This window comes from Streptomyces huiliensis (genome assembly GCF_020037025.1).
GTDB classification, from domain to species: domain Bacteria; phylum Actinomycetota; class Actinomycetes; order Streptomycetales; family Streptomycetaceae; genus Streptomyces; species Streptomyces huiliensis.
Genome location: NZ_JAIQLH010000112.1, coordinates 1 through 41,218, shown reverse-complemented (window position 1 = coordinate 41,218; position 41,218 = coordinate 1). Strand labels below are relative to the sequence as shown.

The window sequence follows — 41,218 nt, the reverse complement described above, 5'->3', positions numbered from 1 at the left end:
CGCCCTGCTCGCGCTGGCCTGGACCGCCTGCCACGGCATCCAGCGGCCACCGGTCGCCTGCGCCTACGGGCTGCTCATCGCCCTGGGCGAGGCCGCCGCCCGGCGGCCGGAACCGCTGGGCCCGCGCGGCGGCGCCCCGGTCGGGGCCGCCGGATCCCTTGCCTACGCCCTGCTCGCGGAGGGCGGCGTGGCACAGGCCGTCGCCGTGGTGCTCGGCGCGACCCTCGTCGGCCTCACCGGCACGGGCGGCCACCCGGGCGGCCCCGACCGCCGCGACCGGCTGGCCCGCCGCCTCGCCGCCACGGCCGTCACCGCCGGCTGCCGCCATGTGCTGCCCGGCGCGGGACCGGCCGTCCACGGGGCCTGGCCGGGCCCGTCCTGCGCCCTGTCGCCGCTGCTGCTCCTCGCCCTCGTCGCCCTCGCCGACGCCGCCCTCGCGGCGGCCCTCGCCCGGGCCAGGACCGGTTGCCGCTACCCGGCGGCCCTCCGCGCCGAACTGCGCGCCCTCCCCGTGACCGCCCCCGCGGTCTGCGCCACCGCCGTGGTGGCCGCCCTGGCTCCCGCCGTCGCCGGGCTGTGGGTGCTGCCCTTCTGCTGCCTGCCGCTGCTCGCCGTGCAGCTCGCCGCGGGCCGCGGGGAGGCGCGCGAGAGCTGCCCGCCCGCCGTCGCCTCGCTCGCCCGCGCGACCGACCTCGCGGGATGCACCCCCGCCGGTCACGCACGGCGCGTAGCCGTCCTCAGCCGTGCCGTCGGCCGCGAGCTCGGTATGGCGGAGCGCGACCTCGCCGTCGTCGAGTACGCGGCGCTGATGCACGACGTGGGCCAGCTCTCACTCGTCGACCCGGTCCCCGCCGGCGCCACCGAACCGCTGCCCGCCGAGGAGCGGCGCCGGCTGGCCCGGCTGGGCGGGAGCGTGGCGCGGCTGGCGCCGCTGGACGCCGCGGTCGCGCCCGCCGTCGCGGCCGCCGTGGAACAGCAGGCCGACCCCTACCGCGAGCAGCCCCTGGCCGCCCGTGTCGTCCGCACCGCCAACGCCTACGACGAGCTCACCGGCCCCGCCGGCCCCACCGGCTCCGCACCCGGCGGGCACGCGGCATCCGCGCGCGCCCTGGAGCGGCTGCGCGGCGCCACCGCGTACGACCACGAGCCCCGGGTGGTGGAGGCACTGGCGCGCGTGCTCGCGCGCGGCGCGCCGGAGCGCCCGGACCCGTGAGACGCCCGCCCCGTCCCGAGTAGCACGACTAACCCACGGGTAATGAGCGGGCGTCCGACGGGGCATGGTTGGATGCGAAGAGAAGGACGCGGAGTCCGCGGTCCTCGCAACAACGCAGTAGTACGCGGCAGCACGCCGTAGGACGCGGAAAACTCGGCGGACTCGGCGGACTCGGCGGACGCTGCGAACGAACGACCAGGATTCGTGACGGAAAAGCGGGATCGGGGGGTGTCATGAGCGCTGTCGTGGCGTATGCGTCATGGTGGGCGCGGCTCCCCGGAACGGCGGCCCGGCCCGCGGGCGGGACCGTCGGCAAGGCGTGGCGGGCGGCCGTCGGGGGAGGCGGCGCCGGTCACCTGGGCCCTCCGGCGTGGGTGCACGCGGGACGTCGAGAAAACAGCAGGCGGACATCGTGAGGATCTTCGGCAAGGTGCGGCACCGGCCTTCCGCCTCGTGGCGGCAGGCCACCGACCGTGCCTTCACGCTCATCGGCGACGGCCGGTACGAGGACGCCGGCGCGCTCCTGACGCGCGCCGCGGACATGGAGCCGTGGCTGTCCGAGTCCTGGTTCAACCTCGCCCTGCTGCACAAGTTCCGGCACGACTGGGAGCAGGCCCGCGCCGCCGGCCTCCGCGCGGTGGCCCTGCTGGACCGCGACGCGGGCGCCCCCGACTGGTGGAACGTGGGCATCGCCGCCACCGCCCTCCAGGACTGGCCGCTGGCCCGCCGCTCCTGGCAGGCGTACGGGCTGCGGGTGCCGGGCGAGGGCGGCCCGGCCGGCGAGCCGCTCGGCATGGAGCTGGGCAGCGCGGCCGTACGGCTGTCGCCCGAGGGCGAGGCCGAGGTGGTCTGGGGCCGCCGGCTCGACCCGGCCCGCATGGAGGTGCTGTCCATCCCACTGCCGTCCTCCGGCCGCCGCTGGGGCGAGGTCGTGCTGCACGACGGCGTCCCGCACGGCGAGCGGGTGACCGCGGCCGGGCCCTCGTACCCCGTGTTCGACGAGATCGAGCTGTGGGCCCCCTCACCGGTGCCGACCTGGGTCGTCCTGCTGGAGGCCGCCACCGAGGCGGACCGGGACGCGCTGGAGCGGCTGGCGGCCGACGCCGGGTTCGCGGCGGAGGACTGGTCCTCCTCCGTGCGGCTGCTGTGCCGCACGTGCTCGGAGAGCCGGATGCCCAGCGACGAGGGCGACGGCGAGCACCTGGACCCGCACGACCACAGCGAGCCCGGCCACCCCGGCCCGCTCGGCCACCGCACGGCCGGCTCCGGCCTGCTGTGGGTCCCCGAGCGCGAATGCGGCATCGCGGCCCCCGCCGGGCTGGTCCGGGGGCTGCTGGACGGCTGGGTCGCGGACAGCCCCGACACCCGCGAGTGGCGGGATCTGGAAGAGGTCTGCTGAGCCCCGGGCCCCCGTCCGCTTACCCTGGATGGGCCCTGGGCTCCGGGGCGAGACAGTGCATACGGGTTGTGAGAGAGGCATACGGCGGCGATGGCGCAGCGAGAGACCGACCAGCCGGTGAACGACGAGTTCATCGTGGACACCGAGGACTGCGAGGAGCGGGAGACCGCGCACCGCGAGCGCGGCACGTCCCGTCCGATCACCGTGGTCGGCAACCCCGTCCTGCACAAGGAGTGCAAGGACGTCACCGAGTTCGACGACGACCTCGCCCGCCTCATCGACGACATGTTCGCCAGCCAGCGGACGGCCGAGGGCGTCGGCCTGGCCGCCAACCAGATCGGCGTCGACCTCAAGGTCTTCGTCTACGACTGCATGGACGACGAGGGCGTCCGGCACGTCGGCCACGTCTGCAACCCCGTCCTGGACGAGCTCCCGGCCGACCGCCGCGTCCTCGACGACTCCAACGAGGGCTGCCTCTCCGTCCCGACGGCGTACGCCCCGCTGGCCCGCCCCGACTACGCCGTGGTGCGCGGCCAGGACATGAAGGGCAACCCGATCGCCGTCCAGGGCACCGGCTACTTCGCCCGCTGCCTCCAGCACGAGACGGACCACCTGTACGGCTACCTGTACATCGACCGCCTCTCCAAGCGCGACCGCAAGGACGCGCTCCGGCAGATGGCCGAGGGCACGCCCCGCTACCCCGTCGTCGCCAACGACTGACCCGCCGGGGCACGCGCTCGCGGGGTCCGGCCCGGCCCGGTGTCACACCAGGCCGGACCGTCCCCGCGCCTCCTCGCGCAGGGCCTCCACCCGGGCGGCCTCCTCGGGCGGGAGGACGTCGGAGGGGAAGTCGGCCGGCTCGAAGATCCGCCGCAGTTCGACCACGCCCTCCCGGAACGGGATCCGCGTCGCCCACTCCCGGGCCTGGTCCATCGAGTCCACCCGGATGACCCAGTAGCCGGCGATCAGCTCGCCGATCTCGTCGAACGGCCCATTGATCACGCTGGGCTTCCCGCCCGCGAACACCACCCGGGCGCCCTCCGACGACGCCCACAGCCCGTCGGCGGCCAGCAGCGCGCCGGCTTTGGCCAGGGCCTCGTTGTACCGCTGCATGTCGGCGACCTCCTCCCGGGTCGGCAGCACGCCGGCCTCGGACTCCTCGGTCGCCTTGACGATCATCATGACGCGCATCAGGTGCTTCTCCTGTCCCGTTGCTGCCCCCTGACGTCCAGCCTCCCCGCAGGCGGTGGCGGCCCGGGCGCCCCGGCCGCCGTGTCGTGCGGTTTTTCGCGCGATTTTCGCGAGAACGGGAGCGGGCCCTCCCGGAAGACTCCGGAAGGGCCCGCTCAACTGCCGAGGCGTCGGCTCAGAACTCGTCGTCGAACGCGACCGTGCCCTCGACCGCCACCTGGTACGCGGAGGCGCGGCGCTCGAAGAAGTTGGTCAGCTCCTGGACGTTCTGCAGCTCCATGAAGGAGAACGGGTTCTCCGAGCCGTAGACCGGGGCGAAGCCGAGGCGCTGGAGGCGCTGGTCGGCGACGCACTGGAGGTACTCGCGCATGGACTCGGTGTTCATGCCCGGCAGGCCCTCGCCGCACAGGTCGCGGCCGAACTGGAGCTCGGCCTCGACGGCCTCCTTCAGCATGTCCGTGACCTGCTGCTGCAGCTCGTCGTCGAAGAGGTCGGGCTCCTCCTGGCGGACGGTGTCCACGACCTCGAACGCGAAGTTCATGTGCATCGTCTCGTCACGGAACACCCAGTTGGTGCCGGTGGCGAGGCCGTGCAGCAGACCGCGCGAGCGGAACCAGTACACGTACGCGAACGCGCCGTAGAAGAACAGGCCCTCGATGCACGCCGCGAAGCAGATCAGGTTGAGCAGGAAGCGGCGGCGGTCGGCCTTCGTCTCCAGCTTGTCGATCTTCTCGACCGAGTCCATCCACTTGAAGCAGAACTGGGCCTTCTCCCGGATGGACGGGATGTTCTCCACGGCCGCGAAGGCGGCGGCGCGGTCGTCCGGGTCGGGCAGGTAGGTGTCCAGCAGCGTCAGGTAGAACTGGACGTGCACGGCCTCCTCGAAGAGCTGCCGCGACAGGTACAGCCGCGCCTCGGGGGAGTTGATGTGCTTGTACAGCGTCAGCACGAGGTTGTTGGCCACGATCGAGTCGCCGGTCGCGAAGAACGCGACGAGTCGGCCGATCATGTGCTGCTCGCCCGGGGAGAGCTTGGCGAGGTCGGCCACGTCGGAGTGGAGGTCGACCTCCTCCACGGTCCAGGTGTTCTTGATCGCGTCGCGGTAGCGGTCGTAGAAGTCCGGGTACCGCATCGGGCGAAGGGTCAGCTCGAAGCCCGGGTCGAGAAGGTTCTTCTGTTCGTTGGACATTACTGGCACGCCTCGCAGGACTCGGGGTTTTCCAGGGAGCAGGCGATGGCGTCCGCGTCGGGCGCGGCCTGCTGGGCGGGGACGGGAACGGCGGCGGCCGAGGAGCCGGCCGCGCGGGCGATCCGGGTGGCCGGGCGCGAGCGCAGGTAGTACGTGGTCTTGATGCCCTGCTTCCAGGCGTACGCGTACATCGAGCTGAGCTTGCCGATGGTGGGCGAGGCCATGAACAGGTTGAGCGACTGGCTCTGGTCCAGGTACGGGGTGCGGGCCGCGGCCATGTCGATCAGGGCGCGCTGCGGGATCTCCCAGGCGGTGCGGTAGAGGTCGCGCACCTCCTGCGGGATCCACGCCATGTCCTGGATCGAGCCGTTGGCGTCGGTCATCGCGTCGCGCGTGGCGCGGTCCCACACGCCGAGCTTCTTCAGGTCCTCCACCAGGTAGGTGTTGACCTGAAGGAACTCACCGCTGAGCGTCTCGCGCTTGAACAGGTTCGAAACCTGCGGCTCGATGCACTCGTAGACGCCGGCGATGGACGCGATCGTCGCGGTCGGCGCGATGGCCAGCAGCAGCGAGTTGCGCATGCCGACGGAGGCGATCCGGGCGCGCAGCGCGTCCCAGCGCTCGGTCCAGGTCGGCTCGGTGTTCGGGTAGTGGTCCGGGTGCAGCACGCCGCGCGCGGTGCGGGTCGCGGACCAGGCCGGGTGCGGGCCGTGCCGCTCGGCGAGGTCGGCGGACGCCTCGTACGCCGCGAGCATGATCCGCTCGGAGATCCGGGTGGACAGCGCCTTCGCCTCGGCGGAGTCGAAGGGCAGCCGCAGCCGGAAGAAGACGTCCTGGAGGCCCATCAGGCCCAGACCGACCGGCCGCCAGCGGGAGTTGGAGTTCCCCGCCTGCTCGGTCGGGTAGAAGTTGATGTCCACGACGCGGTCGAGGAAGGTGACGGCCGTGCGGACCGTGCGGTCCAGCTTCTCCCAGTCCATCTCGCCGTCCGCGCCGAGGTGCGCGGCCAGGTTGACGGAGCCGAGGTTGCAGACCGCGGTCTCGCCGTCGTCGGTGACCTCCAGGATCTCCGTGCAGAGGTTGGAGGAGTGGACGACCTTGCCGGGCTCGGCGGTCTGGTTGGCGGTGCGGTTGGAGGCGTCCTTGAACGTCATCCAGCCGTTGCCGGTCTGCGCCAGGGTACGCATCATCCGGGCGTAGAGCACCCGCGCGGGGATGGTCTTGACGGCCTTGCCCGCGGCCTCGTACGCGCGGTACGCGGCGTCGAACTCGTCGCCGTAGAGGTCGACCAGGTCCGGGGTGTCCGCCGGGGAGAACAGCGACCAGTCGGCGTCCGCCTCGACCCGGCGCATGAACTCGTCCGGGATCCAGTGCGCGATGTTGAGGTTGTGCGTGCGGCGCGCCTCTTCACCGGTGTTGTCGCGGAGCTCCAGGAACTCCTCGATGTCCGCGTGCCAGGTCTCCAGGTAGACGCAGGCCGCGCCCTTGCGCCGGCCGCCCTGGTTGACGGCGGCGACGGAGGCGTCGAGCGTCCGCAGGAACGGCACGATGCCGTTGGAGTGCCCGTTCGTGCCGCGGATCAGCGAACCGCGGGAGCGGATGCGGCTGTAGGACAGGCCGATGCCGCCCGCGTGCTTCGACAGCCGCGCGACCTGGTGGTAGCGGTCGTAGATCGAGTCCAGCTCGTCCAGCGGCGAGTCCAGCAGGTAGCAGGACGACATCTGCGGGTGCCGCGTGCCGGAGTTGAAGAGCGTGGGGGAGGACGGGAGGTACGAGAGCGTGCTGGTGAGGCGGTAGAGCTCGGCGACGTCGTCCAGGGCGCGGACGCTGCGGTCCTCGGCCAGGCCGCAGGCCACGCGCAGCAGGAAGTGCTGCGGGGTCTCGATCACGTTCCGGGTGATCGGGTGGCGGAGCAGGTAGCGGCTGTGCAGGGTGCGCAGGCCGAAGTAGCCGAAGCGGTCGTCGGCGCCGCCGGCGAGCGCGGCGTCCACCAGCGCGTCCAGCCGCTCGGCGTGCTCGCGCACGAACGCGGCGGTCTCGTCGGCGATCAGGCCCTCGCGGTGCCCGACCTCGACCGAGGCGGAGAAGGAGACCGCGCCCTGCCCGGCCGCCTCCTCGGCGATGGCGAGCGTGAGGAGACGCGCGGCGAGCCGCGAGTACTCGGGCTCCTCGGAGATCAGCCCGGCCGCGGCCTCGGTGGCCAGCGAGCGCAGTTCGGCCTCGTCCGACCCGGGGTGCCGGCCGCGCAGCGCGGCGGCGGCGACCTTGCCGGGGTCGGTGGCGGGCAGATCGGCGGTGAGCTCCGTCAGGGTGCGCAGGAGCGCGGTCCCGGGGCCGCCGGTCGCAACCGTGTCCGCCTCGGGCACTGAAACCGGACCTGAAGCAGGTTCCGCGGGCGCGATCGTCACGTGTGGCTCTCCCTCGCTCGGCTGGGGGCCATCGCGGGAGGGCAGGGGGGCGCGCACGCGCAGGCGGCGGCGTACGGAGACCGTACGAGGCGTGCGCGCGGGCGTCCACCGGCCCAACCCGCGAGGCCCGGACGTGTTCAGACGCCGTACCGGGCGGGCCCGGCGATGGCGTGCTGCCGGCAGGTCCTCGGACTGCGGAACGGGCGGATTGGGCCCGTACGTACACCGTTGCGGGACAGTTCCGGATTTCCACCGGATTCCCCTGCGGCGACAGCGAGGACGAGCATACATCTAGTGCCGACTGTCGCGCGTGCCCCCACATGTTGTGTCGTCCCGTCATGAGGCGGTCGCGGAATGTGCTATCGGGAGGGCGCTCCCGGGCTCCTGCTCACAGCCGCCGTTCACGGAAGCGATCGCCGTTCGCCGGGCGTTCGCCGGGCGGGGGAAGGGCGGGGCGCGCGGGCTTCACGAAAGCGTAGGAGCGGGCCCGGCGGAGCCGAGCGCCCAACGGCGCCGGACACACGTACGATCCGCTCATGTCGAACGGGAGATCGATCACAGGCGGGGTCGAGGTCGTACTGCCGCAGGGCGGGACCACGGTCCGTTTCGCCCGCGTTCGATCCGACCTGTCGTGGTGACGTCCCTCCCGCGGCCCGTGTCGGGCATCCGGGTGTGTGTGCGGCTCAACCTCGGCGGCTGCGGGCCGTACGCGCACATCGTCGCGGACGTCGAACCGCCGGGCCCGGGTGGTGGGCTGGAGCTGCTCAGTGCCGTGCCGGAGGAACTGCTGCCGCGGGAACACCTTCCGGCGCTGCGGCAGGGACTGCTGGAGGGGCTCGGCGGGGTGGCGGCCGCCGTTCTGGTCACCGACGGCCACTATCACGACGCGGATTCCTGCGACCTCGGCTACCGGATCGCCGGCCGGGAGGCCGGCCGTGCCGCGCTCGTCGGTGCGGGCCTGCTGCCGCCCGGAGAGGCGGCGGCGCTGCGCTGGGCCACCTGGCCCGGCCGGCCGCGGCCGAAGCGGCGGCACGGCCGGCCTGGAAGGTGACGGAGCCGGGGTCCGGGTCAGTGCCCGCCCGGCGCCCCCGCCGTCGCCGGGGGCAGTTCCGTCCGGACGCCCGGGTCGCCCGCGTCCGCCGTGTAGTCGGAGGGGCGCGTCGCGTCGACGCCGTCCGGCACCTTGGCGGCCCGGAAGACGAGGGTGAGGACAACGGCGACGAGCACGTTGACCGCGAAGGCCGTGAGCCCGATGTACCCCTTCTCCCCGATGAAGGGGATGAGGTTGGTGTTGCCGAAGTGGTCCTGCGTGGCGCTCGGGGTGTCGTACGCGCGCCAGGTGCCGTAGATCATGCCGGCCGCCCAGCCCGCCAGCAGCGCCCAGCGGTGGAACCAGCGCGTGAACAGGCCGCCGACCAGGGCGGGCACGGTCTGCAGGATCCAGATGCCGCCCAGCAGCTGGAAGTTGATGGCGACCGTCTTGTCCATGGTGAGGACGAAGACCAGGGCGCCCACCTTCACCAGCAGGGACGCCAGCTTGGAGACCTTCGCCTCGTGCGCGGGCGAGGCGTCCGGCCGCAGGAAGTCCTTGTAGATGTTGCGGGTGAAGAGGTTGGCGGCGGCGATGGACATGATGGCCGCCGGGACCAGGGCCCCGATGCCGATCGCCGCGAAGGCGACGCCGGTGAACCAGTCCGGGAACATGTCCTCGAAGAGCTGCGGGATGGCCAGCTGGCCGTTCTTCACCTTGATCCCGGCCGCCACCGCCATGAAACCGAGCATCGCCAGCAGCCCCAGCATCAGCGAGTACAGCGGCAGGATGGTGGTGTTGCGGCGGATGACGTTGCGGCTCTTGCTGGACAGCACGGCCGTCACCGAGTGCGGGTAGAGGAACAGCGCCATCGCCGAGCCCAGCGCGAGGGTCGCGTAGGCCCACTGCGCGTCGGGCCCGGTCGCCAGGGCGCCGCGCGGCTTGCCCGTGTCCGGGTTCTTGGCGGAGAACGCCTCGCCCGCCTTGGCGAAGACGTCGTCGAAACCGCCCAGCTTGATCGGGATGTAGATGATGGCGACCGCGATGACGATGTAGATGAGCGCGTCCTTGACGAACGCGATCAGCGCCGGGGCCCGCAGCCCGGACGAGTAGGTGTACGCCGCCAGCACGCCGAAGGCGATGAGGAGCGGCAGGTCCTTCATGAACCAGTTCGAGCCGCCGCCGATCCCCATCACGTCCAGCACCGCCTGGATGCCGACGAGTTGGAGGGCGATGTACGGCATCGTGGCGAGGATGCCGGTGAGGGCGAGCGCCAGCGACAGTCCCCGGGAGCCGAAGCGGCCCCGGACGAAGTCGGACGAGGTCACGTACCCGTGCTTGTGCGACACCGACCACAGGCGCGGCAGGAAGGTGAAGACCAGCGGGTAGCAGAGGATGGTGTACGGCACGGCGAAGAACCCGGCCGCGCCGCCCGCGTAGACGGCCGCCGGCACGGCGACGAAGGTGTACGCCGTGTACAGGTCGCCGCCGAGCAGGAACCAGGTGACCCAGGTGCCGAACGAGCGCCCGCCCAGCCCCCATTCGTCGAGGTTGTCGGAATTCTCGGCCCGCCGCCACCGCGCGGCGTAGAAGCCCATGACCGTGACGGCCAGGAAGAAGATGATGAAGACGGTGAGCGCGACACCGTTGACGCCGTCCTTCACGGCCGCCCACCCCGCTTCCGGTCCCGCTCCTGCCGGCGCACGAGCACGTACGCGACGGTCGTCAGCGCGGTGGAGATGATCACCCAGAGCATCTGGTACCAGTAGAAGAACGGTATGCCGATGAACGCGGGCTTCAGCCGGGCGTAGGAGTCGACCCAGAGCATCGCGCCGAACGGGATGGCGAGGCAGACGCCCGCGACCACCATCGGGAGGGTCACGACCGGCTTGCGGCGGCCGTCGGCGGGTGGTGCGGAAGCGGGTGGTTCGGACATGCGACGGCTCCGTCCCCGTGCGTCGGCGGCATGGCGCGACGGTCGCGGCGCGGTTCCCCTGCGGCGCGATCATTCGCGTAATGCGCACGAAATCTAGGGGAGGGAGCCTCCGGTCGTCACCCCCTGTCCGGATATCGGTATGACAACATCAAGTTCCGCCGCGCGGGGGAGGCTGGGAGCGGCCCGCGCATAGGCTGAAGGGCATGCGCGACAAGCCCTTTGACCTCGTCATCTTCGACTGCGACGGCGTACTGGTGGACAGCGAGCGGATCTGCGTCCGCGTGGAGGCGGAGTATCTGGCCGAGTTGGGGGCCCCGTTCACCGAGGCGGAGATCATAGAGAAGTTCGTCGGGTCCCCGGCGGAGATCATGCGGGCGGCCGTCGGGGAACGCCTCGGCCGGCCGCTGCCCGTCGACTGGTGGAAGCCGTACGAGCAGCGGTATGTGGACGCGTTCGCAGCCGAGTTGACGGCCGTGGAGGGCGTCGCCGAGGCACTGGAGGAGCTGGACGTCCCCTTCTGCCTCGCCTCCAACGGCGACCGCGCCGCCATCCTGCGGAACCTGCGGACCACCGGCCTCCACGGTCACTTCGAGGGGCGCGTCTTCAGCGCCGAGGACGTGGCGCGCGGAAAGCCCGCCCCGGACCTCTTCCTGCACGCCGCCCGGACCATGGGAGCGGACCCCGCCCGGTGCGCGGTGGTCGAGGACAGCCGGTACGGCGTCCGGGCCGCCCGCGCGGCGGGGATGCGCTCCTTCGGCTACGCCGGCGGACTGACGCCCGCCGGCCGGCTGGAGGGGCCGGGCACGGTCGTCTTCGACGACATGCGGAAGCTGCCCGCGCTGCTCGCCGCGGGCTGAGCCGGCGGTCAACGCGGGGGTGTGGCAGGGTCCTTGTCCGGGTCGGTGGCGTCTGCCATGATCGCGGGATGCTGAGCATCGGATCGCTGGTCCTGGGCGTCGACGACATGGAGCGTGCGGCGCGGTTCTGGACCCGGGCCCTCGGCTACGAGCCGCGTGACGGCGCGGTCGACGCGACCTTCACCGTCCTGGTGCCGGCCGCCGAGGGCGCCGGCGCGCAACTGGCCCTGATGCCCAGCGAGACGGCCCCCGACAGGTATCCGCGCCTCCATCTCGACCTGTACGCCGCCGACGCGGCCGAGCAGGCCGCGGAGGTGGAGCGGCTGCTGGCGATCGGGGCCGAGCGGGTCGACTGGGACCGTTATCCGGAGGACCCGGACTTCGTCGTCCTCGCCGATCCGGAGGGGAACCGGTTCTGCGTGATCGACACGAGTCACGGCTGACGGCTTTTTCGTGCCTGCGGTGCCGCCGTCAGAGGAAGTCCGCGTGCGGCGTGGAGGGCACCTCGTCCGCGTACGCCGCCAGCGCGTCGTCCAGGGCGACGCGCCCGCCGAGCAGCAGGTCCAGCAGCTCGTTCTGCGGCCGGTAGAAGCAGGATCCGCAGGCCGCGGTGGCCGGCGGCTCCGTCGCGTCCCAGGCGGCGCGGGCGGCGCCGTCCAGGACGTCCGGCCAGCCGTCCGCGACGACGTCGCCGAGGTCGTATCGGGGGTCGTGGCTCACCTGGGGGCAGGGGAAGAGCCGGCCGGCGGCGTCGACGGCGACGGTGAAGCGGCTGTAGTGGCAGCGGTCGAAGCGGGCCCGGCGGCCGTCGTCGTCCGAGGCGCCTTCCGGAGCGGCGGCCGGGCGCGGCAGCCGGACCTCGAACGCGTCGTCCGCGAGCAGGGCGGCCTGGCGCAGGGCCGGCGCGACGCCCGGTGGGCCGCCGTGCCGGCCGGTGTCGAAGCGTATGTAGTGGGCGCCCGCCGCCCGCGCCGCGCGGGCGGCGGCCAGGATGTCACCGGGGTCGCGTTCGCTGATCACGTAGTGGAAGCCGATGCGGAAGTCCGGGTCGATGGCGGACTGCCGCAGGTCGCCGACGTCGTCGAGGAGCGACGCCAGCGTCGTCCGGCCGGGCGCGGTCGCGGCGGCCCGGAAGGCGGCCTCGGTGCCCGCCGGGAGCGCGACCCGTACCCAGGTGTGGGTGGAGGCCACGCACTCGGCCGTGTCCGGGCGGCCGAGCCGGGTGCCGTCGGTGACCAGCCCGAGGCGCAGCCCGGCCTCGTGGCCCGCGTCGCAGACGGCCGGGTAGCCGGGGTGGCGGGTGGCTTCGCGGACGCCGCGGAAGGTCACCGCCCGGCCGCCGGAGGCCGCGAATCCGCGCAGCAGGGCGATAGCCTCCGACGTCGGGAGGGGGATTTCCGATTCCGCGGGGGAATTCCCGGAGGCCGGTCCGAGTGCATCCGTTCCGTTCGGGCTCTCCGGGCCGTTTCCGCTTTCTCGCCCGTTTCCGATTTCCGGCCGGGAATGCGCGGAAGGCCCCATGATGTCGAGCCGTACATGCACCGGACGGATTTCCCGGCCTTCCACGAACCGGCGTAGCAAATCGCCGTGGGCGAGGACTTTCCGTGGTGAATGCGCCGGGGACGGGCCGGGCGCGGGCCTCTCGCGGCCGCCCTGCGGTGCGGTCCCGTCATGGCTCCGCACGCCCGCGGTGTCGTCCATGATCGTCCTCTCGCGAGGCAGCGGTCGGGCGCCGGTGACACTATGAGCCACCGTCATGACCGTCAATAGGAATGGACCCGGAGCCGGCCGTTCCGCCCGGCCCGGCACGGTCGTTCTCCCCGCGGAATCGCCGTGCCCGGACGGTCGGAACGGCCGGACGATTCCGCGGCGCGCGCACTATTCCGTCGCGGGCCGCCGCAATCGGGCGACGAACTTGTAGCGGTCCCCGCGGTAGACCGAACGCACCCACTCCACCGGCGCGCCGTCCGCGTCCCGCGAATGGCGGGACAGCAGCAGCATGGGGAGGCCCACGTCGGTGCCGAGCAGCCCGGCCTCGCGCGGGGTGGCGAGCGAGGTCTCGATGGTCTCCTCGGCCTCGGCCAGGTGGACCCCGTAGACCTCGGCCAGCGCCGTGTACAGGGACGTGTACTTGACGAGGTTCCGGCGCAGCGCGGGGAAGCGCTTCGCGGAGAGGTGGGTGGTCTCGATGGCCATGGGCTCGCCGCTGGCCAGCCGCAGCCGTTCGATGCGCAGCACCCGGCCGCCGGGGGTGATGTCGAGCAGTCCGGCGAGCCGGTCGTCCGCCGTGACGTAGCCGACGTCGAGGAGTTGCGAGGTGGGCTCCAGGCCCTGGGCCTTCATGTCCTCCGTGTAGGAGGTCAGTTGCAGCGCCTGGGAGACCTTGGGCTTGGCGACGAAGGTGCCCTTGCCCTGGATGCGTTCCAGGCGGCCCTCGACGACCAGCTCCTGGAGGGCCTGGCGCACGGTGGTGCGCGAGGTGTCGAACTCCGCGGCCAGGGTGCGTTCGGGTGGCACCGGCGTGCCGGGGGGCAAGGTTTCGGTCATCTCCAGCAGATGACGTTTGAGCCGGTAGTACTTGGGGACGCGAGCCGTCCGCACACCGCCGGCGGTGCTGCCGTTCTCCGCTGTCCCGCCCTCGGTCGCCATGGCGTGCCTTCCCGACTCCGATCCTGCTGCCGTCACCGGCTCCTCCGTCTATCGCGGTCACATGGTGGCACGGGCAGTGCCCGAGGGGACCGGAGACGCCCAGGTCGCCCCTCAGGTGTCGGTCCGGTAACGGAGCCGACAGCGACTCTTATACACCCTTGACACCCCAAAAGGTCTAGGCCAAGCTGCGGGCACTGGTCTAAACCATTAAAGACCACTTTTCGGTCCTGAGGAGAGTGCTGTGAAGCGTGGGCTCATAGCGGCGACGGGTGTCGCGGCCTTGTTGGTGAGTGTGGCTGCTTGTGGGTCCGACAGCGGCGACAAGGATTCCGGTTCCGGGGACTCCAAGGGCAAGACCCTCACCGTCTGGTTCATGGACGGCTCGAACCCGCCCAAGTGGACCGAGACCGTGAAGTCCGAGTTCGAGCAGAAGACCGGCGCCAAGCTGGATGTCCAGATCCAGAAGTGGGACAACATTCAGCAGAAGCTCACCACCGCGCTCTCCGAGTCCACGCCGCCCGACGTCTTCGAGATCGGCAACACCCAGACCCCCTCCTACGCCGCGACCGGTGGCCTCGCCGACCTCGAGGACCTGAAGAAGGAGATCGGCAAGGACTGGACGGACTCCCTCAACAAGCCGTCCGTGTTCGAGGGGACGCAGTACGCGGCACCCTGGTGGGCCGCCAACCGCGTCGTCATCTACAACAAGAAGGTCTGGGCCGACGCCGGGATCAAGGACATCCCCAAGACCCGCGCCGACCTCTTCAAGGCGTTCGAGGCCATCCAGAAGAAGGGCGACGCCGAGCCCCTCTACCTGCCCGGCCAGAACTGGTACTTCTTCGACGGCCTCACCATCGGCGCCGGTGCCGACCTGGTGAAGAAGGACGGGAACAAGTACGTCTCCAACCTCGCCGACCCCAAGGTCGGCAAGGCCATGGAGGTCTACAAGCAGTACCAGGCGTTCAGCAAGGCGCCGAAGGACAAGGACGAGGCCACCCCGCAGCAGGCCGACGTCTTCGCCAAGGGCAAGACCGGCGCCTTCATCGGCATGGGCTGGGAAGCCGACACCGCGATCAAGGCCAACCCGGAGATCAAGAAGGACATCGGCTTTTTCACCATCCCCGGTGAGACCGCCGACAAGCCCGAGGGCGTCTTCCTCGGCGGCTCCAACCTCGCGATCGCCGAGCGGAGCAAGAACAAGGAACTCGCCGAGGAGTTCCTGAAGATCGCGCTGTCCGACAAGAACGAGGGCGCCCTCGTCAAGGAGGTCGGCTCGATCCCGAACAAGGAGTCGCTGCTCGCGCAGGTCAAGGGCCACGGGGCCGGCGAGGCCGCGGCCCCGGCGGCCAAGGGCGGCGGCACCACCCCGCTGATCGCCGAGTGGGCGGCGGTCGAGAACGCCCCCAACCCGATCAAGGCGTACATGACGGCCGTGCTCAACGGCAAGTCGCCCGAGGACGCGGCCAAGCAGGTCGAGGGCGAGATGAACAAGCGCCTCAGCCAGAAGCAGTGACCCGCGCGGGCGGGCGGGGCGCGGGCCGGACACCGGCCGGCGCCCCGCCCGCCCGGCACCACGCACCACCGTTGTACAGGGGAGAAGGCGGACGACGATGTCAGCGCAGACCGAAGAGGCGGCGGCCCGGCCCGCCTCCCGGACCGGCAAGGGTGGCGCACCACCGGCGTCCGGGGTGTCCCAGCGGACGGGCAGGGCGGTCCCGTACCTGCTGATCCTGCCCGCGGCCGTCTTCACGGTGCTGCTGCTCGGCTGGATCATGGTGCAGAACGGCCTGCTGTCGTTCCAGAACCTCAACCGGCGGCAGCTCATCCGGCGCACCACCGAGTGGATCGGGTTCGACAACTACACGGACACGCTGGGGCACGAGGAGTTCTGGCGGGTCACCCTCCGCTCGGTCGTCTTCACCGCGGTCAACGTCGCGCTCGTCATGGTCGTCGGCTGCCTGATCGGGCTGCTGCTCGCACGGCTCGGCAAGCGGACGCGGCTGCTGCTCCTGCTCGGCCTCGTACTGGCCTGGGCCATGCCCGTGGTCGCCGCCACCACGGTCTTCCAGTGGCTGTTCGCCCAGCGCTTCGGTGTCGTCAACCATGTGCTGGACCAGCTGGGCTGGCACTCCATGGCCGAGTACAACTGGACCAGCGGGCAGTTCTCCACCTTCTTCGTGATCACCGTGCTGCTCGTGTGGCAGTCGGTGCCGTTCGTCGCGATCAACCTCTACGCGGCGACTACCACGATTCCCAAGGAGCTCTACGAGGCCGCCGCGCTGGACGGCGCCGGCGTGTGGAAGCGGTTCACCTCGGTGACCTTCCCCTTCCTCAAGCCCTTCTTCTACGCCACGACGTTCCTCGAAGTCATCTGGATCTTCAAGTCGTTCACCCAGGTCTTCGTCATCAACGAGGGCGGCCCCGACCGCCTCACGGAGACCCTGCCGGTCTACGCCTTCGTCGAGGGCATGAACAACCAGCACTTCGGCATGGGCGCGGCGATCTCGATCCTGACCATCCTCATCCTGCTCGCCCTGACCGCCTACTACCTGCGCCTGGTGCTCAAGCAAGAGGAGGACGAGCTGTGAAGCGCTCCCTGATCGGCCGGATCTGGCCGGGGGCGACGGCGGTCGTCCTGTTCCTGGGCTTCGTCTTCCCCGTCTACTGGATGTTCGCCACGGCCTTCAAGGCCAACAAGGACATCGTCGGCGACGACCCGGTCTGGTTCCCCACCAGCCCGACCCTCGAGCACTTCGAGAAGGCCGTGGACGCCGAGGGGTTCTGGACCTTCGTCGCCAACTCCTTCATCACCACGGCGGTCGCGGTGCTGCTGTCCCTGGTGATCGCGCTGCTGGCCTCCTTCGCCATCGCCCGGATGCGCTTCCGGGGCCGCCGGAGCTTCATCCTGGTGATGATGATGGCCCAGATGGCGCCCTGGGAGGTCATGGTCATCGCGTACTACATGATGGTGCGCGACGCCGACATGCTGAACAGCCTGGCGCCGCTCATCGCCATCTACACCCTGATGGTGCTGCCCTTCACCGTCCTGACGCTCCGCGGCTACGTCGCCGCCGTGCCGAAGGAACTGGAGGAGTCGGCCATGGTCGACGGCTGCACCCGGGGCCAGGCCTTCCGCAAGGTGATCTTCCCGCTGCTGGCACCCGGCCTGATGGCCACCTCCCTCTTCGGCTTCATCACCGTGTGGAACGAGTTCCCCTACGTGCTCATCCTGAGCAAGGACCCCTCCGCGCAGACGCTGCCGCTCTGGCTCACCGGTTTCCGGACCACTTTCGGCGACGACTGGGGCGCCACCATGGCCGCCTCCTCCCTCTTCGCCGTCCCCATCCTCATCCTGTTCGTCTTCCTCCAGCGCAAGGCCGTCGGAGGACTGACCTCCGGCGCGGTGAAGGGCTAGCACTGCACTCATGGACACGCTGACCCGTGACGCGCTCACCGTTCTCCAGCCCGGCTTCACCGGGACCACCCCGCCCGACTGGCTGCTGCGGCGGCTCGGCGAAGGACTCGCCGCCGTCGGCCTGTTCGGCCGCAACGTGGCCACGCCGGACCAACTCGCCGCCCTCACCGCCCGGCTGCGCGCCGAGCGGGACGACGTGCTCGTCGCGATCGACGAGGAGGGCGGGGACGTCACCCGCCTGGAGGTCCGTACCGGCTCCTCCTTCCCCGGCAACCTCGCGCTCGGCGCGGTCGACGATCCCGGGCTGACCCGGGCCGTCGCCCACGAGTTGGGCCGCCGGCTCGCCGAGTGCGGGATCAACCTCAACTGGGCGCCCTCCGCCGACGTCAACTCCGATCCCGACAACCCCGTCATCGGTGTACGGTCCTTCGGTGCCGACCCGGAACTCGTCGCCCGGCACACCGCCGCCTACGTCGAGGGCCTCCAGGCGGCGGGCGTGGCCGCCTGCACCAAGCACTTCCCCGGCCACGGCGACACCTCCGTCGACTCCCACGACGACATGCCCCGGGTGGGCGTCGACCTGCCGACGCTCCGCGCCCGCGACCTGCCGCCCTTCCACGCGGCCGTGGCGGCCGGCTCCAAGGCCGTGATGAGCGCGCACATCCTGCTGCCCGCCCTCGACCCGCGGCTGCCGGCCACGCTCAGCCCCGACGTCCTGCACGGCCTGCTCCGGGCGCCCGTCGAGCGGGGCGGCCTCGGCTTCGACGGCCTGATCGTCACCGACGGCATCGAGATGCGGGCCATCTCCGCCGCCTGGGGCCTCGAACGCGGCGGCGTCATGGCCCTGGCGGCCGGTTGCGACGCCATCTGCGTCGGCGGCGGCCACTCCGACGAGGGCACCGTCCTGCGGCTGCGCGACGCGATCGTGCACGCCGTCCGCTCGGGAGAGCTCCCCGAGGAGCGGCTCTCCGACGCGGCGACCCGCGTCCGCGCACTCGCCCACTGGGCGTCGAAGGCGGGGGAGGGCGCGCGGGAGGGGAGCGCGCCCACCCCCGACATCGGGCCTGCCTCCGGCGACGGGCCCGGGTCCGGCGACGGGCCCCGGCCCGACATCGGGCTCGTCGCCGCCCGCCGGGCCCTGCGCGTCACCGCGACCGCCGACCACCGCCCGCCGCTCGACGGCCCGGTCCACGTCGCCGCGTACACCCCGGCGGCGAACTTCGCCGTGGGCGACGAGACGCCGTGGGGCATCGCCGCCGACCTGACCCGCCTGCTCCCGGGTACCACGACCGGCGACTACGGCCCGGACACCGCCGGCATCGACGCCGTGCTGCGGGACGCCGGCGGACGCCCGGTCGTAGCGGTGGTACGGGACGTCCACCGCCACCCGTGGATGGCCGCCGCCCTGGCCGCCCTGGTCACCGCCCGGCCCGACACCGTCGTGGTCGAGATGGGCCTGCCCAAGGCGCCGCCGACCGGTGCCCTGCACATCGCCACCCACGGCGCGGCCCGCGTGTGCGGCACCGCCGCCGCCGAGGCCGTCGCGGGCCGGACCACCGGCTGAGACCCACCGCTTCACGAGGCTGCCTCATCCGGCCCTCTCGCCCGGGCTGACCAGGGTGAGAGGGCCGGCGGCGTGCCGGGCGGTCCTACAGCCCCTGCCAGCTCGGCTTCGCCGCGTACGTCGCGCGGAAGTAGTCGGCGAGCCGGAGCTGCGAGGCCGCCGCCTCGTCGACGACCACGGTCGCGTGCGGGTGCAGCTGCAGCGCGGACGCCGGCACCAGCGCGGAGACCGGGCCCTCGACGGACCGCGCCACCGCCTCCGCCTTGCCCGCCCCGGTGGCCAGCAGCACCAGGTGCCGGGCCTCCAGGATGGTGCCGATGCCCTGGGTGATGACGTGGTGGGGGACCTCCTCGATGCTGTCGAAGAACCGGGCGTTGTCCTGCCGGGTCTGCTCGGTCAGGGTCTTGATCCGGGTACGGGAGGCGAGGGACGAGCACGGCTCGTTGAACCCGATGTGCCCGTCGGTACCGATGCCGAGCAACTGGAGGTCCACACCGCCCGCCTCGGTCAGCGCGCGGTCGTACGCGTCGCACGCTCCCTGGACGTCCTCGGCGGTGCCGTCCGGGCCCATGAACGAGGCCTCGGTCAGCCCGAGCGGCTCCACCACCTGGCGCAGCACCGTCGACCGGTACGACTCCGGGTGGTCGGCGGGCAGGCCGACGTACTCGTCCAGCTGGCAGATGCGGGCGCGCGAGGGATCCAGGGAACCGGAGCGGACCATGTCCGCGAGGGCGTCGTAGACGGGCAGCGGCGTCGAGCCGGTGGCAACGCCGAGCAGAGCGTCGGGCTTGCGGCTCAGCAGGACGGCGATGGCCTCCGCGATGAGAGCGCCGCCTGCCTTGGCGTCCGGGACGATGACAACTTCCACGCTGGGCCTGCCGATCTTGGGATTGGGGTGGTATAGACCAATCTAACAGAGCCGCCCCCGTGGAAGCCGTTGCCCGCGCCCTACAGCAGGGCGCCGCCCGTCGCGTCGATCCACTGCCCTGTCACCCACCGTCCTTCGGGCGAGGCCAGGAAGCCCACGACGTCGGCTATGTCCCGCGGCTCCCCGACCCGCCGCAGGGGCGACATCTCGGCCATCGCCTCCCAGGCCCCCTTGTTCCGCTCGCCCCGCAGCCAGCCGGCGTTCAAGTCCGTGTCGACCACGCCGGGGGCCACCGCGTTGACCGTGATGCCGCGCGGGCCGACCTCCTTGGCCAGCGTCATGGTGAAGACGTCGAGGGCGCCCTTGGTCATCGCGTACGCGATGAGGTCCGTCATCATCGCCCGGCGGGACAGCCCGGTCGAGATGTTCACGATCCGGCCGCCGTCCCGCATCCGCTCCAGCCCGAGCTTGGCGACGAAGAAGGGGGCCTTGGTGTTGAGGGCGAAGACGCCGTCGAACTCTTCCTCTGTCGTCGCTCCGATCGGCTTGCGCACTCCGTCGGTCCCGGCGTTGTTGACCAGGATGTCGACCCCGTCCGCCTGTTCGTCGTAGGCCGCCCACAGCGCCTCCGCGTCTCCCGGCACCCCGAGCCGTGCCCGGACCGCGAAGGCGGAGCCGCCCGCGGCCGTGATGGCCGCGACCGTCTCCGCGGCCGCCCGCTCGTCCCGCCCGTAGTGCACGGCCACCCGGGCGCCGTCCCGCGCCAGCCGCTCCGAGATCGCCCTGCCGATACCCCGGCTGCCGCCCGTCACCAGTGCCGTCTTGCCCTTGAGCGTGCTCATGGAAGCCGCCCCCCTCTTTCCCTAGGGATCGTTACAGAAAGAAGGTAGCAGAGATTCTTGAGCGAGCGCTATAAAATTGCGGCATGTCGACGAAACAGCGAGGACGACCCCGGTCCTTCGACCGGGCCACGGCCCTGGAGAAGGCGGTCATGGCCTTCTGGGAGCACGGCTACGAGGCCACCTCCATCGCGGACCTCACGCGCAGCATGGGCATCGGCGCACCCAGCCTCTACGCCGCCTTCGGTGACAAGAAGGCCCTGTTCAGCGCCGCCGTCGAGGAGTACGGCCACACGTACGGCGCCTTCCTCGGTCGCGCCCTGGAAGAGGAGCCCACCGCGCGCCGGGGCATCGCGCGGATGCTCCGCGAGGCCGCCGCCGAGTACACGGCCCCCGGCCGCCCGCCCGGCTGCCTGGTCATCACGGCCGCCACCAACGCGACGGAGGCGTCGGCGGACGTGGTGGCTGCCCTGCGCGAGCAGCGGGAGGCGAACGTAAGCGCCATGGAGCGGGTCATCGCGGCCGGCAAGGCCGCCGGGGAGCTGCCCCACGACGCCGACCCGCGAGCCCTCGCCCGCTTCGCGGCCGTCGTCATCCAGGGCATGTCGCAGCAGGCGCGCGACGGCGCGAGCCGCGAAGAGCTCGAAGCGGTGGCGGAGTTGGCCCTCCGGTCCTGGCCGGAAGCCGCCCCGGCCGACGCCTGACGGACGGAACGTGACGCCTGACGGGCGGGAGGCGAAGAGAGGGGAGGCGGCTGCGCCACGGGCCGCGGCGCCTGACGGGGACCCTCGACCCCGCCGGCACCGCAGCCCGGAGCTGATATCGGCCGGTCCGGACACCGCGGGGTGTGCGGGCCCCGCGTCCGGAGCGGCCGACTGGAGGCCGTGGCGCGGTCAGGGCAGAGAGCGCCGGGCCTCGTGCCGCCCTCCTGTGCGGGGAGAGCGGAGCTTTACTCGTTCATTGTGGACTAGACCATTCGCCCTGTCCATGCTTGCGCGCCGGAACTCCGCGTGTCCCGGCGGCGAATCGGCGGTGCCGCGCCGCGCGGGGACCGGCCCTCTCCACCGGTCCCGAAAAGGAATTAGGCTCACAGCCGTGCCCTCCATGAACGATCTCGTACGCCAGCACACCGCCCTCGACGGCTCCGACCTCGAATGGCTCCACCTGCTGGTCTCGGAGTGGCAGCTGCTCTCCGACCTCTCCTTCGCCGACCTCGTCCTGTGGATCCCCACGCTCGACGGCACCCGGTACGTCTCGGTCGCCCAGATGCGCCCCAACACCGGCCCCACCTCGTACCAGGACGACATGGTCGGCCACCTCGTCCCGCGGGGGCGCCGGCCCATGCTCGACGCGGCGCTCGACGAGGGCCGGATCGTGCGCGAGGGCGATCCGGAGTGGCGCGAGGAGGTGCCGGTCCGGGTGGAGTCCATCCCGGTCCGCCGCGAGGGGCGCGTGCTCGGCGTCATCGCCCGGAACACCAACCTCCTCACCGTCCGGACGCCGAGCCGGCTGGAGCTCACCTACCTGCAGAGCGCCTCCGACCTCGCCCAGATGATCGCCGCCGGAACGTTCCCCTTTCCGGGGCAACAAGTCGACATGGACGCTTCGCCGCGCGCCGGTGACGGCCTGGTCCGGCTGGATGCGGACGGGGTCGTCCAGTACGCCAGCCCCAACGCGCTCTCCGCCTACCACCGCCTCGGCCTCGCCGCCGACCTCGTCGGGCATCATCTGGGTGAGACCACCGCTCAGTTGGCGCCCTCGCGCGGCCCGGTGGACGAGGGGCTGGCGAAGCTCGCCAGCGGATGGGCGCCGCGCGAGTTCGAGGTCGAGGCCAACGGCGGCGTCATCCAGCTACGGGTCATCCCCCTCAAGCCCAAGGGCACGCACATCGGTTCGCTCGTCCTCCTCCGGGACGTCACCGAACTGCGACGCCGCGAGCGCGAGTTGATCACCAAGGACGCCACCATCCGGGAGATCCACCACCGGGTGAAGAACAACCTCCAGACCGTCGCCGCCCTGCTGCGCCTCCAGGCCCGCCGCATCGTCTCGGCGGAGGGGCGCGAGGCGCTGGAGGAGGCCGTACGCCGGGTCGGGTCGATCGCGATCGTCCACGAGACGCTCTCGCAGAACCTCGACGAACGGGTCGAGTTCGACGAGATCGCGGACCGGGTGCTCGCCATGGTCGCCGAGATCTCGCCCGGCCGCGTCCACACCCGCAGGACCGGACGGTTCGGAGTGCTCGACGCGGAGGTCGCGACTCCGCTCTCCATGGTGCTGACCGAACTGCTGCAGAACGCCCTGGAGCACGGGTTCGGCCCGGGGGAGCAGGGGACGGTCGAGGTGACGGCGGTACGCGGGGGGACGCGGGCCGACGCGCGGCTGCTGATCTCGGTCCAGGACGACGGGCGGGGGCTGCCCGAGGGCTTCGACCCGCACCAGGCCGGCAACCTCGGCCTCCAGATCGTCCGCACCCTGGTCGAGGGTGAGCTCGGCGGCAGGTTCGACATGGTGCCTGCCTCCGAGCGGGGCACCCGCGTCGTGCTTGACCTCCCCGTCCGGCCGGAAAAGCCCTGATCGAACCGGCGCAGCCGGCCCGGTGACGCGGCTCCGGGCCGGCGGCGGCCCCGGCACAGCACTGAGCCCCGGACCGTGACCGGTCCGGGGCTCAAAGCTTCACTGTGCGGTGCTGGTGGGCGCCCCCGATACGTCAGGGGCACTGCGCGCTGCGGCTCGGGGGCCGAGGGGGCGTCGTCAGGCGGTCGCGTTGCGAGCCCGGTTACGGGCGGCGCGGCGCTTCATCGCGCGGCGCTCGTCCTCGCTGAGGCCACCCCAGACGCCGGAGTCCTGGCCGGACTCGAGCGCCCACTGCAGGCACTGCTCCATCACGGGGCAGCGGCGGCAGACGGCCTTGGCTTCCTCGATCTGCAGCAGCGCAGGACCGGTGTTGCCGATGGGGAAGAACAGCTCGGGGTCTTCCTCGCGGCAAACGGCGTTGTGACGCCAGTCCATGGCTGCTCCATCTCCTCGTTATTGCGGCTACGTGGCTTGTGAATGTGAACGCTTTCACGAATCCCCCCGCACGGGAAGGGCCGTTACCCAGTCGAGACTGGCTGCGGTCCAGGAAAGAGAGAGGGGGTTCGGGCAATCCGGGAAGGCCGAGATGAGCGGCTGTCCCGTTCGCCATGAAGAGACTCGCAAACCTCGGCGGCGGACACAACCCCTTCTGGAAAGTTTTTTTTGATTCCTCGGTGTCAGCTAGGTCACAGCCGTACTTCCAGGGGGTGGAACCCAGCCTAAACGTTCGAGTGGAAGGACTTTAGGCCCTCACACTCACACAATCACACGCAGTGCACGGCGAACGCCTGTGAACGTCACGCTCGTACGCAGCCCGAGGTGGTCACCGTCCATCTGAAACGGGAGTGGGGCCTGCGAATGCAAGGTGAAGGAACTCTGGTCATGGAGTGACACAGCGTGTCTGCCCTCGGGTCCGCGCTCGGGAGTCGACGTCAGCAGCCGGGTGATGTGACGGCCGGCCGTGACGGTCGAGAGCTTGGTGAGTCCCAGCACGTCAAGGCCGGTGTCGAAGGACGCGCGGGGCAGCGCGTAGATCGGCCGGTTGCCGAAGTACGTCCACGGCGACGTGTTGCAGATTATCGACATGACGAGATTCGCGAGTGGCTCCTCGCCAGGCCGTTCGAGGGTGATCGTGCCGTGCCGGCGGTTGGTCTCGCCCGCGAACTGACGCATGAACTGTCGCACGTACAGGGAGTGCGTCGAACGTTTGCCGCGCTCGCGCTGTTGCTCCACCCGGCCGACCACGCCGGCGTCGAAGCCGAGTCCGGCGCAGAAGGTGAACCAGCGCCCCGGCACTCCCTCGTCCTCGCTGCCCGGGGTCCCGGTCGCGTGGCCCAGGCCGATGATCCGCTCGTCGCCGTCGCGCAGCGCCTCCAGCAGGGCGCCCGCCGCCTCGACGGCGTCGTTCGGCAGCCCCAGCGCGCGGGCGAACACGTTGGTCGAGCCGCCCGGCACCACCGCCAGGCGCGGCAGGCGCTCGGGATCGGGGCCGTGGTGGAGCAGACCGTTGACGACCTCGTTGACCGTACCGTCCCCGCCCAGCGCGACCACCAGCTCGGTGTTCCCGCTCTCCGCGGCGGCCCGCGCCAGGTCCCGCGCGTGCCCCCGGTACTCGGTGGTGGCGACCTCGAGCTTGAGGTCGCTGGCGAGCGCGTGCACCAGGACATCGCGCGTACGGGCACTGGTGGTGGTGGCCGAAGGGTTGACCACGAGAAGCGCACGCATGCGCGCCAGCCTACCTACCTGTCGGTACACGACCCACCTCAGGTCTCGCCGTCCCGGCCGCCCGCGTCGCCGGATCGCCCGGACGCGACCGGCCGGGACGGGGCGGGGCTACCCTGCTGGGGTGAGCAGCAAGCAGTCCGCGTCGAAGTCCGCCCGTAAGAGCACCGCCCCCGAGGGCGGCGGGAGCAAGGCACCCGACGTCCCGGAGCCGGCCGGTCCGCGGCCCGCCCGGTTGACGGCCGCCGCCGCGCTGGCCGGCCTGGAGGGGCTGGCCCTGCTGGTCGGGGGGCTGTACATCCTGGTCATGGGGTTGCTCGGGAAGCCGGACAGCCCGCGGCAGGCGGTGACGGGCGGGGCGACCATGGTCGCGCTGGCCCTGCTGCCGCTGGCGGCGGCCCGCGGCCTGCTGCTGCGCCGGCGCTGGAGCCGGGGGCCCGCGCTCATCACCCAGCTCGTGGCGTTCCCCGTCGCCTGGTCGCTGTACAACGGAGGCGGCGGGTTGATCGCGGCGGGTGTGCTGCTGGCGGTCGTGGCCGTGGTCACGCTGGGGCTGCTGGTGAACCCGACGGCGACCGAGGCGCTGGGCATCGGTCCCCGGGAGTCCTGAGCGGGCGCGCGGCGGCCCGCACACCGGTCCGGGGCGCCGGCGCGTCCGGCGCGGGAGGGTCGTGCCGCACCGGGGACGGGCCGGGCCCTCCTCCGTGGCGTCCGGTCTCCTCGTCCGGCGCCTGATGTCCCCGGCGTCCGCCGGGTGGGCGGCTACTCCTCGACGAGCAGGCGCTCGCGGAGCTGCGCGAGGGTGCGGGCGAGCAGCCGGGAGACGTGCATCTGGGAGATGCCGACCTCCTGAGCGATCTGCGACTGTGTCATGTTGCCGAAGAACCGCAGCAGAAGGATCTTCTTCTCGCGTGGGGGCAGGTCCTCCAGCAGGGGCTTGAGGGACTCGCGGTACTCGACGCCCTCCAGGGCCTCGTCCTCCGCGCCGAGGGTGTCGGCGACGGCGGGCGACTCGTCGTCCGTGTCCGGCACGTCGAGGGAGAGCGTGCTGTACGCGTTGGCCGACTCCAGGCCCTCCAGCACCTCCTCCTCCGAGATGCCGAGCTGCTCGGCCAGCTCGTGGACCGTGGGCGCGCGGCCGTGCCGCTGGGAGAGCTCCGCGGTGGCGGTGGTCAGCGACAGCCGCAGCTCCTGGAGCCGGCGCGGCACGCGGACCGCCCATCCCTTGTCCCGGAAGTGCCGCTTGATCTCGCCGACGACCGTGGGGGTGGCGTAGGTGGAGAACTCCACGCCCCGGTCCGGGTCGAAGCGGTCCACGGACTTGATCAGGCCGATGGTGGCGACCTGGGTCAGGTCGTCGAGCGGTTCGCCGCGGTTGCGGAACCGCCGCGCCAGGTGCTCGACCAGCGGCAGGTGCATCCGCACCAGGTGGTTGCGCAGCTCCGCCCGCTCCGGGGAGCCGTCGGGCAGCGAACGCAACCGGGTGAACAGGGCGCGCGCTCCACTGCGATCCTGCGGCTGGGAGTGCGGCTGCCGCTGCTGGTCCTGCTGATCCATGTGGTCCGCCCGCTCCGGTCGGTCACTCGCCTCGTCCGGCTCCAGAGCCGCCGCGTTCCCCGGATGGTGCCGGGCGGACTGATGCGGGATGGCCGGGGTGCGTACTTCCCGCGACGATGCAGTACTCACGGAGCCCCCTCTTCCGTCACGGCTGCCCGGGGCCGGCGCCGCGCTTCTTGTGCAGGCTGATGCTGACCGTGCGGTCGTCCGCGACGGTGGAGTCCACCTCGCCGGCCAGGGCGGAGAGTACCGTCCAGGCGAAGGTGTCGCGCTCGGGCGCGCGGCCGTCCGTGGTGGGTGCCGAGACCGTCACCCGGAGCGCGTCGCCGACGAGGCGGAAGACGCAGCTCAGTACGGAGCCGGGCACGGCCTGTTGCAGGAGGATCGCGCACGCCTCGTCGACGGCGATGCGGAGATCCTCGATTTCGTCGAGGGTGAAGTCCAGTCGGGCCGCGAGACCGGCTGTCGCCGTCCGCAGCACCGACAAGTAGGCACCCGCAGCGGGCAGCCGGACTTCCACGAAGTCCTGGGTCGCCCCGGACTCGCCTGCGATGGGGGACACCCTCACCTCCAAGGTGACACAAGCTTCTTGAGCTTTGACGGGCGTCGGCCGTGCACCCTCCGGGAGAGGATGGCACAAGGCCGCCGCGGCACATTTCCGGCTGCGACGCTATCGCGATCTGGAGGTCCGCGCCGCAGGCCCACGACTGTCACTCATGGTAAGCCCATGAGCACGGAAAGTGGCTAGGGGCTTGCGGTCTCAAATCGAAAGAGAGGTCGCCCTGTTGGGATTTTCGTCACTCTGCGCGAGTGCCGCAAGGGCGTGGAGCGGTTCACCCGATATCCGGTGCACCGTCCATTCGTCCATGGGCTCCGCGCCGAGTGACGCGTAGAAGCGGATCGACGGTTCGTTCCAGTCCAGTACTGACCATTCGAAACGTTGGTAGCCGCGCTCCACGCAGATTCGGGCCAGCTCGGCGAGCAGCGCCCGGCCGTACCCGCCGCCGCGCGCGGCGGGCCGCACGTAGAGGTCCTCCAGATAAACACCGTGCGTGCCCGTCCAGGTGGAGAAGTTGCGGAACCACAGCGCGAAACCCACCGGTTCGCCCGCCGAGGCCGTGCTGCCCTCCGTAACCCCCGCTCCGAGGCCGTCACTCTCCGCTATCAGGGCGAAGACCGCGGGGTGCGCGCCGAAGAGCGCCTCGCGCAGCTGCTCCTCGGTCGCCCGCGCGGAGCCCAGCGCCCTTTCGTACGCCGCGAGTTCACGAATCATCGCGTGCAGGACGGGAACGTCGGCGGGCGTCGCGGATCGGATCATGCGTGCATGCTAGCGGGCGGCACCGACAGCGCCCCGGGCACCGACCCGGCTCAGGGTCGGAATCTCAGGGATGCGTCGGGGTCGGATCAGGGGGACGTTCGAGCGGACGCCGGGGAGCATCAAGGCAGCAGGCGCTGGTCGACATAGCACCAGCGCCAGGACTCGCCCGGCTCGAAGCTGCGCATCACCGCGTGGCCGGTCTGCTCGTAGTGCGTGGTGGCGTGCCGGTGCGGCGACGAGTCGCAGCACCCGACGTGCCCGCACGTCAGGCACAACCGGAGCTGGACGGGATGGCTGCCGGCCGCGGCGCACTCGGGGCAGGTCTCGCTTAGCGGGGCAGGCTCGGGGCGCGGCAGCTCGGCGCGGTGCGGGCACTCGATCATGATGGCCAGGTTAGAAGGTGAGGACGGGATGGACATGGGCGGGAAACGATGGACGTGATGCCACTGCTGGTGCTGGTGGCCGGGAGTGCCGCCGTCGCGGGCGCCGCCCGCCGCACCCCCGTGTCCGCGCCGCTGCTCCTGGTCGCGGCGGGGCTCGCCGCGTCGTACCTGCCGGGCGTGCCGGACTACACCCTCGATCCGGACATCGTGCTGCCCCTGGTACTGCCGCCGCTGCTGCACACCGCCGCGCTCGACAGCTCGTATCTCGACCTGCGCGCCAACGCCCGCCCCGTGGCCCTGCTCTCGGTCGGTTATGTGCTCTTCGCCGCGCTCGCCGTCGGCTGTACCGCCTTTCTGGTGGTGCCCGGCCTGCCGTTGACGGCGGCGCTCGTCCTCGGCGCCGTCGTGGCCCCGCCCGACGCGGTCGCCGCGACCGCCATCGCCCGCCGGCTGGGCCTGCCGTCGCGCATCACCACGATCCTCCAAGGCGAGTCCCTGGTGAACGACGCCACCGCCATCACCGCGTACAAGGTGGCCCTCGCCGCCGCGGTCGGCGAGGGCGCCACCTGGGCGGGCGGCGTCCGGGAGTTCGCGGTGGCGGCGCTGGGCGGCGTCGGGGTCGGTCTCGTCCTCATGGTGCCGCTGCACTGGCTGCGCAAACGGCTGCGCGACCCGCTGCTGCAGAACACCCTTTCCCTCCTCATCCCCTTCGCCGCCTACACCGCCGCGGAACAGGTCGGGGCGTCCGGCGTGCTCGCCGTCGTGGTGGTCGGCCTCTATCTCGGACACCGCTCCTGGCAGGTGGACTTCGCCACCCGGCTTCAGGAGGCGGCCGTGTGGAAGATGGTCGCCTTCGTCCTGGAGTCCGCCGTCTTCGCCCTGATCGGTCTTCAACTTCGCGTCGTGGTGGGCGGGCTGGGCGAATACGGAATGGGGGAGGCCGCCTGGTACGCCGCCGTCGTCTTCCTCGCCGTGGTGGTCGCCCGCTTCCTCTGGGTCTATCCGGCCACGTTCCTGCCGCGGCTGCTGTCCGCGCGGATCCGCGAACGGGAGCGGGAGACCACCGCCCGCGGCGCCTTCGTCGTGGGCTGGGCGGGGATGCGCGGGGTCGTCTCGCTGGCGATCGCCTTCTCCATCCCCGTCTCCACTCACGACGGAAGTGCCTTCCCGGCACGCAACCTGGTGCTGTTCCTCACCTTCACCACCGTGATCGGAACCCTCGTCGTACAGGGGCTCACCCTGCCCCCGCTCATCCGCCTGCTCCGGCTGCCGGGCCGCGACGCCCGGTCCGCCACCCTCGCCGAGGCGCAGGCGCAGAGCGAGGCCTCCACCGCCGCGGAGCGCCGGCTCGACGAACTCCTCGCCGACGACCGCAACGCCCTGCCCCACCCGCTCGCCGACCGGTTGCGCGCCGTGCTGGAGCGCCGCCGCAACGCGGTGTGGGAGCGGCTGGGCGCCGTGCACGAGACCACCGGGGAGTCGGCGGACGACACCTACCGGCGGTTGACCCGGGAGGTCATCGAGGCCGAGCGCGAGGTCTTCGTGGCCCTGCGCGACGCGCGGCGCATCGACGACGAGATGCTGCGGACGCTGCTGCGGCGGCTGGACCTGGAGGAGGCCGCGGCGTACCGGGAGGAGGCGGCGGAATGAACGGTCGGCGCCTCGGAGCCACCGGGAAGGAGAGGGAGCCGGGCGGGTCGCGCGCGGGCCGCCTCCTACGCCGGATCCGGCTCGGGGTCGGGGCCGCCCGTGATGACGGCGGCGACCGTCGTGCCCGGCGCGAACGCCCCTTCCTCGGCAAGTTTCGTCAGGCCGTACAGCGCCTTGGCCACGTACAGCCGTTCCGGCGGCAGGCCGTGGCGGGCGGCGAAGTCGTCCGCGAAGGCATCCATCTCGGGCGTGGTGCGGGCGTAACCGCCGCCGTGGAAGCGGTCGTCCAGCGACCAGTCGCCCCGGCGGCCGCCGAACGCCGCGGTCTGCAGCCGCTCGACCTCCGCGCCCAGGAAGCCGCCCTTGAGCACGGGGAAGCCGAGGGCTCGCGTCCCCTCGCCGAGCCCGGCGGCCAGCCCGGCGAGCGTCCCGCCCGTGCCGCAGGCGACGGCGGCGACGTCCCCCGGGCCGAGGACGGCGCGCAGCTCGCGGCCGAGCTCCGCGCAGCCGTGGACGGCGGCGGCGTTACTGCCGCCCTCGGGGACGACGTGGCAGCCGTCCGCCCCGAGGGCGGCCAGGACCTCCGGGTCGGTCTTGCGCCGGTAGGTGGCCCGGTCGACGAAGCGGAGGCGCATGCCGTCGGCCGCGCAGCGGGCCAGCGACCAGTTCAGCGGCCGGTCCGCGAGTTCGTCGCCGCGGACGACGCCGATGGTGGTGAAGCCGAGGAGGCGGCCCGCGGCGGCGGTGGCCCGCAGGTGGTTGGAGTAGGCGCCCCCGAAGGTGAACAGCGTGGACCGGCCGGCGGCCGAGGCGGCCCGCAGGTTGGGCTCCAGCTTGCGCCACTTGTTGCCGGGCAGCCGGGGATGTATCAGATCGTCCCGCTTGAGCAGCAGTCGTACGCCGCGGCGGGCGAAGCGCTCGTCGGCCAGTTCGACGACGGGGGACGGCAGCCTGGGCCGCAGGGCGGCGGGGTCCAGGGGCGCGGGAGAGGCGAGGGGGGACGGGCCGGTCACGCTTCCATTGTCGGCGAGGCCCGGACGTCACGTGCTTCCCGGCCGTCAGTCCTGTCGTATACGCCTGAATGGCCCTGTTGTACCGAAAAGTTCGCAGGCTGTCGGGGTGTTCGGATATCGTGCGAGCCGATTCGGCCGCAGGCCGGACGTCGTATGCCGGTTCGGAGACAGAAAGCGCACGCCAGTGGACTACCAGGCCGTCCTCGAAGAGGTAGCCGCGTTCGCGCGCCCGCTGGTGGGCCGCGGTCAGGCCGCCCAGTACATCCCGGCCCTGGCGGGGATGGACACGGGCCAGTTCGGGATGGCGGTCGCCGACGTCACCGGGGGCGTCTACGGGGTGGGGGGCTGGGAGCGGCCGTTCTCCGTGCAGTCGATCTCCAAGGCCTTCGGGCTCGCCCTCGTCCTGGCCGAGGGCGGGGACAAGATTTGGGAGCGGGTCGGAACGGAGCCGTCCGGAAATGCCTTCAACTCCCTGGTGCAGCTCGAATACGAGAACGGCATTCCACGCAATCCGTTCATCAACGCGGGGGCGCTGGTCGTCACCGACCGGCTGCAGACGCTGACGGGCGACGCCAGCGCCACGATGCTGGAGTTCCTGCGCGCCGAGAGCGGGAACCCGGATGTGTCCTTCGACGCCGCCGTGGCGAAGTCGGAGTCGGAGCACGGCGACCGGAACGCGGCCCTCGCCCACTTCATGGCCAGCTACGGCAACCTCGACAACCCCGTGCCCACGGTCCTGGAGCACTACTTCTGGCAGTGCTCCATCGAGATGAGCTGCCGAGACCTCGCCCTGGCGAGCGGCTTCCTGGCCCGCCACGGGCTGCGCGCCGACGGCACCCGGCTGCTGCCGCGCCGGGAGGCGAAGCAGGTCAACGCCGTGATGCTGACCTGCGGCACGTACGACGCCGCCGGCGACTTCGCCTACCGGGTGGGGTTGCCGGGCAAGAGCGGGGTGGGCGGCGGAATCATCGCCGTCATACCGGGGCGCTGCACGCTCTGCGTATGGAGCCCGGGGCTGGACGCGCGCGGGAACTCGGTGGCGGGCGTGGCCGCGCTGGACCACTTCACCACGCTGACGGGCTGGTCGGTGTTCTGAGGGGGGCTCCCGGTGCCGGTGGCGTCCCCAGGGGGCCCGGCGCATCGTGGAGCACGGGGAGAACCAGGAGGAGGCCGTATGGAACACGAGTTGCGCGCCGAATACGCGGACGGCAGCTCTCCGGACGACATCGATCCCGCGGTCAAGACGTGGCACGTGGTCCGTGAGGGCGACGGCCGGGTCGGGATGTGCGGCCGTGAGCTCGACTCCGGCGCGGCCGTCCGCTCCGTCGACCTCTGGGGCACCGGCAAGGTCCCCATCTGCCACTCCTGCGGAGCCCTCTACCTGCGGGAGTCTCCCTAGTGGCCGACCCGCGGGCGGACGGGGAGCCGGCGGCTCACCCGGCGACCCGGCCGACGGCCTATCGGGAGCGGCCCTCGCACCGGCTGCCCGGGGCGGTCGTGTGGACCCGGGCGGACGTGTCCGCCGACCCCGTGCGGGTCGTCCCCGACGGCTGCATGGACCTGATCGCGGTCGACGGCCGGCTGATCGTGGCGGGGCCGGACACCCGGGCGCACCTCGTCGAGGCGGTGCCGGGAGCCGTGTACACCGGGGTGCGCTTCCTCCCCGGCACCGGGGCGGCCCTGCTCGGGGTGCGGGCGCACGACCTCCGCGACCGGCGGGTGCCGCTGGAGGACCTGTGGCCCGGCCGCCGGGCCCGGCTCGCCGCCCGGCGGGTGGCGGAGGCGCCCCGGCCGGGGCGCGCCCTGGAGGAGGTCGTGGGCGGAGCGGTCGCCGCGGACGCGTACGACCCCGTGGCGGCCGCCGTCCTGCTGTCCGCCCGGCAAGGCGAGCCGGTGTCCGTGCTGGCCGCCCGGCTGGGCCTGGGCGAGCGGCAGGTGCACCGGCGCTCCCTGCACGCCTTCGGGTACGGGCCGAAGACGCTGGCCCGTGTCCTGCGGGCGAACCGGGCGCTGGAGCTGGCCAGGGCCGGCGTCCGCTTCGCCGACGCGGCCGTGACCTGCGGCTACGCGGACCAGGCGCATCTCGCCCGCGAGATGCGCCGGCTGACCGGGGCCACGCTGGGGGCGCTCCTCCGCGAGCGGTGACCGGGTTCTGCCGCGGCCGGGGGCGCGAGCGCCGTCGGCAGGCGTCCCGGCCGGTCTCCGCGCACGCGCCGCCGGGACGCCGGCCTGGCCGCAGCCGTCCCCCGGTCAAGGGCAGCGGACGACCTGGCCCGCGTACGACAGGTTGCCGCCGAAGCCGAAGAGGAGCACCGGGGCGCCGGACGGGACGCCGCCGCGTTCGACGAGCTTGGAGAGGGCGAGCGGGATGCTCGCGGCCGACGTGTTGCCGGACTCGGTGACGTCGGTGGCGATCACCGCGTTGACGGCGCCGATGCGGCGGGCGACGGGCTCGATGATCCGCAGGTTCGCCTGGTGCAGCACGACCGCCGCAAGCTCCTCCGGGGCGACCCCGGCCCGCTCGCAGACCGACCGTGCGATCGGCGGCAGCTGCGTGGTGGCCCACCGGTAGACGGACTGGCCCTCCTGGGCGAACCGGGAAGGGGTGCCCTCGATCCGTACGGCGTGCCCCATGTCCGGTACCGAGCCCCAGACCACCGGGCCGATGCCCGGCTCCTCCGCGGCGGAGACCACCGCGGCGCCCGCGCCGTCGCCGACGAGGACGCACGTCGAGCGGTCCGTCCAGTCCACCACGTCCGTGAACTTCTCCACCCCGACGACCAGCGCGTTCGTCGCCGCGCCGGCGCGGATGGCGTGGTCGGCGGAGGCCAGGGCGTGGGTGAAGCCCGAGCAGACGACGTTGACGTCCATCACGGCGGGGGACGCGAGCCCCAGCCGGGCCGCGACGCGGGCGGCCGTGTTCGGGCTGCGGTCGACGGCTGTGCAGGTGGCCACGAGGACGAGATCGATGGCGGCGGCGTCGAGGCCGCTCGCGGCGAGGGCCTTGGCCGCGGCCTCGGCGGCCATCGCGTCCACGGTCTCGTCCGGCTCGGCTATCCGACGCGTGTGGATGCCCACGCGGGAGCGGATCCACTCGTCGCTGGTGTCCACCATCGCCGCCAGCTCCTCGTTGGTGAGCACCTTGGCGGGCTGGTAGTGACCGAGGGCGATGACGCGCGACCCGGACATCGGTGGTTCCTCCTGCGGGCGAATGATCCGAACCCCCAGTGTTGACCGCGCCCGCCGCGGGGGCGATGAGCATTCCACCAACGTTCCGGCGGGATAACTGGCACAACCCACAGGAGAGCCCGTGGGGCCCGGCCTCCGGGTTCCTCCGGCCGGCCGGGCCCCACGGGTCCGGGGTCAGCGCAGGGAGAGCGCCGTCCGGATGGTGGTGAAGAGCTGGGTCTGGTCGGTCACGCCCAGGACGCGCTCGGCCTGCGGGCCCTGGGCCGCGATGCGGACCTGGGTGCCGGTGTGCTCCTGGGACTTGCCCGGGGTGTTGGTCGAGTAGTTCACCTTGATCGGCTGGCCCTCGTCGGTGACGAGCGTCGACGACAGGCCGGGCGGGTTGGCCTCCAGCGGCACGATCTGGCTCGTGTGCCCGTGGTCGGCGGTGGTGACGACCAGCGTGTCCGGGTGCTCGGCCGCGTAGGCGCGGGCGACCTTCACCGCGCGGTCCAGCGCGGCCGTCTCGCCGATCTGGCCGCACGGGTCGGCCGAGTGGTCGCGCTTGTCGATCGACGCGCCCTCGACCTGCAGGAAGAAGCCCTTCTTGCCGCGCTGCTGCTGCTCCAGCAGCTGGAGCGCCTTCTTGGTCTGCTCCTCCAGGGTGGGCGTGCCGGCGGTGCGCTCCGGGTTGTTCGTCACGCAGCGCTGCGGCGCGGTGCCGCCCTGGGCGGCGGTCTTGCCGGTCCACTCGACCGGGACGTTGCCCGGGGCGAACAGGCCGAGCACGGGCTTGCCGGACCGCGCCTTGCCGAGCGCCTTGGAGTCGGTGACCACCTGGTAGCCGAGCTTCCGGGCCTGCTCCGTGACGGTCAGCCCCTTGTAGCGGCCCTCGGTGATCTTCTGGTCGAAGCGCTGCTTGCCACCGCCGAGGAGGACGTCGACCTTGTGGTTGACGCTCTGCTCGGCGATCGAGCCGGGACCGCCCTTGGCGATCCGGTCGTTCTGGCACTCCTTCATGTCGGCCGGGCCCTGGCAGCTGCGGTCGGTGGCGTGCGAGGCGAGGACGGCCGGGGTGGCGTCGGTGAGCTCCGCGGTGGTGACGCTGCCGGTGGCGAGCCCGTTCCGCTGCGCGAGCTCCAGGATCGTCGTCATCGGCTTGTCGGTGCCGGGCGTCTTGGATATCCGGCCGTTGACGGTCTTGTGGCCGGTCGCCCAGCCGGTGCCGCTCGCCGCCGAGTCGGTGACGTAGTCCGGCTTGCCCTTCTTGTCCACGGAGTAGGTGGTGTAGGCGCCGGTCATCGGGAACTTGTCCATGTTCAGGCGGCCGGCGGCGCCCACGGTGTAGTCCCGGGCCAGGGTGATCTCGGAGTCGCCCATGCCGTCACCGATGAGCAGGATGACGTTCTTGGCCTTCTTCGGGCCGTGGGCCTGGGCGGCGACGGCCGACTCGGCCGCCCGGTCCGTGCGGCCGCCGTCGGAGGCGGAGGCCGCGGCCGGCACCGCGACGCCGGCGACGAGCAGTGCTGCGGCGCCCCAGGCGAGACGACGCCCGTACGGACGAGAACCCATGGTGTTTTCCTTCCTCGTGGGCCGGCGGTGTGCCCGGCCGGAGGAAGCTCACCAAGCGAGGGTGTACGGCAGCGCAATACCAGGTGACATCGAGGTCAGCGGGAGCTTTCGACCGTGGTGGGGGTGATGGGGTTCGCGCCGCCCGACGCGGAGGCGGGGGACGTCGGGGCCGGATCCTCCTTCATGGCCTTGGCCTCGCTCTTGAGGATGCGCGCGGACTTGCCCAGGGCGCGCGCCATGTCGGGCAGCTTCTTCGAGCCGAAGAGCGCGACGAGGACGAGCACGACGACGAGGAGGTGCCAGGGTTCGAGGGCGTTGCGCAGCACGGCGGACACCTGCTTTCTCTGAGGTCTCTGTCTGGGGCCCGGTCGTGGGACGCGCGGCCGGTTCGTCCACCTTAGTTGCAACATTGCGCAATCAGGCAACCGGGGGTGGCTTCCGTCCGTCTGTGGGGATGAGTCAGTGGGGATGCCGACGAGTCTCCGGGGGATACGCCTCTGGGGCCGAGGTACACACGGGGCTGGGGGGCTCGGGGATGGGCGCAGGGGGCGGCCGGGAACGGCGGCACGGACGGACGTTCGGCGGCGCGTCGCTGGTACTGCTGATCCTGCTGGTGGCCGCGGCCGGCTGGACGTACCTGAGACTCGACGGCAACCTCGGCGTCTTCGACGCGGACGGCATCGCCCGGGACCGCCCTCCCGGCTCCGCCGCCGGCGACAACGTCCTCGTCATCGGCTCGGACTCGCGCGCCGGCGGCAACCGGGACCTGGGTGGCGGCACCGGCCGCACCGGCCGCTCGGACACGGCCTTCCTGCTGCACGTGTACGGGGACGGGGAGCGGGCCGCCGTCGTCAACATCCCCCGGGACACGCTCGTCGAGATCCCGCCCTGCCGGCTCCCCGACGGCGGCTGGACGGCCACCCGCCGCGAGGCCATGTTCAACTCCGCCTTCTCGGTCGGCGGTACGGCCGAGGGCAACCCCGCCTGCACCCAGAACACCGTCGAACGGCTCACCGGACTGCGCGTGGACCACACCGTCGTCGTCGACTTCACCGGCTTCTCCGCGCTGACCGACGCCGTGGGCGGCGTCGAGGTCTGCATGCCGCAGGACGTCTACGAGGGCGACCTCGACCCGCACCGCGGCGGCCGCGGCGACCTCCTCTTCAAGAAGGGGCGGCAGACCGTGTCCGGGAAGAAGGCGCTGGACTACGTCCGCGTACGGCACGGGATCGGCGACGGCTCCGACATCGGGCGCATCCGCCGACAGCAGGCCTTCGTCGCCGCCCTGATCGACAAGGTGCGGTCCCGGGGGCTCGACCCCGCGACGCTGCTCCCGCTGGCGGACGCGGCCACCAAGTCGCTCACGGTGGACCCGGGGCTGGGCTCCGTGGACAAGCTAGTGTCCTTCGCGCGGTCGCTCAAAGGCATCGACCGGCAGGACATCACGTTCGTCACGATGCCCTGGCGGTACGAGGGCGACCGGGTGGCGGTCGTCCGGCCGGAGGCGGACGCGCTGTGGGCGGCGCTGCGGGACGACCGGCCGGCCCCGGGCGGGACCCCTGGGGGTGCCGGGGCCACCGGGACCGCTGGGGGAGAGAAGGGCGGGGGAGGCGGACAGGGGACGGGCGTCCGCGTCTCCCTCGTCGACGCCACCGGCGCGGACGGACGGGCCGGCAGCGCCGCCGCACTCCTCCGGCGGCACGGCTACACGGTGACCGGCACCCGCGCGGCCGAGGGCGGCGGCGCGGGCACCACGGTGATCGAGTTCGGCCCCGGCCAGGCGGGCCGCGCCCGTACCCTGGCCCGGCTCTTCCCCGGCGCGTTCGTGCGCGGCACCGCCGACTCCGGCATCTCCGTCACCCTCGGCCGGGACTACGACGGCACGCCGGAGAAGGGGGCGGCCACGGCCGAGAGGAGGGGCGCCTTCGACCCCGCGGCCGCTTCCGCCGCGAGACCGGCGGACGAGAACCCCTGCGCCGGTCTGTCCTACGGGTGACATGGGAGTGCCGGGGGAACCGCGTGCCTGAATAGTCCGTTGTTTCATCGAACGCAGAGTAAGTTCGAGATTCCGATGAAGAAGCGTTAAGTCAGTTTCATCAGCATCTGCCCGCCTCTCCGAGGAGCACCGTCATGTCCGCCACTCCCAGGGCCCTGCCCCGGCCCCTGCCGGCCCTCCTCGCGGGGCTCGTCGCGGCTCTGCTGCTGGTGGCCGGCGGCGCGGCCCTCGCTCCGCCCGCCCACGCCGCCACCGGCCTGAACGAGGTGGCCGAGGGGCTCAAGAAGAGCCCCGTCTACGTCGACCCCCGGGCGTCCGCCCAGCTCTCGTCGGCCGACGCGGACGCCCTGGCCAAGAAGATCAAGGACGCGGGCAAGCCGGTGTTCGTCGCCGTGCTGCCGAACACGCCGGAGTTCCCGCAGGCCACCGTCCTGGGCGACCTGCGGGCGAAGGTCGGCGTCAGCGGCGTCTACGCCATCCGGCTCGGCGACAAGTTCACCGCGGGCGCCGACCACAAGGTGATGTCCCGGAACGCCGTCGCCAACCTGCGCGACTCCGTCCGGCGCAACGACAACGCCACCGCGAGCACCGAGCTCAACGCCTTCGTCGACGGAGCGGTCAAGACCGCCCGGGGGCACGCGCCCGGCTCCTGGGGCGGCTCGGACTCCGGGGGCGGCGCCACCGGGTTGATCGTCGGCGGCGCGGTCGTCGCCGCCGGCGCGGGCGGCGCCTACGCGCTCTACCGGCGCTCGAAGAAGAAGCGCGAGGAGCGCGAGCGCGCCGAGCTGGACGCCCTGCGCGTCGTCGTCGACGAGGACATCACCGCCTTCGGCGAGGAACTCGACCGGCTCGACTTCTCGCCCTCGGAGGCCGGCGCCACGGACGCCATGCGGCACGACTACGAACAGGCCCTCGACGCCTACGAGGAGGCCAAGCGCCGGATCGCGGCCGCGACCAGGCCCCAGGAGGTCACGGCGGTGACCGAGGCCCTCGACAACGGCCGGTTCGCCCTCGCCACCCTCGCCGCCCGCCGCACCGGCGCGCCGCTGCCCGAACGCCGGCTGCCCTGCTTCTTCGACCCCCGTCACGGACCGTCCGTCGAGGACGTCCAGTGGGCGCCGCCGGGCGGCGCGCCCCGCACCGTACCCGCCTGCCGGGCCGATGCGACGCGCGTCGCCGACGGCGAGGACCCCTTGTCCCGCACGGTCCAGACGGCCCAGGGGCCCCAGCCGTACTGGAACGCCGGCCCGGCCTACGCGCCCTGGGCGGGCGGCTACTTCGGCGGCGGCATCCTCCCCGGGCTCCTCATGGGCACCATGCTCGGCAGCATGCTGAGCGGCCCCGCCTACGCCTCCGACCACGGCGGCGTGGGCACCGACACCGGCCCCGAGGGCGGCGACTTCTCCGGCAGCGACTTCGACTCCGGCGACTTCGGCGGCGGCTGGGGAGACGGCGGGGGCTTCGGCGGCGGCGGGGACGGCGGCGGGTTCGGGGGCGGGGACTGGTGAGGCGGCAGGGGGGCATGTGATGACAGCCCCCCTACGCGTCCCGTACACGCCGCCCTCTATCCGCCGACCCTCCGCGCATACCGGTTCCGCGCGACGGCGAGCGCGGCGCCGTACACGGTCAGGACGGTGGCCAGCAGGGCGTACGTGAGGGGCGGGAGCCCCGTCATGGAGAGGAGCGGGCCCAGGGGCGAGAGCGGCAGGAGGAGGCCCACGACCGCCAGGGCGGTGGTGGCCAGCCGGATGGGCCCGGGCGGCCGGCCTTCGGCCAGGTGGCGGCCGGACCGCAGGACGAGCATCACCATCGCCTGGGTCAGCAGGTTCTCGGTGAACCACCCGGCGTGGAAGGCCTCCTGACCGCCGTCGTCCCCCAGCGACCGGACCGCGACCGCCAGGACGGCGAACGTGGCGAGGTCGGCGGCGGCGTTCAGCAGGCCGAAGACCGTCACGAACCGCAGCAGGTCGCGCGGGCGCAGCCGGGTCGGCCGGCGCAGGGCGCCCGGCGCCGGGCGGTCGAAGGCCAGGGCGAGCTGGGCCGCGTCGAAGCACAGGTTCTGCACCAGCACCTGGGCGGGCAGCATCGGCAGGAACGGCAGCAGCAGCCCGGCCGCCAGCATGGCGATGACGTTCCCGAAGTTGGACGAGAGGGTGATCCGCAGGTACGCGGCGATGTTGCCGGTGCTGCGCCGGCCGGCGGTCACCGCCCGGTCGAGGGCCGTGAGGTCCTTGGAGGCGAGGACGACGTCCGCCGCCTCCCGCGCGACGTCGACGCCCGCGCGGGGGCAGACGCCGACGTCGGCGGCGTGCAGGGCGGCCAGGTCGTTGACGCCGTCGCCCAGGAAGCCGGTGGTGTGGCCGGTGGTGCGCAGGGCGCGGACGATGCGGGCCTTGTGGTCCGGGGAGCAGCGCGCGAAGACCGTCGTCCGGTCGGCCAGCCGGCCCAGTTCCGCGTCCGTGAGGCCGTCGACGCGGTCGGCGGTCACCACCTCGCCCGGATCCAGCCCGAGGTCGCGGCAGACGCGGGCGGCCGTGCCCGGGTGGTCGCCGGTGAGGACCCGGACGGCGATGCCCCGGTCGGCGAGGACGGCCAGGGCCTCCGCGGCGGTGGGGGCGAGGGCGTCGTGCAGGGCGAGGAAGCCGGTGAAGTCCAGGCCGCGCTCGTCGGCGGGCCCGTAGGGCCGGGTGCGGGACGGGCGTTCGGCGCGGGCCACGGCGAGCACGCGCAGCCCGTCCGCCGCCAGCTCCGCCGCCCGCCGCGCCAGGCGCGCGCGCTCGGCCGGTTCGAGGGCGCAGCGCTCCAGGACGTCCTCGGGGGCGCCCTTGACGACGAGGACGTGCGCGCCCGCGAGGCCGAACCGCGGGTCTCCGGCGCGCCGGACGACGGCGGTGGACAGGGGGCGCCCGGGAGCGCAGGGGAGCGCGGCGATCCCCTCGTACTCCTCCTCGGCGGCGAGCAGGGCGTCCTCGCCCGCCGCGTCGAGGACGGCCTCGTCCAGGGCGTCGGGCACCGGGAGTTCGGCTAGGTGCAGCGTCCACAGGGCGTTGACCGCCGCCCAGCGCAGCACCTCGTCGCCGTCGCACCCGTGCGCGTCCTCCGCGTGGTGGAAGACGGGTCGGTCCTGGGTGAGGGTGCCGGTCTTGTCCACGCACAGTACGTCGACGGCGCCCAGGTCGTGGAGGGCCGGGAGGCGCCGGACGATCACCTCGCCGCCGCGCGCGAGGCCGGCGGCGCCGCGCGCCAGCGCGGCCGTGACGACGACGGGCAGCATCTCGGGCGTCAGCCCGACCGCCACCGCCACGGCGAACGGCAGCGTCTCCATGCCACGCCCGCGCAGCAGCGCGCCGGAGACCAGCACCAGAGGCGCGGTCAGCAGCATGAACCGGATCAGCGTCCAGGCGATCCCGTTGACCGACCGGTCGAACGGGGTGACCCGGTGCCCGCCGCTGCCGCCCGCCGGGCCGGGGACCACCCCGGACAGCCGGGTCGCGGCCCCGGTCGCGACGACGATGGCAGTGGCCGTGCCGGAGAGGACGCTGCTCCCCTGGAAGCAGAGATGGGCGGGGTCGGTGCGGGGCGGTTCGCCGTCCTGCCCGCCGCCGCTTCCTCGGCGGCCGTCCGCCCGCTCCGGCCGGGACGCCGCGCGGCGCAGGCGGCGGACCGCCGCTCCGTGACCGGACGCCGGGACGGCCGCCGCGTCGGCC

At 72.5% G+C, this 41,218-nt stretch carries 39 protein-coding genes and 1 riboswitch; of the genes, 19 read left to right on the top strand and 20 right to left on the bottom strand.

Features of this window, described 5'->3' with window-relative positions; genetic code table 11:
• The 3 genes from JNW98_RS20455 to def form a co-directional block, all read left to right on the top strand.
• Nucleotides 1-1,213, top strand: a 1,213-nt coding sequence (locus JNW98_RS20455; protein ID WP_308015639.1) for an HD domain-containing protein, incomplete at its 5' end; no start/stop codon positions are given.
• Between the two features lie 412 nt (nucleotides 1,214-1,625).
• Nucleotides 1,626-2,612, top strand: coding sequence for a tetratricopeptide repeat protein (locus JNW98_RS20450; RefSeq protein WP_223769715.1), 987 nt, complete (start codon nucleotides 1,626-1,628; stop codon nucleotides 2,610-2,612).
• A 90-nt stretch (nucleotides 2,613-2,702) separates the two neighbouring features.
• Nucleotides 2,703-3,332, top strand: a complete 630-nt coding sequence (gene def, locus JNW98_RS20445; protein ID WP_223769714.1) for a peptide deformylase — start codon at nucleotides 2,703-2,705, stop codon at nucleotides 3,330-3,332.
• A gap of 42 nt (nucleotides 3,333-3,374) precedes the next feature.
• On the opposite strand, the gene JNW98_RS20440 is transcribed toward def, so the two are convergent.
• From JNW98_RS20440 to JNW98_RS20430, 3 genes are all read right to left on the bottom strand, one after another.
• Complete coding sequence (locus tag JNW98_RS20440) at nucleotides 3,375-3,803, bottom strand: YciI family protein (RefSeq protein WP_223769713.1); 429 nt, start codon at nucleotides 3,801-3,803, stop codon at nucleotides 3,375-3,377.
• Between the two features lie 175 nt (nucleotides 3,804-3,978).
• A complete protein-coding gene (locus JNW98_RS20435; protein ID WP_223769712.1) occupies nucleotides 3,979-4,992 on the bottom strand; it encodes a ribonucleotide-diphosphate reductase subunit beta in 1,014 nt (337 codons plus the stop codon).
• Nucleotides 4,992-7,400 (bottom strand): ribonucleoside-diphosphate reductase subunit alpha, encoded by a 2,409-nt coding sequence (locus JNW98_RS20430; protein WP_372459286.1) that lies wholly within the window; start codon nucleotides 7,398-7,400, stop codon nucleotides 4,992-4,994. The genes JNW98_RS20435 and JNW98_RS20430 overlap by 1 nt, the downstream gene beginning before the upstream one ends.
• A 173-nt stretch (nucleotides 7,401-7,573) precedes the next feature.
• A riboswitch (adenosylcobalamin-variant (AdoCbl-variant) riboswitch) is annotated at nucleotides 7,574-7,674 on the bottom strand.
• A 360-nt stretch (nucleotides 7,675-8,034) separates the two neighbouring features.
• Here JNW98_RS20430 and JNW98_RS36660 point away from each other — a divergent pair.
• Nucleotides 8,035-8,451: a hypothetical protein gene (locus JNW98_RS36660; RefSeq protein WP_223769710.1), complete on the top strand. Its 417-nt coding sequence runs from the start codon at nucleotides 8,035-8,037 to the stop codon at nucleotides 8,449-8,451.
• A 17-nt stretch (nucleotides 8,452-8,468) separates the two neighbouring features.
• On the opposite strand, the gene mctP is transcribed toward JNW98_RS36660, so the two are convergent.
• Both mctP and JNW98_RS20415 read right to left on the bottom strand, forming a co-directional pair.
• Complete coding sequence (gene mctP / locus JNW98_RS20420) at nucleotides 8,469-10,094, bottom strand: monocarboxylate uptake permease MctP (protein WP_223769709.1); 1,626 nt, start codon at nucleotides 10,092-10,094, stop codon at nucleotides 8,469-8,471.
• Entirely contained in the window at nucleotides 10,091-10,366 is a 276-nt protein-coding gene (locus JNW98_RS20415) for a DUF3311 domain-containing protein (RefSeq protein WP_223769708.1), read from the bottom strand. The genes mctP and JNW98_RS20415 overlap by 4 nt, the downstream gene beginning before the upstream one ends.
• 203 nt (nucleotides 10,367-10,569) lie before the next feature.
• Here JNW98_RS20415 and JNW98_RS20410 point away from each other — a divergent pair, with 203 nt between their 5' ends.
• Nucleotides 10,570-11,223, top strand: coding sequence for an HAD family hydrolase (locus JNW98_RS20410; protein WP_223769707.1), 654 nt, complete (start codon nucleotides 10,570-10,572; stop codon nucleotides 11,221-11,223).
• A gap of 68 nt (nucleotides 11,224-11,291) precedes the next feature.
• Complete coding sequence (locus JNW98_RS20405; RefSeq protein WP_223769706.1) at nucleotides 11,292-11,666, top strand: VOC family protein; 375 nt, start codon at nucleotides 11,292-11,294, stop codon at nucleotides 11,664-11,666.
• 28 nt (nucleotides 11,667-11,694) lie between these two features.
• Here the strand turns inward: JNW98_RS20405 and JNW98_RS20400 are convergent, their stop codons facing one another.
• On the bottom strand, nucleotides 11,695-12,552 hold the full coding sequence (locus tag JNW98_RS20400; RefSeq protein WP_223769705.1) for an SPASM domain-containing protein: 858 nt from the start codon (nucleotides 12,550-12,552) through the stop codon (nucleotides 11,695-11,697).
• Between the two features lie 549 nt (nucleotides 12,553-13,101).
• Nucleotides 13,102-13,872 carry a GntR family transcriptional regulator gene (locus JNW98_RS20395; RefSeq protein WP_223769704.1) on the bottom strand — a complete coding sequence of 257 codons (771 nt, stop codon included), beginning with the start codon at nucleotides 13,870-13,872 and terminating at the stop codon, nucleotides 13,102-13,104.
• Nucleotides 13,873-14,113: 241 nt separating this feature from the next.
• Here JNW98_RS20395 and JNW98_RS20390 point away from each other — a divergent pair, with 241 nt between their 5' ends.
• From JNW98_RS20390 to JNW98_RS20375, 4 genes are all read left to right on the top strand, one after another.
• On the top strand, nucleotides 14,114-15,385 hold the full coding sequence (locus JNW98_RS20390; RefSeq protein ID WP_223769703.1) for an extracellular solute-binding protein: 1,272 nt from the start codon (nucleotides 14,114-14,116) through the stop codon (nucleotides 15,383-15,385).
• A gap of 97 nt (nucleotides 15,386-15,482) precedes the next feature.
• A complete protein-coding gene (locus JNW98_RS20385; protein ID WP_223769702.1) occupies nucleotides 15,483-16,460 on the top strand; it encodes a carbohydrate ABC transporter permease in 978 nt (325 codons plus the stop codon).
• The gene (locus JNW98_RS20380; protein WP_223769701.1) at nucleotides 16,457-17,287 is read left to right on the top strand and encodes a carbohydrate ABC transporter permease; all 831 of its coding nucleotides are present in this window, start codon (nucleotides 16,457-16,459) and stop codon (nucleotides 17,285-17,287) included. The genes JNW98_RS20385 and JNW98_RS20380 overlap by 4 nt, the downstream gene beginning before the upstream one ends.
• A gap of 10 nt (nucleotides 17,288-17,297) precedes the next feature.
• Nucleotides 17,298-18,851, top strand: coding sequence for a glycoside hydrolase family 3 protein (locus JNW98_RS20375; protein ID WP_223769700.1), 1,554 nt, complete (start codon nucleotides 17,298-17,300; stop codon nucleotides 18,849-18,851).
• Nucleotides 18,852-18,936: 85 nt separating this feature from the next.
• Here JNW98_RS20375 and nagB read toward each other — a convergent pair whose 3' ends face one another.
• Entirely contained in the window at nucleotides 18,937-19,719 is a 783-nt protein-coding gene (gene nagB / locus JNW98_RS20370) for a glucosamine-6-phosphate deaminase (RefSeq protein WP_223769699.1), read from the bottom strand.
• Between the two features lie 80 nt (nucleotides 19,720-19,799).
• Entirely contained in the window at nucleotides 19,800-20,561 is a 762-nt protein-coding gene (locus JNW98_RS20365) for an SDR family oxidoreductase (RefSeq protein WP_223769698.1), read from the bottom strand.
• Between the two features lie 83 nt (nucleotides 20,562-20,644).
• On the opposite strand from JNW98_RS20365, the gene JNW98_RS20360 reads away from it, so the two are divergent.
• On the top strand, nucleotides 20,645-21,262 hold the full coding sequence (locus JNW98_RS20360; protein WP_223769697.1) for a TetR/AcrR family transcriptional regulator: 618 nt from the start codon (nucleotides 20,645-20,647) through the stop codon (nucleotides 21,260-21,262).
• A 400-nt stretch (nucleotides 21,263-21,662) separates the two neighbouring features.
• On the top strand, nucleotides 21,663-23,132 hold the full coding sequence (locus JNW98_RS20355) for a sensor histidine kinase (RefSeq protein WP_223769716.1): 1,470 nt from the start codon (nucleotides 21,663-21,665) through the stop codon (nucleotides 23,130-23,132).
• 177 nt (nucleotides 23,133-23,309) lie between these two features.
• Here JNW98_RS20355 and JNW98_RS20350 read toward each other — a convergent pair whose 3' ends face one another.
• Together JNW98_RS20350 and JNW98_RS20345 are read right to left on the bottom strand one after the other, a co-directional pair.
• Entirely contained in the window at nucleotides 23,310-23,567 is a 258-nt protein-coding gene (locus JNW98_RS20350) for a WhiB family transcriptional regulator (protein ID WP_004937597.1), read from the bottom strand.
• A 321-nt stretch (nucleotides 23,568-23,888) separates the two neighbouring features.
• The gene (locus JNW98_RS20345; protein WP_223769696.1) at nucleotides 23,889-24,857 is read right to left on the bottom strand and encodes a diacylglycerol/lipid kinase family protein; all 969 of its coding nucleotides are present in this window, start codon (nucleotides 24,855-24,857) and stop codon (nucleotides 23,889-23,891) included.
• Between the two features lie 121 nt (nucleotides 24,858-24,978).
• Here JNW98_RS20345 and JNW98_RS20340 point away from each other — a divergent pair, with 121 nt between their 5' ends.
• Complete coding sequence (locus tag JNW98_RS20340) at nucleotides 24,979-25,464, top strand: hypothetical protein (RefSeq protein ID WP_223769695.1); 486 nt, start codon at nucleotides 24,979-24,981, stop codon at nucleotides 25,462-25,464.
• A 152-nt stretch (nucleotides 25,465-25,616) separates the two neighbouring features.
• On the opposite strand, the gene JNW98_RS20335 is transcribed toward JNW98_RS20340, so the two are convergent.
• The 4 genes from JNW98_RS20335 to JNW98_RS20320 form a co-directional block, all read right to left on the bottom strand.
• The gene (locus JNW98_RS20335; protein ID WP_223769694.1) at nucleotides 25,617-26,540 is read right to left on the bottom strand and encodes an RNA polymerase sigma factor SigF; all 924 of its coding nucleotides are present in this window, start codon (nucleotides 26,538-26,540) and stop codon (nucleotides 25,617-25,619) included.
• 16 nt (nucleotides 26,541-26,556) lie between these two features.
• Nucleotides 26,557-26,973 carry an ATP-binding protein gene (locus JNW98_RS20330; protein ID WP_004937609.1) on the bottom strand — a complete coding sequence of 139 codons (417 nt, stop codon included), beginning with the start codon at nucleotides 26,971-26,973 and terminating at the stop codon, nucleotides 26,557-26,559.
• A gap of 198 nt (nucleotides 26,974-27,171) precedes the next feature.
• Nucleotides 27,172-27,729, bottom strand: a complete 558-nt coding sequence (locus JNW98_RS20325) for a GNAT family N-acetyltransferase (RefSeq protein WP_223769693.1) — start codon at nucleotides 27,727-27,729, stop codon at nucleotides 27,172-27,174.
• A gap of 119 nt (nucleotides 27,730-27,848) precedes the next feature.
• Complete coding sequence (locus JNW98_RS20320) at nucleotides 27,849-28,112, bottom strand: UBP-type zinc finger domain-containing protein (protein WP_223769692.1); 264 nt, start codon at nucleotides 28,110-28,112, stop codon at nucleotides 27,849-27,851.
• A gap of 48 nt (nucleotides 28,113-28,160) precedes the next feature.
• Between JNW98_RS20320 and JNW98_RS20315 the strand changes: the two genes are divergently transcribed.
• Nucleotides 28,161-29,762, top strand: coding sequence for a Na+/H+ antiporter (locus tag JNW98_RS20315; protein ID WP_223769691.1), 1,602 nt, complete (start codon nucleotides 28,161-28,163; stop codon nucleotides 29,760-29,762).
• A 65-nt stretch (nucleotides 29,763-29,827) separates the two neighbouring features.
• Here the strand turns inward: JNW98_RS20315 and JNW98_RS20310 are convergent, their stop codons facing one another.
• Entirely contained in the window at nucleotides 29,828-30,775 is a 948-nt protein-coding gene (locus tag JNW98_RS20310) for a 1-aminocyclopropane-1-carboxylate deaminase/D-cysteine desulfhydrase (RefSeq protein WP_223769690.1), read from the bottom strand.
• 184 nt (nucleotides 30,776-30,959) lie between these two features.
• On the opposite strand from JNW98_RS20310, the gene JNW98_RS20305 reads away from it, so the two are divergent.
• The 3 genes from JNW98_RS20305 (at nucleotide 30,960) to JNW98_RS20295 (ending at nucleotide 32,920) form a co-directional block, all read left to right on the top strand.
• The gene (locus tag JNW98_RS20305) at nucleotides 30,960-31,871 is read left to right on the top strand and encodes a glutaminase (RefSeq protein WP_223769689.1); all 912 of its coding nucleotides are present in this window, start codon (nucleotides 30,960-30,962) and stop codon (nucleotides 31,869-31,871) included.
• Between the two features lie 78 nt (nucleotides 31,872-31,949).
• Nucleotides 31,950-32,174, top strand: coding sequence for a hypothetical protein (locus tag JNW98_RS20300; RefSeq protein ID WP_223769688.1), 225 nt, complete (start codon nucleotides 31,950-31,952; stop codon nucleotides 32,172-32,174).
• Nucleotides 32,174-32,920 carry a helix-turn-helix domain-containing protein gene (locus JNW98_RS20295; RefSeq protein WP_308015638.1) on the top strand — a complete coding sequence of 249 codons (747 nt, stop codon included), beginning with the start codon at nucleotides 32,174-32,176 and terminating at the stop codon, nucleotides 32,918-32,920. Before JNW98_RS20300 ends, JNW98_RS20295 begins: the two co-directional genes overlap by 1 nt.
• Before the next feature lie 105 nt (nucleotides 32,921-33,025).
• Here the strand turns inward: JNW98_RS20295 and JNW98_RS20290 are convergent, their stop codons facing one another.
• The 3 genes from JNW98_RS20290 to tatA form a co-directional block, all read right to left on the bottom strand.
• On the bottom strand, nucleotides 33,026-33,964 hold the full coding sequence (locus JNW98_RS20290; protein ID WP_223769686.1) for a beta-ketoacyl-ACP synthase III: 939 nt from the start codon (nucleotides 33,962-33,964) through the stop codon (nucleotides 33,026-33,028).
• 174 nt (nucleotides 33,965-34,138) lie between these two features.
• The gene (locus tag JNW98_RS20285) at nucleotides 34,139-35,515 is read right to left on the bottom strand and encodes an alkaline phosphatase (RefSeq protein ID WP_223769685.1); all 1,377 of its coding nucleotides are present in this window, start codon (nucleotides 35,513-35,515) and stop codon (nucleotides 34,139-34,141) included.
• 95 nt (nucleotides 35,516-35,610) lie between these two features.
• Entirely contained in the window at nucleotides 35,611-35,841 is a 231-nt protein-coding gene (gene tatA, locus JNW98_RS20280; protein ID WP_223769684.1) for a Sec-independent protein translocase subunit TatA, read from the bottom strand.
• Between the two features lie 209 nt (nucleotides 35,842-36,050).
• Between tatA and JNW98_RS20275 the strand changes: the two genes are divergently transcribed.
• Both JNW98_RS20275 and JNW98_RS20270 read left to right on the top strand, forming a co-directional pair.
• Nucleotides 36,051-37,511: an LCP family protein gene (locus JNW98_RS20275; RefSeq protein ID WP_223769683.1), complete on the top strand. Its 1,461-nt coding sequence runs from the start codon at nucleotides 36,051-36,053 to the stop codon at nucleotides 37,509-37,511.
• Between the two features lie 134 nt (nucleotides 37,512-37,645).
• Entirely contained in the window at nucleotides 37,646-39,019 is a 1,374-nt protein-coding gene (locus tag JNW98_RS20270; RefSeq protein ID WP_223769682.1) for a hypothetical protein, read from the top strand.
• A gap of 56 nt (nucleotides 39,020-39,075) precedes the next feature.
• Here JNW98_RS20270 and JNW98_RS20265 read toward each other — a convergent pair.
• Nucleotides 39,076-41,218 (bottom strand): HAD-IC family P-type ATPase (locus JNW98_RS20265; RefSeq protein WP_223769681.1); only part of this gene is annotated, 2,143 nt, incomplete at its 5' end.

Coding starts and splice junctions, on each gene's coding strand:
- def (WP_223769714.1), top strand. CDS start 2,703: ATGGCGCAGCGAGAGACCGACCAGCCGGTGAACGACGAGTTCATCGTG.
- JNW98_RS20440 (WP_223769713.1), bottom strand. CDS start 3,803: ATGCGCGTCATGATGATCGTCAAGGCGACCGAGGAGTCCGAGGCCGGC.
- JNW98_RS20435 (WP_223769712.1), bottom strand. CDS start 4,992: ATGTCCAACGAACAGAAGAACCTTCTCGACCCGGGCTTCGAGCTGACC.
- JNW98_RS20415 (WP_223769708.1), bottom strand. CDS start 10,366: ATGTCCGAACCACCCGCTTCCGCACCACCCGCCGACGGCCGCCGCAAG.
- JNW98_RS20410 (WP_223769707.1), top strand. CDS start 10,570: ATGCGCGACAAGCCCTTTGACCTCGTCATCTTCGACTGCGACGGCGTA.
- JNW98_RS20405 (WP_223769706.1), top strand. CDS start 11,292: ATGCTGAGCATCGGATCGCTGGTCCTGGGCGTCGACGACATGGAGCGT.
- JNW98_RS20395 (WP_223769704.1), bottom strand. CDS start 13,872: ATGGCGACCGAGGGCGGGACAGCGGAGAACGGCAGCACCGCCGGCGGT.
- JNW98_RS20385 (WP_223769702.1), top strand. CDS start 15,483: ATGTCAGCGCAGACCGAAGAGGCGGCGGCCCGGCCCGCCTCCCGGACC.
- JNW98_RS20375 (WP_223769700.1), top strand. CDS start 17,298: ATGGACACGCTGACCCGTGACGCGCTCACCGTTCTCCAGCCCGGCTTC.
- JNW98_RS20365 (WP_223769698.1), bottom strand. CDS start 20,561: ATGAGCACGCTCAAGGGCAAGACGGCACTGGTGACGGGCGGCAGCCGG.
- JNW98_RS20360 (WP_223769697.1), top strand. CDS start 20,645: ATGTCGACGAAACAGCGAGGACGACCCCGGTCCTTCGACCGGGCCACG.
- JNW98_RS20355 (WP_223769716.1), top strand. CDS start 21,663: ATGAACGATCTCGTACGCCAGCACACCGCCCTCGACGGCTCCGACCTC.
- JNW98_RS20350 (WP_004937597.1), bottom strand. CDS start 23,567: ATGGACTGGCGTCACAACGCCGTTTGCCGCGAGGAAGACCCCGAGCTG.
- JNW98_RS20345 (WP_223769696.1), bottom strand. CDS start 24,857: ATGCGTGCGCTTCTCGTGGTCAACCCTTCGGCCACCACCACCAGTGCC.
- JNW98_RS20325 (WP_223769693.1), bottom strand. CDS start 27,729: ATGATCCGATCCGCGACGCCCGCCGACGTTCCCGTCCTGCACGCGATG.
- JNW98_RS20320 (WP_223769692.1), bottom strand. CDS start 28,112: ATGATCGAGTGCCCGCACCGCGCCGAGCTGCCGCGCCCCGAGCCTGCC.
- JNW98_RS20315 (WP_223769691.1), top strand. CDS start 28,161: ATGGACGTGATGCCACTGCTGGTGCTGGTGGCCGGGAGTGCCGCCGTC.
- JNW98_RS20300 (WP_223769688.1), top strand. CDS start 31,950: ATGGAACACGAGTTGCGCGCCGAATACGCGGACGGCAGCTCTCCGGAC.
- JNW98_RS20290 (WP_223769686.1), bottom strand. CDS start 33,964: ATGTCCGGGTCGCGCGTCATCGCCCTCGGTCACTACCAGCCCGCCAAG.
- JNW98_RS20285 (WP_223769685.1), bottom strand. CDS start 35,515: ATGGGTTCTCGTCCGTACGGGCGTCGTCTCGCCTGGGGCGCCGCAGCA.
- JNW98_RS20275 (WP_223769683.1), top strand. CDS start 36,051: ATGGGCGCAGGGGGCGGCCGGGAACGGCGGCACGGACGGACGTTCGGC.
- JNW98_RS20270 (WP_223769682.1), top strand. CDS start 37,646: ATGTCCGCCACTCCCAGGGCCCTGCCCCGGCCCCTGCCGGCCCTCCTC.